At 45.4% G+C, this 57,671-nt stretch carries 48 protein-coding genes and 3 pseudogenes (1 of these 51 running past the window's edge); 34 read left to right on the top strand and 17 right to left on the bottom strand.

Features of this window, described 5'->3' with window-relative positions:
• Positions 1-1,203 carry the 5' portion of an alpha-L-fucosidase gene (locus tag BWI96_RS14435; protein WP_106637301.1) on the bottom strand. 882 nt of this gene lie to the left of the window's left edge, so only the first 1,203 of its 2,085 coding nucleotides appear in the window; it begins with the start codon at positions 1,201-1,203; its stop codon lies off the left edge, out of view.
• Positions 1,204-1,410: 207 nt separating this feature from the next.
• On the opposite strand from BWI96_RS14435, the pseudogene uvrA reads away from it, so the two are divergent.
• A pseudogene (gene uvrA / locus BWI96_RS14440) lies at positions 1,411-4,259 on the top strand (excinuclease ABC subunit UvrA).
• 131 nt (positions 4,260-4,390) lie between these two features.
• Here uvrA and BWI96_RS14445 read toward each other — a convergent pair.
• Positions 4,391-4,780 carry a hypothetical protein gene (locus BWI96_RS14445; RefSeq protein ID WP_106637300.1) on the bottom strand — a complete coding sequence of 130 codons (390 nt, stop codon included), beginning with the start codon at positions 4,778-4,780 and terminating at the stop codon, positions 4,391-4,393.
• A gap of 312 nt (positions 4,781-5,092) precedes the next feature.
• Here BWI96_RS14445 and BWI96_RS14450 point away from each other — a divergent pair, with 312 nt between their 5' ends.
• From BWI96_RS14450 to BWI96_RS14465, 4 genes are all read left to right on the top strand, one after another.
• Complete coding sequence (locus tag BWI96_RS14450; RefSeq protein ID WP_198555263.1) at positions 5,093-5,881, top strand: alpha/beta hydrolase; 789 nt, start codon at positions 5,093-5,095, stop codon at positions 5,879-5,881.
• A 105-nt stretch (positions 5,882-5,986) separates the two neighbouring features.
• Positions 5,987-6,544, top strand: a complete 558-nt coding sequence (locus BWI96_RS14455; RefSeq protein WP_106637299.1) for a GNAT family N-acetyltransferase — start codon at positions 5,987-5,989, stop codon at positions 6,542-6,544.
• 405 nt (positions 6,545-6,949) lie between these two features.
• A complete protein-coding gene (locus tag BWI96_RS14460) occupies positions 6,950-7,291 on the top strand; it encodes a glycosyl hydrolase family 28-related protein (protein ID WP_106637298.1) in 342 nt (113 codons plus the stop codon).
• Positions 7,292-7,305: 14 nt separating this feature from the next.
• Positions 7,306-8,184, top strand: a complete 879-nt coding sequence (locus tag BWI96_RS14465) for a glycoside hydrolase family 28 protein (RefSeq protein ID WP_369804175.1) — start codon at positions 7,306-7,308, stop codon at positions 8,182-8,184.
• Positions 8,185-8,743: 559 nt separating this feature from the next.
• On the opposite strand, the gene BWI96_RS14470 is transcribed toward BWI96_RS14465, so the two are convergent.
• Positions 8,744-9,823 (bottom strand): Gfo/Idh/MocA family protein, encoded by a 1,080-nt coding sequence (locus tag BWI96_RS14470; RefSeq protein ID WP_106637296.1) that lies wholly within the window; start codon positions 9,821-9,823, stop codon positions 8,744-8,746.
• Between the two features lie 431 nt (positions 9,824-10,254).
• Here BWI96_RS14470 and BWI96_RS14475 point away from each other — a divergent pair, with 431 nt between their 5' ends.
• Positions 10,255-12,768 carry a DUF5686 and carboxypeptidase-like regulatory domain-containing protein gene (locus BWI96_RS14475; protein ID WP_106637295.1) on the top strand — a complete coding sequence of 838 codons (2,514 nt, stop codon included), beginning with the start codon at positions 10,255-10,257 and terminating at the stop codon, positions 12,766-12,768.
• 37 nt (positions 12,769-12,805) lie between these two features.
• Here BWI96_RS14475 and BWI96_RS14480 read toward each other — a convergent pair whose 3' ends face one another.
• On the bottom strand, positions 12,806-13,333 hold the full coding sequence (locus tag BWI96_RS14480) for a YfiT family bacillithiol transferase (RefSeq protein WP_106637294.1): 528 nt from the start codon (positions 13,331-13,333) through the stop codon (positions 12,806-12,808).
• 496 nt (positions 13,334-13,829) lie between these two features.
• Positions 13,830-14,060 carry a hypothetical protein gene (locus BWI96_RS14485; RefSeq protein ID WP_106637293.1) on the bottom strand — a complete coding sequence of 77 codons (231 nt, stop codon included), beginning with the start codon at positions 14,058-14,060 and terminating at the stop codon, positions 13,830-13,832.
• A gap of 251 nt (positions 14,061-14,311) precedes the next feature.
• Between BWI96_RS14485 and BWI96_RS14490 the strand changes: the two genes are divergently transcribed.
• From BWI96_RS14490 to BWI96_RS14505, 5 genes are all read left to right on the top strand, one after another.
• Complete coding sequence (locus BWI96_RS14490; RefSeq protein WP_106637292.1) at positions 14,312-15,721, top strand: tetratricopeptide repeat protein; 1,410 nt, start codon at positions 14,312-14,314, stop codon at positions 15,719-15,721.
• Positions 15,722-15,777: 56 nt separating this feature from the next.
• Positions 15,778-15,915: a hypothetical protein gene (locus BWI96_RS21640; RefSeq protein ID WP_157830375.1), complete on the top strand. Its 138-nt coding sequence runs from the start codon at positions 15,778-15,780 to the stop codon at positions 15,913-15,915.
• 270 nt (positions 15,916-16,185) lie between these two features.
• Positions 16,186-18,936 (top strand): TonB-dependent receptor, encoded by a 2,751-nt coding sequence (locus BWI96_RS14495; protein WP_106637291.1) that lies wholly within the window; start codon positions 16,186-16,188, stop codon positions 18,934-18,936.
• Between the two features lie 41 nt (positions 18,937-18,977).
• Positions 18,978-20,234, top strand: a complete 1,257-nt coding sequence (locus BWI96_RS14500) for a right-handed parallel beta-helix repeat-containing protein (RefSeq protein WP_106637290.1) — start codon at positions 18,978-18,980, stop codon at positions 20,232-20,234.
• A 62-nt stretch (positions 20,235-20,296) separates the two neighbouring features.
• Positions 20,297-21,355 (top strand): phytase, encoded by a 1,059-nt coding sequence (locus tag BWI96_RS14505; RefSeq protein WP_106637289.1) that lies wholly within the window; start codon positions 20,297-20,299, stop codon positions 21,353-21,355.
• Between the two features lie 118 nt (positions 21,356-21,473).
• Here BWI96_RS14505 and BWI96_RS14510 read toward each other — a convergent pair whose 3' ends face one another.
• Positions 21,474-22,346: an aldose 1-epimerase family protein gene (locus BWI96_RS14510; RefSeq protein ID WP_106637288.1), complete on the bottom strand. Its 873-nt coding sequence runs from the start codon at positions 22,344-22,346 to the stop codon at positions 21,474-21,476.
• Positions 22,347-22,743: 397 nt separating this feature from the next.
• Here BWI96_RS14510 and rpsL point away from each other — a divergent pair, with 397 nt between their 5' ends.
• Both rpsL and rpsG read left to right on the top strand, forming a co-directional pair.
• A complete protein-coding gene (gene rpsL / locus BWI96_RS14515; protein WP_106637308.1) occupies positions 22,744-23,157 on the top strand; it encodes a 30S ribosomal protein S12 in 414 nt (137 codons plus the stop codon).
• A gap of 123 nt (positions 23,158-23,280) precedes the next feature.
• The gene (rpsG, locus tag BWI96_RS14520; RefSeq protein ID WP_106637287.1) at positions 23,281-23,748 is read left to right on the top strand and encodes a 30S ribosomal protein S7; all 468 of its coding nucleotides are present in this window, start codon (positions 23,281-23,283) and stop codon (positions 23,746-23,748) included.
• A 318-nt stretch (positions 23,749-24,066) separates the two neighbouring features.
• On the opposite strand, the gene gldJ is transcribed toward rpsG, so the two are convergent.
• Together gldJ and mfd are read right to left on the bottom strand one after the other, a co-directional pair.
• Positions 24,067-25,305 carry a gliding motility lipoprotein GldJ gene (gldJ, locus tag BWI96_RS14525; RefSeq protein ID WP_106637286.1) on the bottom strand — a complete coding sequence of 413 codons (1,239 nt, stop codon included), beginning with the start codon at positions 25,303-25,305 and terminating at the stop codon, positions 24,067-24,069.
• A gap of 202 nt (positions 25,306-25,507) precedes the next feature.
• A complete protein-coding gene (gene mfd / locus BWI96_RS14530; RefSeq protein WP_106637285.1) occupies positions 25,508-28,909 on the bottom strand; it encodes a transcription-repair coupling factor in 3,402 nt (1,133 codons plus the stop codon).
• A 227-nt stretch (positions 28,910-29,136) separates the two neighbouring features.
• On the opposite strand from mfd, the gene pnuC reads away from it, so the two are divergent.
• The 3 genes from pnuC to BWI96_RS14545 all read left to right on the top strand — a co-directional run bounded on the left by pnuC (position 29,137) and on the right by BWI96_RS14545 (position 32,370).
• Positions 29,137-29,718, top strand: coding sequence for a nicotinamide riboside transporter PnuC (gene pnuC, locus BWI96_RS14535; protein WP_106637284.1), 582 nt, complete (start codon positions 29,137-29,139; stop codon positions 29,716-29,718).
• Between the two features lie 211 nt (positions 29,719-29,929).
• Positions 29,930-30,343: a Holliday junction resolvase RuvX gene (ruvX, locus tag BWI96_RS14540; RefSeq protein ID WP_106637283.1), complete on the top strand. Its 414-nt coding sequence runs from the start codon at positions 29,930-29,932 to the stop codon at positions 30,341-30,343.
• A gap of 197 nt (positions 30,344-30,540) precedes the next feature.
• Complete coding sequence (locus BWI96_RS14545) at positions 30,541-32,370, top strand: glycogen/starch synthase (RefSeq protein ID WP_106637282.1); 1,830 nt, start codon at positions 30,541-30,543, stop codon at positions 32,368-32,370.
• Positions 32,371-32,419: 49 nt separating this feature from the next.
• Here the strand turns inward: BWI96_RS14545 and BWI96_RS14550 are convergent, their stop codons facing one another.
• Together BWI96_RS14550 and BWI96_RS14555 are read right to left on the bottom strand one after the other, a co-directional pair.
• Positions 32,420-34,264, bottom strand: a complete 1,845-nt coding sequence (locus BWI96_RS14550) for a beta-N-acetylhexosaminidase (RefSeq protein ID WP_106637281.1) — start codon at positions 34,262-34,264, stop codon at positions 32,420-32,422.
• Between the two features lie 144 nt (positions 34,265-34,408).
• Complete coding sequence (locus BWI96_RS14555) at positions 34,409-35,452, bottom strand: N(4)-(beta-N-acetylglucosaminyl)-L-asparaginase (protein ID WP_106637280.1); 1,044 nt, start codon at positions 35,450-35,452, stop codon at positions 34,409-34,411.
• Positions 35,453-35,789: 337 nt separating this feature from the next.
• On the opposite strand from BWI96_RS14555, the gene BWI96_RS14560 reads away from it, so the two are divergent.
• The 9 genes and pseudogenes from BWI96_RS14560 (at position 35,790) to BWI96_RS14595 (ending at position 44,031) form a co-directional block, all read left to right on the top strand.
• On the top strand, positions 35,790-37,019 hold the full coding sequence (locus BWI96_RS14560) for an ROK family transcriptional regulator (RefSeq protein WP_106637279.1): 1,230 nt from the start codon (positions 35,790-35,792) through the stop codon (positions 37,017-37,019).
• Between the two features lie 67 nt (positions 37,020-37,086).
• Positions 37,087-38,496, top strand: coding sequence for an alpha-L-fucosidase (locus tag BWI96_RS14565; RefSeq protein WP_106637278.1), 1,410 nt, complete (start codon positions 37,087-37,089; stop codon positions 38,494-38,496).
• Between the two features lie 99 nt (positions 38,497-38,595).
• On the top strand, positions 38,596-39,492 hold the full coding sequence (locus BWI96_RS14570) for an alpha/beta fold hydrolase (RefSeq protein WP_232793735.1): 897 nt from the start codon (positions 38,596-38,598) through the stop codon (positions 39,490-39,492).
• A 217-nt stretch (positions 39,493-39,709) separates the two neighbouring features.
• Positions 39,710-40,099 carry a hypothetical protein gene (locus tag BWI96_RS14575; protein WP_157830373.1) on the top strand — a complete coding sequence of 130 codons (390 nt, stop codon included), beginning with the start codon at positions 39,710-39,712 and terminating at the stop codon, positions 40,097-40,099.
• Positions 40,100-40,193: 94 nt separating this feature from the next.
• The gene (locus BWI96_RS14580) at positions 40,194-41,279 is read left to right on the top strand and encodes a cytochrome-c peroxidase (protein WP_106637275.1); all 1,086 of its coding nucleotides are present in this window, start codon (positions 40,194-40,196) and stop codon (positions 41,277-41,279) included.
• Positions 41,280-41,298: 19 nt separating this feature from the next.
• Complete coding sequence (locus BWI96_RS14585; RefSeq protein WP_106637274.1) at positions 41,299-42,114, top strand: MbnP family protein; 816 nt, start codon at positions 41,299-41,301, stop codon at positions 42,112-42,114.
• Positions 42,107-42,636, top strand: a pseudogene (locus BWI96_RS23060) (cytochrome-c peroxidase); the annotation flags it as partial. The gene BWI96_RS14585 and the pseudogene BWI96_RS23060, both read left to right, overlap by 8 nt.
• 6 nt (positions 42,637-42,642) lie before the next feature.
• Positions 42,643-43,131, top strand: coding sequence for a cytochrome-c peroxidase (locus tag BWI96_RS22485; RefSeq protein WP_232793740.1), 489 nt, complete (start codon positions 42,643-42,645; stop codon positions 43,129-43,131).
• Positions 43,132-44,031, top strand: coding sequence for a hypothetical protein (locus BWI96_RS14595; RefSeq protein WP_106637273.1), 900 nt, complete (start codon positions 43,132-43,134; stop codon positions 44,029-44,031). It abuts the gene before it with no gap.
• A gap of 68 nt (positions 44,032-44,099) precedes the next feature.
• Here BWI96_RS14595 and BWI96_RS14600 read toward each other — a convergent pair whose 3' ends face one another.
• The 5 genes from BWI96_RS14600 to BWI96_RS14620 form a co-directional block, all read right to left on the bottom strand.
• On the bottom strand, positions 44,100-44,552 hold the full coding sequence (locus tag BWI96_RS14600) for a hypothetical protein (RefSeq protein WP_106637272.1): 453 nt from the start codon (positions 44,550-44,552) through the stop codon (positions 44,100-44,102).
• Between the two features lie 344 nt (positions 44,553-44,896).
• Positions 44,897-45,430, bottom strand: coding sequence for a YceI family protein (locus tag BWI96_RS14605; protein WP_106637271.1), 534 nt, complete (start codon positions 45,428-45,430; stop codon positions 44,897-44,899).
• A gap of 136 nt (positions 45,431-45,566) precedes the next feature.
• Positions 45,567-46,427 (bottom strand): AraC family transcriptional regulator, encoded by an 861-nt coding sequence (locus BWI96_RS14610; RefSeq protein ID WP_106637270.1) that lies wholly within the window; start codon positions 46,425-46,427, stop codon positions 45,567-45,569.
• A 126-nt stretch (positions 46,428-46,553) separates the two neighbouring features.
• Positions 46,554-47,510 carry a hypothetical protein gene (locus tag BWI96_RS14615; RefSeq protein WP_106637269.1) on the bottom strand — a complete coding sequence of 319 codons (957 nt, stop codon included), beginning with the start codon at positions 47,508-47,510 and terminating at the stop codon, positions 46,554-46,556.
• Positions 47,511-47,698: 188 nt separating this feature from the next.
• Positions 47,699-48,088: a TraR/DksA C4-type zinc finger protein gene (locus BWI96_RS14620; RefSeq protein WP_106637268.1), complete on the bottom strand. Its 390-nt coding sequence runs from the start codon at positions 48,086-48,088 to the stop codon at positions 47,699-47,701.
• A gap of 386 nt (positions 48,089-48,474) precedes the next feature.
• On the opposite strand from BWI96_RS14620, the pseudogene BWI96_RS23370 reads away from it, so the two are divergent.
• From BWI96_RS23370 to BWI96_RS14660, 8 genes and pseudogenes are all read left to right on the top strand, one after another.
• A pseudogene (locus BWI96_RS23370) lies at positions 48,475-48,923 on the top strand (Glu/Leu/Phe/Val dehydrogenase); the annotation flags it as partial.
• A 9-nt stretch (positions 48,924-48,932) separates the two neighbouring features.
• Positions 48,933-49,745 carry a Glu/Leu/Phe/Val dehydrogenase gene (locus tag BWI96_RS23365; protein ID WP_369804176.1) on the top strand — a complete coding sequence of 271 codons (813 nt, stop codon included), beginning with the start codon at positions 48,933-48,935 and terminating at the stop codon, positions 49,743-49,745.
• A 76-nt stretch (positions 49,746-49,821) separates the two neighbouring features.
• On the top strand, positions 49,822-50,391 hold the full coding sequence (locus BWI96_RS14630; RefSeq protein ID WP_157830372.1) for a Crp/Fnr family transcriptional regulator: 570 nt from the start codon (positions 49,822-49,824) through the stop codon (positions 50,389-50,391).
• A 133-nt stretch (positions 50,392-50,524) separates the two neighbouring features.
• Entirely contained in the window at positions 50,525-51,943 is a 1,419-nt protein-coding gene (locus BWI96_RS14635; RefSeq protein WP_157830371.1) for a hypothetical protein, read from the top strand.
• Between the two features lie 423 nt (positions 51,944-52,366).
• Positions 52,367-52,729: a hypothetical protein gene (locus BWI96_RS14645; RefSeq protein WP_106637264.1), complete on the top strand. Its 363-nt coding sequence runs from the start codon at positions 52,367-52,369 to the stop codon at positions 52,727-52,729.
• A 72-nt stretch (positions 52,730-52,801) separates the two neighbouring features.
• Complete coding sequence (locus BWI96_RS14650) at positions 52,802-53,164, top strand: hypothetical protein (RefSeq protein ID WP_106637263.1); 363 nt, start codon at positions 52,802-52,804, stop codon at positions 53,162-53,164.
• A gap of 55 nt (positions 53,165-53,219) precedes the next feature.
• Complete coding sequence (locus tag BWI96_RS21630) at positions 53,220-53,582, top strand: hypothetical protein (protein ID WP_157830369.1); 363 nt, start codon at positions 53,220-53,222, stop codon at positions 53,580-53,582.
• Between the two features lie 134 nt (positions 53,583-53,716).
• A complete protein-coding gene (locus BWI96_RS14660; protein ID WP_232793734.1) occupies positions 53,717-54,385 on the top strand; it encodes a sterol desaturase family protein in 669 nt (222 codons plus the stop codon).
• 95 nt (positions 54,386-54,480) lie between these two features.
• Here the strand turns inward: BWI96_RS14660 and rpsJ are convergent, their stop codons facing one another.
• Both rpsJ and fusA read right to left on the bottom strand, forming a co-directional pair.
• Positions 54,481-54,786, bottom strand: a complete 306-nt coding sequence (gene rpsJ, locus BWI96_RS14665; protein ID WP_094811061.1) for a 30S ribosomal protein S10 — start codon at positions 54,784-54,786, stop codon at positions 54,481-54,483.
• Between the two features lie 162 nt (positions 54,787-54,948).
• Positions 54,949-57,042, bottom strand: a complete 2,094-nt coding sequence (gene fusA, locus BWI96_RS14670) for an elongation factor G (RefSeq protein WP_106637260.1) — start codon at positions 57,040-57,042, stop codon at positions 54,949-54,951.
• Between the two features lie 446 nt (positions 57,043-57,488).
• Between fusA and BWI96_RS14675 the strand changes: the two genes are divergently transcribed.
• Positions 57,489-57,671, top strand: a 183-nt coding sequence (locus BWI96_RS14675; protein WP_157830368.1) for a hypothetical protein, incomplete at its 3' end; no start/stop codon positions are given.

Here is a 57,671-nt window from a genome sequence, read left to right as displayed (position 1 = left end):
GATGATTCCCGGGGTGGTTGCCTGGTCTTTGCTGGCCCAATAGGTCTGACGGTTATTATCGAGAATATTTTTCGTAGGGAAAGCCGCTCCGCGACCTTCTGTAGCCGAAACCTGAGCCGTTTTCGCCAGATTTGTTGCGAAGGTTTTGCGAAGTATATCACCAAAAGCTTTCAGAATGACTACATCGTCATTATGCAGTTGTCCGGTTTTATCAGGCGATAACCCTAAATCCAAAGCCGCTCCGCGACCTACGCTTTTGTAATACAGTTCAAGTAACTGCTGAGGCGTTTTGGATTTCCCATCCTGACTGGCATGATAAAACCAGCCCGGACGCAGGGGAACGTCACATTCAGCCGGAATCCATTTCTCACCATTCCGCGTTCCTGTGGGAGCATCGTAGTCGTTAGCGTTGCCGGGTACGCCTTTGCTTTTACCATCGGCAGAAGTTGGCGTAAACGTTGCCCATGACGTTTCGTTGGCAAAACCTTTTTCGTTGCCCACCCAGCGAACATCCCAGCCTACATCGCTGAAAATGTTGGCATTAGGCTGTAGTTTCCGGGTAATCTGCCAGGTATTATCCCAATCGTAATACGTCAGGTTATTAATTTTCCGGGATTCGCGGGCACCGCCGTAATAGCCGTCCCCCCCGTTCGCTCCATCGTGCCAGGACATAAAGAGCGGACCATAGTTCGTATATAATTCCTTCAGTTGAGCCTGATAAATAGCGAGGTATTGATCTGTTCCATAAGCCGCATTATTCCGATCCCAGGGCGAGCAATACAGGCCCAGCTTCATACCATATTTTTGACAAGCCAGCATCATTTCCCGCACCATATCACCCTTGCCGTTGCGGAACGGACTTTTTGAGATGTTATAGTCCGTCGTTTTGGTAGGCCAAAGGCAAAAACCGTCGTGGTGTTTCGCTACGAAGACAATTCCTTTAGATCCCCCTGCTTTAGCCGAACGAACAATTTGCTCGGCATCGAAATTCGTAGGATTAAAGGTAGTAGGATTGGCATCCCCATAGCCCCATTCTTTGTCCTCAAAAGTTGTGGGCGTAAAGTGGACGATGTTGTAGACTTCCGTCTCATGCCATTTCAATTGACGGGCAGAAGGGACGGCTCCGTAGGGTTTAGGGGCTTGCTGGGCAAGACTGCTGAGGCTCAAGAAACAGCCTAGAATAGGTATGACGAGCTTTTTCATTCGTTCTTGGAGGAATAGTGGGCTAAGCAGTGAAGCATCGCTTTTTTATGATTAGAAGAGCAAAGGTGGCGTTTCAGACTCTATCCAATAATAAAAAATTTTATTAATCTACGAAGGTATCTATTTACCCGAATTCGTTTCGGTTTGGACACTGAAAAAAATACTTAAAAGCGGTAACTTTACTTGTTTTTACGTTGTTAGGACCTCATGGCAGAAACCACTCTTCCCACAATATCCACCGAATCCAACGGTCAGGAACTTATCGAAATTTTAGGTGCCCGCGAGCACAATCTCAAAAACGTTGATTTAACCATTCCCCGAAACAAACTGGTGGTCATTACGGGCATCAGTGGTTCGGGAAAATCTTCGCTGGCATTTGATACCATCTACGCGGAAGGCCAGCGTCGGTACATGGAAAGCTTCTCGGCCTATGCCCGGGGATTTATTGGCTCGATGGAGCGGCCCGATGTCGACAAAATTGAAGGCCTCTCCCCCGTTATTTCCATTGAACAGAAAACGACTTCCAAAAACCCACGGTCAACGGTAGGCACCACGACGGAAATTTACGATTTTCTGCGTCTGCTTTACGCTCGTGCGGGTGAAGCCTTTAGTTATGTAACGGGCGATAAAATGGTGCAGTTTTCACAGGATCAGGTCATTGACCAGATTTTGAGAGACTACGAGAACCGTAAAACGATCTTACTGGCTCCCGTCATTCGGGGCCGGAAAGGACATTACCGCGAGCTATTTGTTCAGATTGCCAAACAGGGTTATACCAAAGTTCGGGTCGATGGCGAAATTCAGGACATCGTACCGAAAATGCAGCTCGACCGCTTCAAAATCCACGACATTGAAGTAGTAATTGACCGCATTATTCCCAAAGACGAAGACCGCTTCCGGCTGAGTCAGTCCGTAGGAAAAGCTCTGCAAATGGGTAAAGGTTTGATGTTGCTTCAGGATGACCAGGATCAAACCCGCTGGTTCTCGAAAAACCTGATGGACCCCGTTTCAGGCATCAGTTATGATGAGCCTGCTCCAAATGCTTTCTCGTTTAACTCCCCTTACGGCTGGTGCCCGACGTGTCAGGGTTTGGGCGTGATTGAAGAAATTACCATTGATTCGATCATTCCCGATAAAAAACTGAGTATCAGTCGTGGAGCCATCGCTCCCATTGGCGAATACCGGGAACTCTGGATTTTCAAACAACTGGAAGTGTTACTGAAGCCCTTCAAGGTTGGTTTGACGACACCCATTGAAAAATTCCCGCCCGAAGCTCTGGAAATGATGATGTATGGAACGGATGAACCCGTACCCGTACCATCTAAAAAGTACGAAGGAACCGAGTGGAATACTAAGTACGAAGGAATCATTAACTTCCTGAAACGTCAACAGGAAAGTGGTTCGGACAAGATTCAGGACTGGCTCAAAGACTTTCTGGTGATTAAATCCTGCCCTGAATGTAACGGTGCCCGACTGAAGAAAGAAGCCCTTTGGTTCAAGATTGATAACAAAAACATTGCCGAACTGGCAAACATGCAAATTTCAGAGCTGGCGTCCTGGACCATGGGGCTGGAAGACCGCATCAGTGATCGTCAGCAGGTAATCGGTAAAGAAGTATTGAAAGAGATTCGCAAACGAATTGGCTTTCTGCTCAACATCGGGCTGGATTACCTGACGCTTAATCGGCCCCTACGAAGCTTGTCGGGTGGCGAGGCTCAGCGGATTCGTCTGGCCACGCAAATCGGCACTCAACTCGTTGGTGTTCTGTACATTATGGATGAACCTAGCATTGGCCTTCACCAGCGGGATAACGTCAAACTGATTCAGTCGCTTAAAGATTTACGCGATTTGGGTAATACGGTTCTGGTCGTCGAACACGACAAAGACATGATGCTCGAATCGGATTATCTGGTTGATATTGGACCCGGTGCCGGTCGCCACGGCGGCTCGGTCGTTGGACAAGGAACACCGCAGCAATTCCTCGAAAATCATTCCACTACTTCCGACTACCTGAGCGGACGCCGGAGCATTGAGATTCCGGCGGAACGTCGAAAAGGAAACGGCAAAACACTGAAGATTAGCGGAGCGAACGGTAATAACCTGAAAAATGTAACCCTCAAGTTGCCGCTCGGCACAATGATTTCCATCACGGGTGTTTCGGGTTCGGGGAAAAGTACGCTGATTCACGAAACCTTATTCCCGATTCTGAATCAACATTTTTACCGCTCCAAACGCGAACCGATGGTTTACAAATCCGTTGAAGGACTGGAGCATTTGGATAAAGTAATCGAAGTTGATCAGTCGCCGATTGGTCGTACACCGCGTTCGAACCCTGCTACGTATACAGGTATGTTCAGCGACATTCGTACTTTGTTTTCGGAGTTACCCGAAGCAAAAATTCGGGGATACAAAGCCGGTCGCTTCAGTTTTAACGTCAAAGGCGGTCGCTGCGAAGGTTGCGAAGGAGCGGGATGAAAAAGATCGAAATGGAGTTTCTGCCGGATGTTTACGTCCCTTGCGAAGTGTGTAAAGGCAAGCGTTTTAACCGCGAAACCCTGGAAGTACGTTTCAAAGGTAAATCCATTTCCGACGTGCTGGACATGACCGTAGAACAGGCCGTAGAGTTTTTTGAAAACCAGCCCAAGATCCTCCGTAAAGTTCAGACCCTGAACGAAGTAGGCTTAGGTTACCTGACGCTCGGGCAGCAAGCGACTACCCTTTCCGGCGGTGAAGCTCAACGAGTGAAGCTGGCCGAAGAGTTATCGAAAAAAGACACGGGCAAGACGCTGTATATCCTCGACGAACCTACCACGGGCTTGCACTTTAAAGACATCGAGCATTTGCTCAACGTGCTTCAAAAGCTGGTTACGAAAGGAAACACCGTCCTTATTATCGAGCATAACCTAGACGTAATTAAGGTTTCCGACTGGGTGATTGACTTAGGCCCCGAAGGTGGTAACGGCGGCGGCCAGATCATCGCCGAAGGAACACCCGAAACCGTAGCCAAAGTAAAAGGTAGCCACACGGCGAAGTTCCTAAAGATGGAGTTAGCTTAATCACTCATCCAATAGCAACAAAAAAGCTCTTCGAATGGAAGAGCTTTTTTGTTGCTATTCATTTCCCTGACCTGCTAGTTGGTATACAGAGCAAAGCGAAGGACCTTTTCTATAAAATCTCATTAACGTTATCAGGATCGTTTTCTTTCCACCCGTAGTCGATCAAACAAACGGATGAATTCCTGACACGCTTGTTTGGAAGCCAGCTTTACCTCACCATAAGCTCGTCGAAAGCCCGGGTCCTGTTCCATTGTTATAGCCGTCCCTTTTTGCAGAAAAAACTGGACAGCATACGCTCCATCCTGCTTTTTCCAATCCATTAACGTCGTTTCATCCAGCGGAATAATCCACTGGTTGATCTGCACCGCATACTGCTTTTCAGGTACATAGACTTTTGCAGTATCCGAGGTTTGCTGGAGTAAAGTCTGCATACGAACCACACTCACCGTAGGATGGCTCTGAGCCAGGCCTTCAACCGTTGCCAGACTCATCATAAGTAAGATACAGGTGATGAACTTCATGCTTATCAAGTTGTTAGTTTGTCCGAAGATGTCTGTTTTGTCGAATAGGTTGCTTCGATCTCCTGCCCCAGATGCTTTTTATTGTACCTGTCATCCAGAGCGAAGCAAAGGAACTTACTTACTTTTCGAACGTACTTGATCATGAGGGAACTTTAGTAATGCTGAAGTCGCCTGATTCTACAGAAGGTCTTCGTTCGAGAGGACAGGTTAATGAATCTTCGATGAAGCTATTCTGATTTTTGTACGATCATTAAATCATTTAGTAAGCTTGAGGTTTCACGGGCTTTGAAGAGTTTACCCACTCTATTACCTTTGGCAATACGTATACTTTTCCTGATTCTTTATTTAGAAATGAGATATTTTATCATAGCCCTTGCTCTTTTTATTTTCGCTCAATGCAGCAAACAAAAGCCCTTAGCTAATACCAAAAAAAATGTTCAATTTGATACATTAACTCTATTTGATACGAGCAGAAACAGAAGTATTCCAATTGCTATATATCAGCCTAAAAGTGACCTAAATGGTATTCCTATAATCTTCAGTCATGGGTATGGACAGAATAAGGGTGGAGCGTATTTAGAATATTCGTACCTGACCGAATTTTTAGCATCAAAGGGATATTTTATCGTTAGCATCCAGCATGAATTACCAACGGATAGTCTTCTACCGAGCACTGGAAAACCGCAACTAGTTAGACGATCCAACTGGGAAAGAGGAGTTCAGAATATTCATTTCGTCTTACAGGAAATGAAAACCAAATATCCGACATTGAATTATGCTAAATTAGCACTAATGGGTCATTCCAATGGAGGCGATATGACGGCTTTATTTGCTCATCAATATCCTGATTTTGTAAGCAAGGTTATTACCCTGGACAATCGAAGAATGGAATTACCCAGAACATCTAAACCTCAAATATTTACCTTACGATCCGCAGATTATCCTGCCGATGATGGAGTGTTACCTACGGATACAGAAGCTCAACAACTCGGTATTAGGATTCAGTTCACCCCTATTAAGCACAATGATATGGATAATGATGCCAGGCCAACAGAGCGGGAATATATTCAGAATAGAGTATTAGCGTATCTAAGGAAATAATAAATCCTTACAGTTAACTTATTCACCAAAGCCAGTAAAGCTATTTGTTTGGGCTTGTATATGTTCAACAGCTAGACCTTATTTCAAACTAACCTATACTCAAAAATGGAACACGACAAGAAATACCTATTCACATCCGAACGACTTGGATTTAGGAATTGGGAACTGGCAGACATTGACAAAATGCACGAAATAAATTCAGATGAAAAAGTAATGGAATTTTTCCCAGGTATTCCAACAAAAGAACAGACCACTGAATTTATTGGTCGAATGAAAAAGCAATTTGACGATAAAGGATTTTGCTACTTTGCAGTGGATAAACTTGAGACTAATGAATTTATTGGTTTCATAGGACTTTGTGAGCAAACGTATGAAGCTGAATTCACTCCCTGTATTGACATCGGCTGGAGAATAACAAGCAGTGAATGGAATAAAGGTTTCGCAACAGAAGGGGCGAAGAAATGTCTTCAATATGCTTTAAATGAATTAAAACTTGAAAACATATATTCAGTTACACCAAAAATCAATACAAAATCAGAACGTATTATGGTAAAAATAGGGCTAGAAAAACAATATGAATTTGAGCACCCGTTGTTAACCAATAACGAAAGACTTAGAACTTGTGTCTTATATAAAACTGAGACACAAGCTGAACTATTTTAGAGCTATTAAAATCAGGTAAAGTCAAATGCTAGTAAGATAAATTTAAAAACTGTCTATATAACATCCGATCTAATTCAAGTATTAACTTTAAATAGGAGCCCCTTAAATTTTAGAGCCGTGAGCGTTTACAACTGGTAACTGAATGCATCTACCATGTCGAGTGATACCTGGCATGGAATACTCTTCGAAATGAATACCCGGACCCGTCTAAAGTCATCCAAAGATTAATAACTCCTCTTTGCTTTTTGGTCAGCAATGCATACCCTCTAAATCTGTGTTCATGGTTACTAAACCAATGACTAGCTGATGAGTCATACCACGACCTGAGGAACAATCATCAAACGTGCCCTATTTACTTCCCTTGCTAGATAAGGGCACTGCGAAGGATTCAAAAAACAAATAGTAATGAACAACCGAAACAGTTTAATTGCCCTGTTTCTCACGCTCATCATTAGTAGTCTGTTAAGAGTATTCTTGGCCTGTAAGCCGCAGGATCAGCCCCATCCCACGAACCCATCGGTAACCCTCCAGTTGCTAGCCGATGGCGTTACCGACCAGGCTAAGCCCCTACAATGGGCCATTGACTCCTGCGGAGCAACCGGGGGCGGTACGCTGATTTTGCCCGCCGGAAAGTATCTGATCAGTCCCATCATTCTACGTAGCCGGGTAACTCTGCAACTGAATCTGGGGCCACGCTGCTGGCCAGCACCAACGCTGCTGACTACACCAGTAAACTCCCCAACCTGATCAATGGCGATTCATTGACCGATGTGAGCCTGAAGGGACGAGGCACCATCGACGGGAACGGGGCCATCTGGTGGCAACGGTTTCGGGACAGTGGTAAAACCCTTAGCCGCCCCCGTCTGATTTACATAACCCGCTCTACAAACCTATTGATTGATGGGCTCACACTCATTAATTCACCGTCATTTCACCTGGTTCCTAGCCAGTGTCGGTATGTAACGATTCAGAATCTGACCATCACCGCTCCGCTTGACTCACCCAATACGGACGGCATCGACCCGGCTAACTGCACACATGTGCTGATTCAGAACTGTACTATTGACAATGGTGACGACAATATTGCCATCAAAGGTGGACGCAGCAATGGGCAGATCATCCAGCCCAGTCAGGACATTCAGATTCGAAATTGTCAGTTTCTGCATGGGCACGGCTTGTCAATAGGGAGTGAAACCTCTAGCGGCGTAACGGGTGTATCGGTGACGAATTGTACGTTCACCGGAACGACCAATGGTATTCGCATTAAATCGCAGTCAGGACTCGGTGGGCCTATTCAGGGCCTGTCTTATAAGCAGATTACCATGACCGACGTGCCCAATCCGCTGATTATCGACCTGGCGTATTCACTCAACAGTAATAATGGGTATCCCAATGATATACCATCGGTCTCGGGCCTAACTATTGACCAATTGACGGTAACGGGTGCCAAAAACGCGGGTAGTCTGGTGGGATTGACGAACAGCCTGCTTCAGAACCTGACGTTGTCAAACCTGCACATCAACGCCCGTACGGGATTAGTTCTACAAAATGCCCGCAATGTAGCAATGAATGCCTACCATATTGAGGTCAGCAGCGGACCCTCTGTTATTGCACAAAACGCAATCGGCACTGGCTTTTGAGTAATTTTCACCTGCTATTCGGCTGAAATGGTCAGCCTTGTATGTGCCTAAATTCGATAGTGAGATTTCGATAAATACCACTAATGATGGAAACAGGAAAACGTAAATCGCAACTGTTCGTCCGAGACTGTGTCACGGATGCCTGAGGAAAGCGTCTGCGACGCTCAGCATTACAAACGCTTTTCTCACGTATCCGCGTTTTAAAAACGCACTAAAGGAGGTACACCGTCTTTGGGTAAATTAATAACCAATACTCGCAGTCGCTCGGCTCTGCCGAGTGACCCCATGGTTGTAGGCCTCTGGCCGTCTCAGGCAAAGAAATCTAATACAAAACGACGGACTGACCTACTTTGAAATACCTAGCACTGAATTCCACTTCCTCACTCGGCAGAGCCGAGCTACTGCGGTAGAAACGAGAGGGAATTTCGCACCGGCAGGCGAGAGACCTTCTGATAAAATGATACGATGATAGAGTTAGTAGAGTTGCTGCATGACCAATTACGTTCGCAAAGCCAGTAAGGTCCTTCACTTTGCTCTAAATGACAGGGGATAGATAATTTCATAACTTCACCATTTTCCCTGTCTTGGCCGATTCCCGGGCGGCTTCCAGAATGCGTACGACTATGAGATTATTCTCCAGCGAATACAAGGGATGAGGCTTTATTTTGCCGCGAATTAAATCCGCAAAGTAGGCGAAAGGATCGTCGTAAACGGGTAGATCCTGCTTGGTAATATTCCGTTTTTCCTCCTTCTTTTTACCACTTCTAACTTTATATTTCTCCTGATTTTCGGTAATTACATACCCACCATCGCCGTATACTTCTAAATCTTTACGGCTATACGGCCAGTTCCAGGAGGCCTGCACGATGCATTGGGCATGGGGGTATTCAATCACAATGGTGGCATCGTCGTCTACTTTGGGATACATATGAGGTTTGAATTGATGCGTAACGGCTGTTACCGAAAGCGGCTTTTCATTCTTCATGAAGTAAGTCATCAAATTGGCTCCATAACAACCAAAATCAATGAGGGCCCCACCGCCGTTTTGCACGGGGTCGGTTAGCCATTCAAAAAACTCTGGATTAACGTTGATTTCTTTGGGCCCTTCGTGCCCCGTATGCACCACCATTTTTTTGAATTTCCCAACCGCTGTGCTGTCCATCACTAGTTGATACGTTTTCTCAATGCTTGGGTACCACGAGGTTTCGTAATTAGTGAGTAGTAAGGTATGGTGTTTCCTTGCTAACTCCGCCATTCGCTCAGCATCTTTCACGTTCGTTGAAAGCGGTTTCTCCACCATGACATGAATACCTCGCGGAGCACAAGCTTCCACAACGACTTTATGTTCATAAATCGACCCAAAGGCTACCACCGCTTCGGGCTTCGTCTGATCGAGCATGGTTGCCAGGTCTTTATAAAACAGCTTCGGGTCGAGCTTATACCGGGACGCGTAACGCTGAGATAACTCCTGATTACTTTCAGCAATACCGACAAGTTCAATATCGCCCACAGGTTTTCGGCCTAAAATCCAGGGAACGTGTCCGTGGGTAATACCCGCTACGGCCACGCGAACGGGTTTCTGAGCTATCGCAATAGTGCTGGTTAGAACTAGCAAGCCCAGGAAGAGGAATTTTTTCATAGTGTTCAGAGGAGTTTGATTACTTCGTCTAATAGGTTCGGCTAGTTACTTAATTCTGCGAGATTAAGCTAATATTCCTCCGCAAAGCCTTCCTTAAAGGCACCACTTCGCTCTCGATTTTTCAATCGAATTTTAATGGGTCGACTCATTCATTCAAGCTATAAATCGTATATTTTTTAAAGTCTTAATTATACCCTGCCTATCTAAGCTATTTGAGCAGAATAAGAGTAAAAATTCTTAGAAATACATCCGCTAAACGTAATAAAATACATACCTCCTAATCCTACTACTTGGTAGTATTTAATTGTCAATTAATGTTAAAAATCTACATTCAAGTTAATTTATCAGTAAATTGGCTGCTCATTTATATAGTGTATTTTTAGTAAAAATTACCTATATAAGACACCCCATTACTTTATCAATCAGAGTTTATGTTTTCTTTATTCTCAAAAGGAATATTCATTCTGTGTGCCTTCTGCGTACCCTCCGTTGCTTTTGGGCAGTACCTCATCAAAGGTCGGGTTACAGACGCCTCTTCGGGAGAACCTATTCCTTTTGCCAATGTGGCCCTACGAGGGAAAGCCATTGGTACAACTACCAATTTTGAAGGCTACTATTCATTCAAAACCAGTCAGTTGAGTGATTCTCTGATTGCCACGAACATCGGCTATCGCATGCGTTCGAAAGCTTTACAAACTCAGGTAACCGAACAGGAGATTAATATTCAGTTAGAACCCGGCACGGCTCAGTTAAGAGAAGTAGTGATTCATGCTGGCGAAAATCCGGCCTACGCCATCATTCGAAACGCTCGTAGTCAGTTCAAACATCGGCAACCCGTTGAAGCTTATGAGTATACCAGTTACACCAAAATCGAACTGGATGTAGACAATGTCTCCGAGAAGTTTCGTAAGCGTAGAATAGTCCGCAAGATGACTGAGGCAATTGAGCAAGCCGAGTTTCTGGCAGGCGAGGACGGTCAGCCCATCTTACCCATGTTTGTTTCCGAAACTTTTTCACGTTTTTACTACCTGCATTCGCCGGAGTTACGCAAAGAACATATCCTTAAAACAGCTACGAAAGGGGTAGGTGTTAAGGACGGAAATTTCATTTCACAAATCACCGGCGGGAGCTTTCTTCAGAGTTTAAATTTCACACATAACTACATTACGTTTTTAGGAAAGGACTTGCTTTCCCCCATGGGTGAACACTGGAAAAGTACGTATGACTTTTATCTGGAAGATACCCTGGCGGTGGGTAATGAAGTATGCTACGCCATTGAGTTCAAACCCCGACGCAGCTCTGACCTGGCCTTCACGGGGAAGATCTACATTGATACTACACGTTATGCCTTGCGGGAAGTGGAAGCTACCATTGGCAAAGAAGCTAACCTGAATTTTATTGACAAATTAAAAATAGATCAGGAATTAACGATGGTGGTTAACGGGGCTGACTCCACGTGGTTACCCAACAAAACCCGCTTTATGATTGACGTTGCTCAGCTTACCAATAAATCCGCGGGGATGCTGGCTAAGTTTGATCTGTACAATCAGGATTTTGTCCTTAATAAGAAACATCCGCTCAGTTTCTACAATCCAAATCTGGAAGTAGCCGAAGATTTCAAGGAAGTGACGCCTGAATTCTGGGCCAAAACCCGCCCTGAAAACCTTAGTTCGGAGGATCTCCTCGCTAGAAAACTGATTGATACCCTTCAGAATCTGCCCATCGTCCGAACGTATGTGGATGTAGCAGAGCTTATTTCCACGGGCTGGAAAAAGTATCCTTACGTGGAATTTGGCCCTTACCTGTATTCCGCTGCCTGGAACCGAATTGAAGGCCTGCGGTTACGAATGGGCGTCCGCACCAATTCTGATTTCAGTAAGCACTGGATTTTACGCGGCCATCTGGCCTACGGTACGCTCGATCAGCGATTTAAGTATAGCGGAGAGGTGAACTATCTGTTCTCACGAAAAAGATGGACCGTTGCCGGAATTCGCTATTACCACGACCTTGAACGCATCGGTTTAACGCCTGATAAAATTGGCGATAACAAGCTGTTTTATGCATTTACGCGTTTTGGGAAAGTCCGTGGCTCTTATATGCAAACCGATTATGAGCTCTTTTTCAAGTCCGATGTTATTCGTAATCTTACGCTTTCGGGTTCCATAGACAATCGTAAGTACGAGCCACAATTTCCTTTCTTCTATAAAACTACCCCGCATCTGGGTGAAAATTCACCCCGCCAAACCAACTTCTACGATACCTTCGTCACCCTGGAAGCCCGTTATGCCAAAAATGAGCAATACTTAATGGATGGCAACGAACGGATCACACTGGGCACTAAACGAATTCCAGTGATTTCGTTCCGGTACGTAAGGGGTTTTGCGGGCTTAGTACATGGCAATTTTAATTACCACCGCTTCCAGTTATCAGCCTACCAGACATTACAAATGGGATTATGGGGACGATCTAATTATTCCTTTTCGATGGGTTATACGCCATCGGTTGTCCCTCCCATGTTACTATTTCCTCATTTGGGCAATCCAACCTGGCTGTTCAACCGGAATGCCTTTAACCTGATGGACTTTTTTGAATTCGTCTCCGATCGCTATGTTTCTCTACAGTTTAACCATTCCTTCGAAGGGCTTCTCACCAACCGTATTCCGGTCATCCAGAAGTTAAAACTGAGAAGTTTTATGCTTTTCAATGCCTTAGTGGGTCAGCAAAGTCTTCAAAACCACGAATTCATCGATCACCATAAACTTCCATCCCGTACGCACTATGACTATGGCTCTCTGGATCCAAGCATCCCTTACATGGAAATTGGGTACGGCATTGACAATATCTTCAAATTCATCAAGATAACGGCCCTCCACCGATTAACCTACCGGGACACTCGTTCGCAGAATTTCGCAATTAAAGCCAGTGCCCATTTTGGTTTTAATTAAACTAGGCGAGGTCAATTGACCCGCCCCAGTTTATTTATTACCAGCCCATCCGCTCTTTCAGACGGGTAACATGAGCCAGATGATGTCGGCCATGCCAGTCGTAATTACCCAACTGATAGTCCAGCGTTACGCTTTGCTGTGAGCCGGGATGAAAGAAGGTCTTCTGATAATCAGCCTCCTGCATGGTTTTGAATACATTGACCCAGCGAACGTGTAAGGCTTCCAGCAGCGACAGCGAAACGTCCAGTGGTGTTTCGAAAGTATCGCCCAGATCGGCCCAGCGGGCTTCTTCATAAGGCTTGATGCTTGGATTGGCTTCGGTCAAAGCCAATTTTGTACGAACATAGCCGTTCATGTGACTATCCGCTACATGATGCACCACTTGCCGAACCGTCCAGCCGCCTTCACGGTAAGGCATATTCAGTTGCTGTTCCGATAAACCTTCCAAAGCTTGACGATATTGACTCGGTACATGAAGGATGGACTTGATTAACTCGCTTCGCTGCTCAGGCGAGTAAGGGCCTTCGTAAACGAACAGGCCAATAGGATAGCGTAAGTCTTGCATGTATTGAATTTGGGGTTTGAATTCGTTTGGTCAGGTTTAAAGTAACTTGATCAGATTCATCTGATTTTGTCGGCACATCCTTTATCAAGGAAGCCACGTTCAAAGAAATTCAAACTTATCAAACCTTCGCAAATTATTGTCAAAGGACTCAAACAAATCCAGCTCATACTCCGCTCCGTAGTCGTTTGGCTCTGCCGAGTGACTGCGGAAGTTTACAGCTTGCCTTCAAGAAGCCTTCACGAAGCTAAGTAAGGTCCTTCGCTTCGCTCTGGATGACAGTTAGTGAGTTTATCTTAAGACTGCCAGCGAAAAAGCTGGTCGGGCCACGCTGGCAGCCTTAGCACTAGTTCCTTCGCCCACTCCACAGTAGTTGCTAAGCCGAGCGAATGCGAGAAACCAGGTTAAAATAAAAATAAGCCCGTGTCTCATCAGAAACACGGGCTGCGATCATGGTGGCTTCGTACGGGAAATGCTCTTAGGTAAAGGTTAATGCCTATTAATTCTGATTCAGAAAATCAGTAAAGTAAATCAGCTCTACTTCGAAGAATAAAGCCGTTCCCTCCCGAACCGGATCGGAGGTGATGGCGATACAGGGATACTGTTCCGGTTTAGGAATGGGTAACCATTCGGGCACCGAACACCCTGGGCTTTCTTCCTCGTGCTGCAAGCTGGTCGATAAAATGTGGCGAAGGTAATCTTCCTTGCTACGAACCAAGTTCTTCTGCATAATCGTGGCGTTTGGAATAGGCGGAAACGATTGACTTTATTTTTTACTCATATCGTGTATCAAAAATGGCAACTAGAATTAACAAATACAAATAAAATAGACAAATTCTTTGTTATTGATTCAAAAATCTCTGATTTACCCTTTTTTGAATATACTTCTTATTCGCCCAGCATTCCATCCCTTAACAATTTGTTAATCTCTACGACCATTCAAAAGTCTTAACTTCCAGATTCAAACGATCCCTATGACCCATGATTTTAGCCCTTTGGCGTAGCGGCTTATTACTAATTTTGTTGTCTTATGGTTCAGGATTTGGACAAAATATACGTTCAAATCAAGGCCGATCAGACTCAACATTCATCCAGGCGAAGGAAGAATACGCAATAGCTCTTCAGTCCGAAAAACCACTGGTAGCAGCGAAGGCACTTCAATCGCTCGGACGACTTTATTTTCACGCCGGACAATACCCGCAGTCGCTCAGTTATTATGCTCAGGCAGGTCAAAAACTAGAGCAGTTGGGAGAAAAGAAATGGCTCGCTGAAAATCATAATGCACTCGGTGAACTTTACTACTACAGCAAGCAACCCCAGCAGGCCCGACTTCAATACGAACAGGCCTTACTACTTTTCAAAACAGTATCGGATGCCTCGGGTATAGCGACTACCTACGGAAACATCGGGCATTTGTACGAAAAAAGACAACTCTACGACAGTGCTTTTTATTATCAGCAGCAGGCACTCCATCAGTACCTCTCCGCTCACAATCGGGAGGGAACGGCCAAGATTTACGAAAACATGGGGAGCATTTTTGAGGATCTTGAACGCTACGACTCGGCCCAGGTTTACTTTCAGCGGGCACTAAAAGTTAATCTTCAGACGAAAGATTCGCTACTCCGCATTGAAATCTATAATAACCTCGGCGACATTCTTCGCAAAACGGGTCACTTTCAGAAAAGCCTAATTTATAGCCGAAAAGCCTACGCACTAGCCCTGCAAACGCATGAACGCCATTACCTGAGTGGTTCGACCAATGACATTGGAAAAGCCTATCACCTGATGGGTCTGAACGACAGTGCCTACCATTACGTATCCTTGAGTCGGGCTTACGAAGCCGAAATTTATTCACTCGAAAGTAGCCAGCAACTGGCCCTGACCCAAACGCTTTTTGATACGGAAAAGAAGAATAATGAGATTGAGCGACTGACTAATGAACGTCAGTTCAACCAACTCATGACCGTCGCGGTAATTATCGGTCTTTTGCTACTGATTGGTTTGGTGAGTCTGGCTTACAATCGGCAAAAAATGAAAGTTCGAAATGAGCAGACCCTCAGTCGACAAAATCAATTGGTATACGAAACGCAGCGGGAACTCATGCAATCGGAGTTACGGAATCAGCAGTTGCAGGAAGAGCAGTTAAAGAATGAACTTGCTATTCGTTCGAAAGAATTATCCACTCACATTTTACATATCATTCAGAAAAATCAGGCATTGGAAGATTTGAAAGGTAACCTAGATAAACTAATAAAAGACGATAAACGTGATCACAAAAAGCAGATTAAGAAAATTGTTCAGCAAATTAATGATAGTTTTAGCCATGATCAATACTGGCTCGAATTCAGCAGCACCTTTGAGCAAGTACATCAATCTTTTTTGAAAAGTTAAGGCTCCATTCGGATCAATTATCTATTTCTGATTTACGATTGGTAGCCTTATTGAAAATGAATCTGACTTCATCTGATATTTCCACTTTATTAGGTATCTCGCAGGACAGTTTACGCGTTACCCGGTATCGTCTGCGGAAAAAACTTAACCTGGCCGCGGGTGAAAGCCTCACAGCCTTTATTCAGGGAATTTAGGGGCTTAACATTTTGGTAATATTGCCATAACGCAAACTTAATGGCGGTTTTGTAACGGTATAAATATTTAAAAATCAACAGATTAACTACTTTTTGTTAACACTGTTGCTTTCGTGCTAACGGAGGCTCCAGTCACCGAACTTCTTTCGGCTTTCCATTTCCTTGACTCCTAATTTTTCATCCTGCACCTTCGTCCCATCAAACGAAAATCAGTAAGAATACCGAGCTGATTCTCGTGCTGATTTTGCTTACTCAATCAGTACTCATTCGATGGGAAAGATTTATAGTATTATTGTTTTTATCAGCCTTATTTCATTTTACAGTTGGGCTGGATCTATTAAAGGGAAAGTTTCTGAATTATCTTCCGGTGAACCTATTACTGGAGCCGTTATTCGCGTAGAAAATACGATGTATCATGATCTTTCGGGATATGATGGCAGCTATACTATTAAAAACTTACCAGCCGGAACCTACCGGGTTACCATCAGTTTTATCACCTTTCAATCTACTACTAAAGAAGTTAAAATTTCCGGCACTGAAACCGTTGTTCTTGATGCATTCCTAGAACCTTCCCACAAACAAAATTTACAGGAAGTAGTCGTAAAGACGGGCCGTGAAGGAGCAACGGATCAAACCGCCCGTCACCTGGAACGTTCGGCGGATCAGGTGATGAATATCGTTTCGGGACGATCCATCCAGTTATCTCCCGACCTTACCGTTGCCAACGTTATCCAACGGGTTTCGGGGGTATCCATCGAACGAAATAGCAACGGCGACGGTCAGTACGCCATCGTTCGGGGGATGGACAAGCGGTATAATTACACGCTGGTCAATGGCGTGAAAATTCCAAGCCCGGATAACCGCTACCGCTACGTTCCGCTCGACATTTTTCCTTCCGATCTTTTGGATCGGCTTGAAGTTTACAAAGCCCTCACCCCAAGGATGGAAGGCGACGCGATTGGAGGAGCCGTCAATCTGGTTATGAAAGACGCTCCGAATCAACATTTGTTCACCGCTAACGTTTCGACGGGTTACAGCGAATTGTTCATGGATCGGCCCTTCATGAGTTATGACTGGAAGTCCGTTACTAAAAAATCGCCTTACGAACGCAACGGTAATCAGTACAATGCCACGCCAGCCGATTTTTCGAAAGTTACTTCGACCTATAGAAAGCAGTTGCCGCCACCGAATGTACTGGGTGGATTCTCCTGGGGTAACCGCTTTTTCAATCAAAAACTAGGCATTATCGTAGCCGGAAGTTACCAAAACACCTATCGCGGAAGTAATAGTTTATTTTTTGACTCTGAAACCGTTAACACTCAAAAAGGAGTAACCCTTACCAAGTTAAGCGAGCGTCAGTATTCCGAGCAGCAGTTACGCTACGGAGTTCACACGAAGCTGGATTACCGGCTGAATGATCGCCATAAACTCTCCTTATATAATGCCTTTATTAACCTGAGCAACAGCCAGATTCGGGATACCAAATCAACACAGTTAACCATTGGCGGGTACGATCCGATTGCCGGAAATGCGACGCTGGGGTATGACACCCGGAGCCGCTTGACGCAGCAGCAGATTTTGACGAGCACCTTGCAGGGTAAACACCAGATCAGCGATCCTTTTGAGGTGCAGTGGTCAGCAGTATATTCGAAGGCAACGAACCAACAGCCCGATCAAACGCAGGTTCCGTTACTAGGCGAACGTAAAAACTTCATCGAAACCCGAACAACCGTGCAGGATGCGTACCGTCGCTGGGAGCATAATTCAGACACCGATCTGGCGGCTTACCTGAACTTTAGTTATCGTTCTCATTTGGGTCAAACGCCCGTGGAATGGAAGGCGGGTGGGCTCTATCGCACGAAAAACCGGAGTAATTTCTATAATAACTACCAGCTTCGTCCCTCCAACCTGTTTGCCCGTTACGGCGAAGACTTCACATCCTACGATCAGATTAACTGGACGATTCAGAACCCGCGAGGTTCGGTTGGTAGTGCAATGACCTACGATGCCTCCGAGAAAACGGCTTCGGGTTATGTACAGGCCAAGGCAACGCCTCTACACTGGGAAATTCTGGGCGGCGTGCGAGTAGAGCATACGGATCAGGGATATGAACTGAAAAATCAGGTGGGAGAAGATCGTCCGACGGGTCATCAGATTTACACGGATGTATTACCCAGCCTGCACCTGAAATACATGCCGAATGGACAGACCAACTGGCGGGCCTCGTACTTCCGTTCGCTGAACCGTCCGGGCTTCTTCGAGATCGTTCCCTATAACGTCGTTCAGGAAGAATATCAGGAGCGGGGTAACCCCGATTTGAAGCGGGCAATTGCGGATAACATCGACTTGCGTTATGAACACTTTCCCACTCACACCGATCAGTTCATGGTGGGACTGTTCTACAAATACCTTCAAAATCCCATCGAGTATACGTTACAACGTGATCCCGTTCGTGGGCAGTCTATCATTTACACGCCGGGTAACTTCGGGAATGCTCAGAACGCCGGGCTTGAACTAGACTACATCAAATACTTCAGCAAGTGGGGAATCAAGGCCAATTATACCTATACGCTGTCCCGAATTACCTCCGCCAAATTTATCCGAACCCGTGACGAAAACGGGGATTTGGTACCCATGTACGTCAACCAAACGCGTCCTCTGTATGGTCAGTCTGCCCACATTGGTAACGTGACTGTGCTGTACAGAAATGATGGCTGGGACGCTCAGGTAGCGGGTAGTTACACCGGCGAGCGAATTAATACGGTTTCTCAATTCCTCAATAATGACCTCTGGCAAAAAGCCTTCATTCAAATGGATGCTTCGCTGGAAAAAGCCATGGGTCATCGTTGGGTCGTTTTTGCGAAAGCCAATAACCTGCTCAATACGCCGCTGGAAGTGTACATCAAAAACGCTGAGTCAGTTAACGAAGGATTGCCCTATCAAACCGAAGCGGGCAAAACCCTCATCCGTCGGGATTATTACCAGCGTAGCTACGTCTTTGGTTTACGCTTTAAACTCTAGCATTCAAGCTTTTACAAAATCTTTATTATCCAGAAACAATCATGAACAAACTGTTTATTGCAACCGGTCTGGCAATGGCCTTTTTAACCAGTTGTAGCAAAAATTCCGAAGAAACGCAGGTTACCCCAGCCCCTACCGAAGAAAGCGTAAGCGGTAACGTGGAAGGCGTTTGGAAAAAAGGGAATACCTACAAAGTGACGGGACACCTCCAGATTGCCGAAGGCAAATCCCTGACCATTGAAGAAGGCGTAACCGTTCTGATGAGCGATTCGATTGTGAAGCCTGAGATCCTCATCAGAGGGAACCTCTACAGCATGGGAACGACGGCCAACCCCGTAAAATTTACCGTGCCTGATGCCTGGAAAACGGCGGCTAATAACTTCGGTAACCTTTGGGGTGGTTTGATTGCCGGCCCCACCAATACGGAATTAGTCCTTTCAAATACCGTCCTTGAATACGGTGGAGCTGTCACTACGGAAGAATCTCCTTCGGTTAAGGCTCAGTTATACAAAGCGAAAGCGGGTGAGCACGTTCCGGTATTATATACTTCAAACACAGGCTCTAAAATTGTCGTGGCCAACAGCACCATTCGTCACTTCAACGAAGACGGTTTTTACCTCGAAGGTGGTAAAGTGTTAATCATGAACAACACCTTCCACACTACCGGCGTTTCGGGTGGCGAAGCCATTAACATCAAGTCAGGGGTACAGGCTGAGGTAGCTTTCAATGTCATCTATAGCCCCAACACAAATGCTCTGAAGCTTTCCAACGCGGGTGACAAAACGCCTCAGGCTTACATCGTGGCTTACAACAACACGATTGTGAACGCAGGCTGGAGACGTCCAACCATCAAAGGTGGTTCTATTTGGTTAGAAAAAACGGTTCGTGCGGACGTTTACAATACCTTACTGGTGAACGACCGTTTCGGTATTAAGCGGGACAAAGGTGCCCCTGAAGATACCCGTTCCGTCATTGCAAATAACTTCTATTACGGATACACGCAGACGGGCGTGGATCAATTTCAGCCTTCAACCGAAATCGTAAAAGGAACGAATGATATTCTGAGTACGAAAGCGGGAGAAAATGATCCTAAGCTAGTGAATTACCCCCTGTCTACGTCCAGCATGAATTCCAGCTACGACTCCTCCTGGGATTTTCACTTACAAACGGGCTCTCCAGCGTTAGGCAAAGGCAAAACAGACTTTACCCGTCTATATGCAAACGGTCTAAGTGTAAATGGGGTAACCTATACGTCACCCGCTCCCGGTTCTTACATCGGAGCGTTGGGGACGAAATAAGTCATCACTAGTCCCCATGTCAGCTGGTCTTTCGTGGGGACTTTTTGTATCTATATAAAAGGATGTTACTGAAAACGAGTGCGTTATTATTAACCGGACTGGCTCTGTTCACCAGTTGCCAGCGGCATACGATTTCCCGTCAGGCGGTAAAACCGCTGTACATTACCGAAAAACTGGCTCACGATTCTGATGACCCGGCCGTGTGGATTAACCCTCAGGACCCGGCCAAAAGTCTGATTGTCGGGACGGATAAAGACGTAGAGGGAGGACTGTATGTCTTCAATCTTCAGGGAAAAATTCAGCAAAAAATAGGAGGACTGAAGCGTCCCAATAACGTTGACATTGAATACGGTTTGATGCTGAACGGAAAGGCCACGGACATTGCCGTTACCACCGAACGCATGACGCACCAACTGCGAATTTTTTCTTTACCCGACCTGAAACCCGTGGATAACGGCGGTATCGAAGTTTTTGAAGGAGAAACCCAGCCAGAATACCGCGATTTAATGGGCATTTCGATGTATAAAAACAAAGCAGGCGTAATCTATGCCATCGTAGGTAGAAAGACGGGTCCTACTACGGGAGGTTACCTCTGGCAGTACCGCCTTGACGATGACGGAAGGGGCCAAATTAAGGCCACGTTAGTTCGGAAATTCGGTGCTTATAGCGGTCTGAAGGAAATTGAATCCATCGTAGTGGATGACAAGCTGGGTTATGTGTATTATTCGGACGAAGGCAAAGGCGTTCGCCAGTACTATGCGGATCCTGAAAAGGGTAACGAAGAGTTAGCCTTATTTGCAACCGAAAACTTCAAAGTCGATCACGAAGGCATTTCAATTTATGAACTAACCGACAGCACGGGTTATATCCTGGTATCGGATCAGGGAGCGAATCGCTTCCAAATTTTCAGCCGCGAAGGAACGCCGGATAAGCCTTTTGAACATAAGCTGGTTAAAATTGTGGACGTGCGGGCCATGGAAAGTGATGGCTCTGAAATGGTTTCCGTGCCTTTGAATAATGACTTTAAACACGGCTTGTTTGTCGTCATGAGTACGGATCGAACCTTTCACTTATACCGCTGGGAGGACATTGCGGGAAAGGAATTAAAGTTACGCCCTTAATGAAAATTGCCAGCTTCTCGGCTGGCAATTTTTGTATCATCCCATTGCGAAAACCCGGGTTCATGACGCTGAGTTATTCATTTTCAATTCTTTTGGGATTCTCTTACTTCTCCATTTTTTAAGAAAGAGTTACTTTCCAGGTGCGTTCGAATACTTCTCCGGCAGCCAGACGATTAATCCCCTCCTTCGTTTCTAAATTCTGATCGTGTGTAACGCTATCGGCAATACCGCACCAAGGTTCGATACAAACAAAAGGGGCCTTCGGAGCGGCCCAAATGCCGAGGTAAGGAAAGTCCTCAAAATCAAATTTCAACTGATAAGGAACCTGATCTGATTTCAGGGTTACCGAAGTAGATTTCAGATGCTTAAACACCAAAGCATCTTCCGCAAAAAGCTCATGAGATAAAGCAATGCGGTTACTATTTTCTACGACAGGTTCGGGGGTTACGTCAATCAGGCCCCCTTCGGCCAGCGGCCAACGATGGAAGTCTTCCGTTTCATTAAACTCCAGGTAATAATCCGTGTATTGCGTTTCGTCGGTGAAAGGAACGCGGAACGCCGGGTGTCCACCCACGGAGAAAAATAAATCCTTTGAATCGTGATTGGTTACCTTGTACTGAACGGATAATTCATTCTGACGTAACGTATAGATCACCCGCAGCCGAAATTCAAAGGGATAAACCGCCATCGTTTCGGCATTACTCTTCAATAAAAACGTCAGGTCAGATTCACCTTCGGCTTCCAGTTCAAACTCCATATCCCGGGCAAAACCGTGTCTGCTCAGCTTGTACGAGTTCCCTTCGTAGTGATACTCGTTGTTTTTCAAAGCTCCTACGATTGGAAATAAAATGGGGGAATGTTTGGCCCAGAAAGCGGGATCTCCGCTCCAGAGGTATTCCAGATGCGTTTCTTTATGATAAAGGCTTACCAATTCCGCCCCTTTCTGGCGGATGGCTACTTTGAGATAATCATTTTCGAGGAAATAAGTCATAGGTCTATTGAAATTGTATTTGATGTAATAAACACAGTACAGCCAAAGTTGATCGGAATCTTTGAAAAAAGAAAGACAGCTTTAGAAGGGATTAATGATTCGTAATTTGAAACCGTTACCCTAGGCTATGTCCACGTTATTCATACGGATCCACCTTTGGGGTTTTATTTCTTCTTTAAAATCATTCTCTGCCCTAACTAAATTAACCCCAAACCCTCAACGCTAAACTTCAAATTCCAAGCTCAAAACCCCAAACACTACCCTTAATCGTCTGGTAGTCTGACTAATTAAATCCGCCCCGGAACTAAAAAAACGAAAACAAGCTTGTCTTTTTTACGAAAAGAGAGTACTTTTGCAGTCCGTTTTTCAAGACGAACATTTTTTATTTTTTTACATCATGCCAACTATTTCACAACTAGTACGTAAGGGTCGTGAGCGTGTGACTTGGAAATCAAAGTCTCCAGCTCTTGACGCTTGCCCTCAAAAACGTGGTGTGTGTACTCGTGTATACACAACTACACCGAAGAAGCCTAACTCTGCTCTTCGTAAAGTAGCTCGTGTGCGTTTGTCACATGGTAAAGAAGTTAACGCCTATATCCCCGGAGAAGGCCACAACTTACAGGAACACTCTATCGTACTGATCCGTGGTGGTCGTGTGAAAGATCTTCCTGGGGTTCGCTACCACATCATCCGTGGTGCTCTGGATACTGCAGGTGTTAAAGGTCGTATGCAAGCTCGTTCTAAATACGGTGCGAAACGTCCTAAACCCGGTCAGGCTCCCGCAGCTCCTGCAAAAGGTAAGAAGAAGTAATCTTTTTCTGATCCATCGTCGTCAGTTCGAAAGACTGAGGGCTTAACACATCCGAGAATGCAGTAAGCCACTGTTACGGGCAGAAGCGACGCGTTCTCATCAACATTCAAACGTAACTTAGTCATGCGTAAGGCAAAACCAAAAAAACGGTACGTATTACCAGATCCTAAATTCAAGGAGACGCTCGTAACGAAATTTGTAAACAACCTCATGTACGAGGGCAAAAAGTCTACTGCTTATAACATCTTCTACGGTGCTCTGGAATTAGTAGAGAACCGCACCAAAGAAAATGGTCTGGAGACTTTCAAAAAGGCGTTGAACAACGTTATGCCTACGGTAGAAGTAAAGAGCCGCCGTGTAGGTGGTGCTACCTTCCAGGTTCCAACTGAAGTTCGTCCCGAGCGTAAACAGTCAGTAGGCATGAAATGGCTGATTAAATATGCTCGTGGTCGTAACGAGAAGACCATGGTAGAGCGTCTGGCTAGCGAAATCGTAGCAGCTGCTAAAGGCGAAGGTGCTGCGGTGAAGAAGAAAGACGATACGCACCGGATGGCTGAAGCTAACAAAGCTTTCTCTCACTTCCGCGTATAGTTCTGAGGAATATATTCTCAAGAAAAGAGTTGCAGACTTTCGGGTTTGCAACTCTTTTTTCGTTTGAATAGGTTTGGAGTCATTGCAAAAGCAATGATTCCAAACCTATTCAGCCTGTCATTCAGAGCGAAGCGAAGGACCTTATTTAGCATTCGTGAATGTTCCTCAAATGAAAGCATCTACTCCCGCAGTCGCTCGGCAGAGCCGAGCGACTGCTGAGCTTTTAGAATTCTCTCACCTCAAACCTTCTCTAACCACTTCAAACAAAAAAAAGCCACCCAAGTGGGCAGCTTCTTTTCAACTAAACTGGAAATTAAATTATCTCTTTCTTCCTGAAGCGATCATCGAGCAACGGAAACCGATGGTAGCCGTTGACGAATCCTGATCTAGGTAACGACGAGTTCCGGGAGCCAACCAGTAGGCAATATCTGCCCAGGAGCCACCTTTATACACCCGCGTACGGTTGTCCAACAGGGAGTTGTTATCTTTTTTACCGTAGTTTTTCTCATCATCCAGGTAACCATCCCGACGAACAGGGTTCAAATCGCTGAACGTCTGGAAGGTGGTGGGGCGGTATACATCCCATACCCACTCATTTACATTTCCAGCCATGTTATACAGACCAAAATCGTTAGGAGGATATGAATACACTTCATCCGTGATGATGGCACCGTCGTTCGTTTTACCGGCAATACCCGCATAATCCCCGCGACCCCGTTTGTAGTTAGCTAACATCGTGCCTTTTTTCTTACCTGAGCTTTTACGCATCGAAGAACCATCCCAGGGATAAATCCGCTGATTCGACTGGTTTTCATCCAGGTATTGCGTACCGATCAAAGCTTTCGCTGCGTATTCCCATTCAGCCTCTGTTGGCAGACGGTAATTCGGCAGGACGAAGCCCGTTTCAATGGCAGCACGGCCTCCGGTATATTGTTGGCTAGAAGCTTCTGCTGTCGCCTCTTCCCCTTTCTTGCCTTTTTTCTTACCGCCGCTGGTTGCTTTACGAGCCAGATCATTGTTTACGGCTCCTGTACGCCAGGCTGAGTAATCCTGTGCCTGTACCCAGGAAACACCCACAACCGGATACATGCGGAAACCAGGGTAACGCAGATATTGATCTACGTAGGTATCGTTGAAGGCCATTTCGCCCGCCCATACGGTGGTATCGGGTAAAGCCGCTTCGTAAAACTCCTGAGTCGAGTCTTTCTGAATGGCGTGCAGATATTCGAGGTAGTGAACGTTAGCAATTTCGGTTTCATCCATAAAGAAGGATTGTACCGTTACTGTACGCTCTACGTTATCGTGAACACCCGCTACGTCTTCTTCCAGCGAACCCATCACAAAACGACCGCCTTCGACGTACACCAGGTTAGGACCCGTTGGCTGCCCTTTAAAGCTTTTAGGCGTTGAAAAACCTTCTTTCGTGTTATACGCAATGCCTGTTGCCGTACTATTCTTCCCGATATGGGCACTATCAGGCGTTTTGTTCTTTTTGCAAGCCGTTGTCAGTAGCACCATCGCCCCCAACAAATAATAAACTGACGCAATTCTCATCATTGCTATGTATATGGTTTGGAATATCGCTTTGGTTTCTGTTTTAAGTGAACGTCCAATTCTGCTTTAGAGATGGACGTTCACTTAAAATCGCTTACAAAATCGTACAAAAATAGAAGATTGGCTGGAATTACTTGATAACCGTTCAGTCATTCCTATTACCTAATCTTTGAAAATCGGTTTAAATACTCAAATCGGCCCTTCGTTAGGCTTTCATTTTTTCGGGTGAGGCGACCATGTGGCCCAATAACTCATCGAGGTCTTTTACCTGCCGGATATTTTCGGCCTGTAGTAATAACTTCCCTTTGACATCCCGCAGAGCAACGCGTTTGGGTTGAGCCTTCACAAAATCAAGTACTCGGCCAAATCTTTCGGATTGGAAGTAAGCTTCATGCTCACCTGAAACGAAAGTTCCTTTCAATGTATTTTGTTTAAGCGTTAATTTTTCAAAACCAATTTGTTCTGCTTTCCAACGAACCTTCACCAAACCAATCAAATCACGAACTTCTTCTGGAGCCGGACCAAATCGATCCGTTACTTCGGCCTGAAATTTCTGTAACTCGGCTTCCTCTTTCAGATTATCCAGACGGTTATACAAACTGAGCCGTTCGGATATGTTAGATACGTAATTTTCAGGAATCAGGACGGGCAAATCCGTTTCAATCTGACATTCCACCCGCAGATTTTTAGCGGCTTTGGCTAATTCGTCCGCAAAGAGGTCTTTAAACTTCGTTTCCTTCAACTCCTGGACGGCTTCGTCGAGGATTTTATGATAGGTTTCAAAGCCTAAATCGTTTATGAAGCCACTTTGTTCAGCTCCAAGCAAATTTCCTGCTCCACGAATGTCCAAATCCCGCATGGCTACCTTGAATCCATCGCCCAATTCCGTGAATTCTTCCAGAGCCTGAAGGCGTTTACGGGAATCACTGGTTAATAACGAAAGAGCAGGGGTCAGCAGGTAACAATACGCCTTTTTATTGGATCGGCCAACCCTTCCCCGCATCTGGTGAAGATCGCTCAAGCCAAATAAATGGGCCTGATTAATCAGAATCGTATTGGCATTCGGGATGTCCAGTCCGGCTTCGATGATATTCGTTGAAATCAGAACGTCATATTCTCCTTCAATAAATTTCATCATTACCTTTTCCAGACGATCGCCATCCATCTGGCCGTGGGCAATACCAATTTTAGCGTCTGGCACCAATTTCAGAATCATATTACCCAGCGTTTCCAGATCACCAATCCGGTTATGGACAAAGAAAACCTGCCCGCCGCGTTTCAGTTCAAGCATGACGGCATCCCGGATTTTTAGTTCGTCGAATACCATTAATTGCGTCGTAACGGGCTGACGATTCGGCGGTGGCGTAGCAATAACGGACAAGTCACGGGCTCCCATTAACGAGAAGTGAAGCGTTCGGGGAATAGGCGTCGCCGTGAGGGTTAATACGTCCACATTGAGTTTAAATTCCTTCAACCGATCTTTGACCTTCACGCCAAACTTCTGTTCCTCATCAACGATGAGCAGACCCAGATCTTTAAACTTCACGTCCTTTCCTACAATCCGGTGCGTTCCGATGAGAATACTCGTTTCGCCAGACTGCACCCGCTTCAGCGTTTCCTTAATCTGCTGCGTGGTTTTGAATCGGTTAATGTATTCGACTTTCACCGGAAAACGCTCAAAACGGTCACGAAAGGTACGGTAATGCTGCATGGCTAATACCGTGGTTGGCACCAGCACCGCCACCTGCTTATTATCCGCAGCGGCTTTGAAAGCGGCTCGCATCGCTACTTCCGTCTTACCAAACCCAACATCCCCACAAACCAGACGATCCATAGGGTGCGGTTTTTCCATATCTTCTTTTACCGCCGCCGTTGAAGAAGCCTGGTCGGGGGTATCTTCGTAAAGGAACGACGACTCCATCTCGACTTGTAAGAAACTATCCCGCGAATAGGCATAACCCGGAGCAAATTTCCGCTTGGCGTACAGCTCGATCAGCTCCGCCGCGATGTCTTTGACCTGCCGCTTGACCTTCGCCTTTTTGTTTTCCCACTCCGGTGACCCTAACTTACTCAACGAGGGTTGAGTGCCCTCCTTACCCGTATACTTAGCGATTTTGTGCAAACTCTGCACGTTCACTACAACGGTATCATTATCCCTGAAAACCAGGCGAATTCCTTCCTGTTTGTGATCACCTACATCAATCTTCACGAGTCCAGCGAAACGGCCAATGCCGTGGTCAATGTGAGTAACAAAATCGCCCGGAGCCAGTGTTTTGAGTTCGCGAAGCGTAAGGGCTTTGGACTTACTGTACTTATCCCGAACGCGATACCGATAAAACCGATCAAAAATTTGGTGATCGGTGAAACAGGCGATTTTCAGGGTATCATCAATATACCCTTCCCGCAGGGAAACATTCACGGCCTGAAAACGAACCGAGTCATTGGATTCTCCTACGATCGTATTTAATCGTTCCAGTTGCTTCTGGGTTTCAGCAACAATAATGTTCGTATACCCCCGGTATTGTTGTTCATGAAGGGTTTCAATCAGTCGATTGAAATCTTTATTGAAGCTGGGCTGGGGTTTCGAAGCATAATTAACGCGAAGGTCTGCTGGTGATTCGGTTGCCCCATCGGCGGCTTTGAAATAAAACCGTTTCCCAAATTCTACGCTCGGATATTCCTTGATATGATTGAGGAAACTGCGACGGGTTTCAAACAACTGGGAAGGTTCATGAATCACCTTGATACCGCCGCTCCGCTCTACAATTTCGTTGAAGCTTTTCTCAACATTCTCAAAACAGATTCCGATCAGTTCGAGGGTTAATTCCACGTCCTTAAACCAGAGTCGGGTTTCTTTGCCAAAAAAGCTGAAAAACGATTCCCGGGTCTCCTGAATAAGCTTGGTCTGAACGTCGGGAACGATATTAATCTGGGAAACGGATTCTTTGGAAAGCTGCGTATCGGGATCAAACGTTCGGATGGATTCTACCTCATCACCGAAAAGGTCAATCCGGTAGGGGAATTCGTTAGCGTAGCTATATACGTCAATAATTCCCCCCCGCAGGGCAAACTGACCCGCTTCGTACACAAAATCGGTTCCCTCAAAATCCTGGCTAATTAAAAATTCAGTCAGGAATTCAGTATCAATTTTTTCGCCCACCGAAACCGTAAATGTATTCTTCACGAGTGACTTCCGGTTGATAACCTTTTCACTCAGAGCTTCTGGATAGGTAACGATTAATAACGGATGTCCCTTTTCATTCAACCGGTTCAGAACTTCGGCCCGCATCAATACGTTCGCATTATCAATCTCTTCGTATTCGTAGGGCTTTTTATAAGACATTGGAAAAAACAGGACGTGGTCTTCGCCCAGCAAATTCTGAAGGTCATTATAGAAATAGGCCGCTTCTTCTTTATCCGACAAAACCAGCAAAGAAGACGCCGGCTGATGCTGATAGAGGGATGCCACCAGAACCGAATCCAGACTTCCGGCTAATCCTTTGATCTGAAGATGGTAATCATTAGGCTGTTTACTTTGAATTCGTTCGCTAATGAGACGGATAAACGGATCATTGCGATACAGCGTTAACAAATCTTTAACTAGCATCGAGTTTATTTTAAAAATTCGCTTTTTGCTACCGGGTTTTCACACAACTTTGTCTGGAAATGGACCCCCGGTTCCTGCGTTTATGAATCGTATGCATGGGTTTTCAAACGCAATAGAACGCAGTAAACCCCGCCGTAAGCCGAATTTCTCGGTACCGACAGGGAGACTATTAGAAAACTCTGAGACCCGGAGCAAAGTTCAGATTTTTATCAAATTAGCCCTACTGAATGGACGTATTTCTAGCCTACATAAAAACCAACTGGCTTGAACTGGCCGGCTTAATTACCGGCGTCATTTGTGTCTGGTATAATACCCGTCAAAATGTATGGGGATTTTTCTGGGGCATCATCAGCGTCGTGATTTACGCAGTCATTTTCTGGGAAGCCCGGCTCTATGGTGACATGGGTTTACAGATCGTTTTTGCCATCCTGAGCGTTTATGGACTTTACCAGTGGCTATACGGCGGAGAGGGCCATACGGAACTCCAGGTTCGCACCTTGCCTCGAAATCTCATCGGCTGGCTGGTGCTAATTACGCTGAGCGGCACGGCCTTTCTGAACTGGCTACTAAGTCGGTTTACCGATGCCAGTCTGCCCCTGGTCGACTCGTTTACCACTACCATCAGTTTGATTGCCCAGTGGATGCTGGGACGAAAATTTCTGGAAAACTGGTGGTTATGGTTGTTCGTAGACGGCATCTACGTCTTCGTTTACGCGTATAAAAGTTTATACTGGACGGTTCTTTTATACGCCATTTATCTGGCTCTTTGCCTAGTTGGTTATAAAGACTGGAAGAAAGATATGAGATAGTGGTTTTAAGATACTTGTAATACTTATAAACTTTCTTACCTTTTCACACTTTCAAACGGTTCCCAGCAAAAACCCTGAAGCTATTTATTTTAGCTGATCCGAATTGTTGGGTTAATTAATTATTAGTCAATTTTTTACGTTAAATCCCGGAGGTTATTTTATCTGGTTTTTCATTACCGTTTACTAAATAATCCCTTAATTTTTTAAACTATTGGCACGAATTCTTGCTATAGACTATGGAACCAAACGCGTAGGGCTCGCCGTGACGGATCCTCTGCAACTCATTGCGACGGCTCTGGATACCGTGCATTCAACGCAGGTCATCCCTTTTCTGAAAGACTACTGCCAGCGGGAAGCGGTAGAAGCTTTCGTAGTAGGAATGCCCACTAATCTGGATGGTTCGGACACTTCCAATACGCCACATGTGCGGGGATTTTTACGAATTCTGAAGAAAACCTTTCCGGAAATCCCAGTGCATGAACACGATGAGCGATTTACTTCCGTCATGGCTATGCAGTCTTTAATTGCGATGGGAACTACTAAGAAAGATCGTCGGGATAAAGGCGTTATTGATCGCGTTTCGGCTACTATCATTTTACAGTCTTTTTTAGCTAGTCGTCCGTAGTTCATTAATAGCCTTTTAATAAATAAAAATGAGCCAGAGTATGGTGTATCAAAAAAAATCCTACTCTTTTGGCATAAAACTTTAAGATTATTTTAGACGAATAATTCCCTTGAAAAATACCATTCTATATTTGGTAGCTCAAAGTAGTTTAGGCACAAAGAACTTTCAATTCACATTGTTTACATTAATACTCGGCTATGGCTTTCGAAGTTGAACCCATTAAGCCCAAGATACGACCTCGCCTACTGATTGAAATAGCCTGGGAAGTATGCAATCAGGTTGGGGGTATTTATACAGTAATCCGCTCCAAGGTTCCGGCAATGGTCGAAAAATGGGGCGATGATTATTTTTTACTTGGGCCTTACTTCCCGGAAAAAGCCTTGGCTGAGTTCGAACCCATATCGGATCTCGACGATTCAGCGTTGGGTAAAACCGTACGAAAAATGCGGGAAATGGGCTTCGATGTGCAGTATGGTTACTGGCTCGTCACCGGAAAGCCCCGCATTGTGCTTTTTAATTTTTACACGCTGTTTAATCAGCTGGATCAGTTAAAGTACGACCTCTGGGAAAAGCATCAGCTTTCTACGCTTAACGCGGAAGATTTGGTTAATCAGGTCATTGCTTTTGGAGAATGCACCCGTATTTTCCTCAATGAGCTATCCCGTGATCATAGTGGTCGATATGACATAACCGCCCATTTTCACGAATGGATGGCCGCTACGGCCCTTCCCTATATTGCTCATGAATCTCCGAAATTAGCGACGGTTTTCACCACGCATGCTACCATGCTGGGACGCTACATGGCTCCCAACGTTCCTAATTTCTACGAGTTATTACCGACGTTCAACTGGCGGGAACAAGCTCAGCATTTTGGCATTGCAACGCAGGCAACGATTGAATACCTGGCGGCTCAGAACTGTCACGTTATGACGACGGTTTCGGACGTTACGGCTAAGGAATGCGAGTTTTTGCTAGGTCGTAAATGCGATCTAACTTTACCTAACGGCCTGAATGTTACCCGATTCACAGCGACGCATGAGTTCCAGAACCTGCACGTTCAGTATAAGGCAAAAATCCATCAATTTGTGATGGGTCACTTCTTCCAGAACTATTCCTTCGATCTGGATCGCACCTTATATTTCTTTACTTCAGGCCGATTTGAGTATAATAACAAGGGCTACGACTTAACACTCGAAGCCCTGAGCCGACTGAATGCCAAATTGCAGGCAACCAATTCGGACATGACGGTGGTGATGTTCATCGTCACTAAAAATCCGGTGTATTCGATGGATGCCGATGTGTTGCAAACGCGGGCCGTAATGGCCGAAATCCGGCAGACCTGCGAAGCGATTGAGCGACAGATTGGTGAACAGTTATTCATGGCTTCAGCCACGAGTAATGAGCTAAAGATGCCCGATCTGAATCAGTTTGTGGATGAATACTGGCAGTTGCGGTTACGCCGAACTATTCAGTCGTGGAAGACCCATCAGTTACCTAAAACGGTAACGCATTACCTGAAACAGGAAGATGCTATCGTTGATTTCCTTCGGAAATCGAACATGCAGAACCACGAAAGTGACCGCGTGAAGATCGTCTATCACCCTGATTTCATTGCCTCAACCAACCCCCTATTTGGGATGGATTACAGCCATTTCGTGCGGGGTTGTCACCTGGGAATTTTCCCAAGTTATTACGAGCCTTGGGGTTATACACCACTGGAATGCGTCGTGCGGGGCGTTCCTACCATTACCAGTGATTTATCCGGTTTTGGGGATTATATGAACCAAATCATGGCCGATCCGGAAAACTGGGGTGTTTATGTGCTAAACCGCAGCCATCAGGATTTTCATCAGGCCGCAGAAACGCTTTCCGAGTTACTGTTCAAATTTGTACGTACCTCCCGCCGCGACCGGATCATGCAGCGAAACCGTACCGAAAGCATTTCCGAAGTATTTGACTGGAAAAACCTCAGAAGCTATTACGATACCGCTCACGACCTGGCTCTGAAACGCCGGAAACATGGGTAACAAAAAATCCCGACCTTGACGGTCGGGATTTTTTTATGCCAGAACTGTATTACTTCTTCGGTTGCTTGTCCGGCATGGGGGTACCATTGACCAAAGTCGTAGTCGAAACGATGCTGCGATGGCCTGCGGGCGTTACCACAATCGTTTTCAAATCAACCCGGCGATTCTGTGGAATCGTTAATGAAATGGGCTTTGAATAGGGATACGTTGCTTCACTGGGCATATACCCGTCAATCGTGTAGTAAATTTTGGCCCCTTCTACGGGAGCTTTCAGGTTAATCGTAAACTGACTTCCCCGAAGCGTATCCTCTTTCGGCATTCCAATCGCATCCGGTACCCGGAAGTATAAATTCCGTTTTTCCAGCTTGCGTAAATAGACGGGTAAGCGTTGTTCTGAAAACTCCGTGAAATCCTTACGATTTAAGGGAGACCAGGCTACTTCGGCCAGAGCCATTGCTCGGGGGAAATACATGTACTGAGCTTTACCCGCCGTTGGAATATATTCTGTCCATAAATTAGCTTGAACGCCTTTGATGTGCTTCTGCTGCTCAGCCGTCAGCTCTTTTGGCGTTGGGTTATAAGAATATACTTTTTCCAGCGGTAAAAATCCGCCAATGGCCAGTGGCTCCTGTTTGCGATCTTTGCTTTGGTAATGATCGATGTACACATACCCATTGGGTGACATGATTACGTCGTGATTTTCCTTCGCTGCCGCAATTCCACCTTCTTCACCCCGCCAGCTCATCACCGTTGCGTTGGGGGCCAACCCTCCTTCCAGAATTTCGTCCCAGCCAATGATGTTACGACCTTTTGAGTTTAGGAATTTTTCGATCCGGCGAATAAAATAACTCTGTAAGCCGTGCTCATCTTTCAGGTTTTCTTTCTTGATCAGATTCTGACAAAACTCCGATTCCTTCCAGCGATCCTTCGGACATTCATCTCCACCAATGTGAATGTAGGGCGAAGGGAAGATGTCCATTACTTCTGTTAAAACATTTTCCAGAAACTGGAAGGTTTCTTCTTTCGGGCAGAACACGTCTTTATGCACCCCCCAGGTCGTCTGAACTTTGAACGGGCCGGGCGTGCAGCCTAATTCGGGATAAGCCGCCAAAGCCGCCGTGGCGTGACCGGGCAACTCAATCTCAGGAATGACGGTAATGTGTCGTTCTGCCGCATATTTTACCACCTCACGGGCTTCATCCTGCGTGTAAAAACCGCCGTATTTAATCCCATCAAATTGCTGAGGCATGCGGTCTCCGTAAGCTCCAATGAGGGTTTCATCCCGGTAAGCTCCGACCTGAGTTAGCTTCGGGTATTTTTTGATTTCTAATCTCCAGCCCTGGTCTTCTGTTAAATGCCAGTGAAAACGGTTGAATTTCAGCATTGCCATTTCATCAATCATCTGCTTGATAAACGAAAGCGGCATGTAATGGCGACCCACATCCATCATTAATCCCCGGTACCCGAAACGCGGATGATCTTCGATGGTAACAGATGCTATTTCGGGTTTAGCATCGCCCGTAATCAATTGCATTACCGACTGTAATCCGTAAAACAAGCCCGCATCTTTACCCGAAATCTGTACACTCTGTGGGGTAGCTTTTAGCTCATAGCCTTCAGCGGGTAAACCCGTCTTTTCAATAAAGGCTATATAATTTGAAGCGGGAGCTTTACTGACGATTTTCAATTCAGCACCCGTCCGTTTCTTCAGGTATTGATTAAGCAAACCCGCCAGACGTTTTGCTTCGGGCGTAGAAGCTACCACCTGCGTTTGATTCGTAAACTGAAACTTACCCGACCCCTGCTGCAGAGAAACGGGCTGGGGAATAATGGACTGACCAAAAGAGGTTAGGCTGGCCGCCGCCAAAAAGGCTGAAAGAATAAAACGTTTCATGAAAAAGAGGTTTCTTTCCCTGCTCGGCAGGGCTTTTGACCATCAAGATAAGTGATGAATAAGTCGAGGTTGATGAAGTATTTTTAGGTTAACCCTGAGCAAACGATTGTACTAAGCAGAACAAACGGTTGCACAATTTTTACCTTATTTGTAATAGCTCTCCGCCATAAAGACTTTTCCACCATCATCGGCTTTGGTGACGGCATAGCTGAAGCCTTTGTTCACGGAGTAAGCTCCTACCTCACCCTGAAGGTTAATGGCAATAAAACCTACCTGGAAATCTTTGGCCTTTTTAGGATTAATCTTCACCAAACGCTCCACGGCTTTCTTGCAGGCCTCCATCGGCGTTGCTCCATTTCGCATGAACTCCACCACAAGGTGAGTACCTCCCAGTCGGATTACTTCTTCACCCTGCCCGGACGAGGTCGCCGCACCGACTTCACCATCCACATATAAGCCCGCACCAATAATGGGTGAATCACCAATGCGACCCCGCATTTTGAAGGCCATACCGCTGGTCGTGCAAGAGCCAGAAAGACGGCCTTTGGCATCCATGGCAACGGTTCCCATTGTATCATGGTTGAACGAACCATCTTCAAACTGATTCGGAGCAAAAGGGCCTCCGGCAGCACGCTTGGGAGTTTTCCCCTGTTGCTGCTCAATATTCATCAGCGGCTTATACTCCGATTTCTTCAGCCATTCTTTGTACGATTTCTCTGCATCAGCCGAGAGTTTATCTTCTTCAAGTTTAAAGCCATTTGCTACGGCAAATTGCTGGGCTCCCTCTCCAATCAGCATGACGTGTGGCGTCGTTTCCATCACTTTACGAGCAACTGAGATGGGATGAAGAATTCGCTCCAGACCCGCTACTGATCCGCAATCGTACTTTTCATTCATGATGCAGGCATCCAGCGTGACATGCCCCTCGCGGTCGGGATTGCCGCCCAGCCCCACACAACAACTGATTTCTTTTTCGATGGATTTAGCCGACTCTTCTACGGCATCCAGAGCATACCCACCGGGTTTAAGCACTTTCCAGGCCACTGCATTAACCGCTAATCCGCTGTCCCAGGTTGAAACGACGATGGGTTTAACGGCAGCCGCTTTAGGCAAGGCAAATAAAGAACGTACTGGACTTAAGGATACGGCTAAAGTAGACCAGCGAAGAAAGGAACGACGCGTTGTCATGTGGTGTAGAGAAGTGATAGAGTGTACAGTGAAATGTTATAAAATTCTGTAAATCAGCCAAAAACAAAATCTTTAAACAATCTATAGCGTAAATTTTATAGATTCGTTTTATGGAAATTGATGGATGCCGATGGTTACCGTGTGAAATTTTAATGTGAAGATGAAGAATACTTTTCTGACATTTCCTATAAAATCGACCACATTGTAAATAATTTGTTAATATTTTTATAAAACAAGTGTTTATTTACAATAAATTTTTAAAAAGTAGTCTATTACTATCGTCCCACTGGTTTCCAACAAAATTATTTGAAATCTATCGCTCTAAATCATTACTGTGATGTATGTGTCTCCACCCGATGAAGAAATTGAATCCAAAAAAAGTGTAGTTGATTACAAGAAAAGCGTTTCCCGCCGGGGCGTTTTGGCTGAATTGTATCAATCGGAAGTTTCTACACTGGCTCAGCTAGCCAAAAGCCTGCACAGCAGCGTTCCTTCCATTACCAATATTGTTGAAGAACTGGTAAACGAAAAGTGGGTTAGCACTTTCGGCACTGCCGTAGGAAATCACGGTCGCCGCCCGGTTTTGTTCGGACTTAATGTTCAGGATAAATACGTCGTTGCCCTAGACATCAGCACGCATGATACCAAAGTGGTCATCATGAATCTTCAGCGGGAAGTTATCTTTAGAAAAGACATCAAATTAGGTCTGGAAGATAACCCTCGTTTTGCCAAAGCGTTGTTGGAATTCACCCGCCAAGCCCTCGAAGAATCACAGGTCGAAGCCTCTCATTTTGTAGCCATTGGCATTTCCATGCCCGGTCTGATTCAGTTTCAGACGGGCACGAACATGACTTATCGGCGAATTAATCAGGAAGAAAAACCGCTCAGTACCCTGATCTCTGAAGAGTTTAATCTGCCTGTTTTCGTAATTAATGATACCAAAGCCACCGTTTTGGGCGAACACCGATTCGGGCTGGCTCGCGGCAAAAAACACGTACTGGCCATTAACATCGACTGGGGCGTTGGCTTAGGTATTATTCTGAACGGTGAAATTTTCCAGGGAGCTTCCGGGTTTGCGGGCGAGCTAGGTCACATTCAGATGGATCCCGATGGCGAGTTATGCCACTGCGGTAAAGTAGGTTGCCTCGATACCATTACTTCGGCCCGTTCGCTCATTCGCCGGGTGCAACGCGGACTGAACGAAGGACGAGTTTCGAAGCTTTCCGCATATATGGATCATATCGAAGACATTGATATCGAGATGATTATTGAAGCCGCTCTGGAAGGAGATGCTTTTGCCATCGATATTCTTTTTGATGTGGGCACGGTATTAGGCAAAGGCCTTTCCATGGCTGTTCACTTATTCAATCCCGAGATTGTGATTGTAGACGGAATTGTGGTAAAAGCCGATCAGTTTATTACTAATCCGATTGGTCAGGCGATCAATAAATATTGCCTGAGCGATTTCAGAAATGATTTAAGTATTGAAATTTCCCAGCTTGGCGAAAGGGCCAAATGGATTGGCATTCACATCTACGTGATGGATCAGTTACTGGCTACAATATAACCCTTTATCCCCCCGCCGTTCGGATTTTCTCAGGAGAATTCGGACGGTATTTTTCTCTTTCTTCCAGATGAAACGTTTGATTACCACTCTTTTGCTGGCCGCTACCACTCCCTTACTAGCCCAGCAACATTCCGAGCAAAGCTTCGGTTACGTCGCTCCCAAGGATCCCGCCGTTCAGCAAAAACTAAAGCAATGGCAGGGAATTAAGTTTGGCTTACTGATGCACTGGGGTACCTATAGCCAATGGGGCATTGTGGAATCCTGGTCATTATGCCCGGAAGACGAAGGATGGTGCGAACGTAAAGGACCCTATTCTAAAGACTGGTACGAGTATAAAAAAGCTTACGAAGCCATTCCTCAGCAGTTTAACCCCGTTAAATTTAACCCTGATCGCTGGGCAACGGCGGCTAAAAATGCCGGGATGAAATACGTGGTGTTCACCACCAAGCATCACGACGGATTCTGTATGTTTGATACTAAACAGACGGATTACAAGATTACTAACACGCCTTTCGGCACGAATCCTAAAGCGAACGTAGCGAAGGAAGTTTTTAAATCTTTCCGCGATCAGGGATTTATGGTAGGGGCGTATTTCTCCAAACCCGACTGGCATACGGATGATTACTGGTGGAGTTACTTTCCTCCGAAAGATCGCAATTCCAGTTACGCCCCTAAAAAGTATCCTGAAAAGTGGAATAAATTCAAGCAATTCACGTACAATCAGATCGAAGAGTTAATGTCTGATTACGGGAAAATGGACATTCTCTGGCTGGATGGCGGTTGGGTAAGACCCTTTAGCACGATTGATTCGACCGTTAGCTGGCAGAAAACCATTCCGTTCGATCAGGACATTGACATGGCCAATATTGCAAAAATGGCTCGCAGTCATCAACCCGGATTGTTAGTGGTGGATCGGACGGTAACGGGCGAATATGAGAATTACGTTACCCCTGAGCAATCCATTCCTGACAAGGCTCTTCCTTTCCCCTGGGAGAGTTGCATGACCATGGGCGATTCCTGGAGTTACATTCCAAAAGAAAATTTCAAATCCACTCGCAAGCTGATTCATACACTGGTAGACATCGTCTCGAAAGGTGGTAACCTCTTGCTGAACGTAGCCCCCGGACCCGACGGCGAATGGCACGAAGAAGCCTATCAGCGGCTTGAAGAGATTGGGAAATGGATGAACGTAAACGGCGAAGCGATCTACGAAACTACAGCCGTGTCTCCGTATCAGTCTGGCAAGTGGGCGTATACGCAGAAGGGCTCAACGATGTATGCATTGTACCGGGCAGAAGAAGGCGAGAAATTACCCGCTTCACTGGAGATTCCCGTGCTGGAAAAAGGGCAATCCGTTCAGTTACTGGGTTCTAAAGAATCTCTGAAATCGAAAGACAAAACCGTAACGCTGTCAGACTCTTTCCGTAAGAAAGTAAAAGAAAGCCCGGTGTATGTCTTTAAGTTAATGAAAAAGTAATACTTCGGGCGTAAACGTTTTCCGGGTGGATACGTTATAAAAAGGGTATAGAATGTTCTGCATTTTATACCCTTTTTTTATGAACAAAACTCTGACCCAGTGATCCTATTGTTCCGTTTGTTTTTGCTTCGAATAGTAGTAGGTATACCATTCCTTTTTCTCTTTTCAGGTTGTTTCGAACACCGACGTTACTCCCGGCGGGAAATTCGTAAAGATTTGATTGAGAAAGGCATTCCGGTAAAAATCGTGTATTACGATACGCTGGGACGGACCATTCGCTACCTGAAAATCGGCTCGGATACCTTACCCCGGAAGATGGTATTGATGCACGGTTCGCCCAGTTCACTGGAAGGCTTACGTTCGTATCTGAACGACCCCGATTTACAGAAAAGTACGCAGCTCATTGCTCCCGACCGACCAGGGTATGGGGAATCGGATTATGGCTGGGGAGAGAAGTTCATTGGGCAACAATCGGCGGTATTAACTAAAATGCTCTGGCAAATTCAGGACAAACGTCCGACGTTACTGTTCGGAACTTCGTACGGAGCGACAGTAGCGGCCCGCGTGGCAATGGATCATCCCGATTACTTTGATCGCTTATTACTCGTTTGTGGTTCGTACAAACCCGGAGCCGAACGCATTTATCCGATCTCTAAACTTGTTCCCATTTTCTCCGCCTGGATTCCCGGATTTATTCACGTAGCCGACGACGAAAAGCAGAATCATTACCCGCATTTAGTAAGCATGGTTTCCCTCTGGAAAAAGATTCACATTCCAGTTACGATGGTGCATGGGTTGGAAGATCGGTTGTTATATCCTGAGAATCCCATTTGGGCAGCCCGGCAGTTGACGCAGTCGCCACAGGTGGAAGTGATTTACCTGGCGAACCAGCGACACGGCATTATGTGGACCGCTCGTCCCCGCATTAAATCGCTAATGATTCGGGAACTGGATCGGTTGACAAACCCTGACCCGATGGTTATGTCTCATGAATAATCCCGCTGAATACTTGGATTACTTGACCCCTAAAATTCGTTAGTAAGGTATTTATGTGGTCTGGACGGCCCCAGATGTAATTCAATAGAATTTATTTTCTGTTCGAAATCATAACCCCATATTATAACCCCATCGAGGTTATTAAAAGTAACTACCTCCTCCGAGTTTTTTCACAAAAATTCCAGCCTTTCATTTTTCCTGCTATAGTTTTGTACCCATGAATTCAACGTTACGGAAACTCAGTGTGTACTTGCTGACATCGCTTCTGATGTTACGCACGCTCGTAGTCCCCGTTATTTTGGTTGACTTCGAGTTAAGGAGGGATTACATCGCTCACTACCTCTGCGAAAACCGTTCTCATCCCGAGTTACATTGTGATGGCAAGTGTTACCTGGCTAAAAAGTTAAAAGCCACTCAGGAGCACCAAGAACGAGAAGCAGGCTCCCGTCTCGTGCAGCAATTGCTGGAACTTCCGGCATCGATTGCTTCGCTGGAAATCCGTTTTGAGCCCGCCGTTTTTGCTGAGTTACGTTCCGACCTTCCCCCTTATCAGCTCCCGGCCTATTCTTCCTTCCTGTCGGCCTGTTTCCGTCCTCCCCAAGCATAAGCTTTCGTTACTGCTCTGACTTTGAATGAAAAACGTTCGTTTTTCCTGATTTGCTGCGTCTCGAAGGTTCGTTCACCTCTTTATTTTCTTGACTATGAGAAAAGTATTCCTGCTTTTCCTCATTCTGTCGGCTTGTTCCAAAGGGACTTCGCCTTCAGAACCTATGCCCCTGTTTTCAGTACCTAAAAACTTTCCGGCACCCGTTTATCCGATTGACCAGAAACCGCTGTCGGAAGCAGGCGTCGCTTTAGGGAAACAGCTTTTCTACGACGGTATTCTCTCGCGGGACAGCACCATTGCCTGTGGCGAATGTCACCGGCAGTATTACGCCTTCACCCACCACTTGCATGAGTTAAGTCACGGCATTGATAACCGGATTGGCCTGCGGAATTCGCTGGCTCTTCAGAATCTGGCCTGGCAAAAGCATTACATGTGGGACGGAGCCGTCGAAGATCTGAATAAACAGGCCATCGTACCCATTACGCATCCCGATGAAATGGATGATACCATGGAAAACGTAGTCAATAAACTAAAACGGACGAAGGGTTACCCACCGTTATTCAAGCAGGCTTACGGAACGGAAGACATTACGGCTGAAAAAATGCTGGATGCCCTCACCCAGTTCATGTTAACCTTCGTTTCAGCTAACTCCCGGTATGATAAGTACATTCGCAAGGAAGGCGAAACGTTGACGGCAACCGAACTTGAGGGCCTGAAGCTCTTCGAAAGTAAAGGCTGCAAAAGTTGCCACGCGGGAGAACTATTCACCGACGGTAGCTTCCGAAATAACGGCTTACCCAAATACGAACGAACCAAAATTGTGTACGTCAACGGCAAACCGACCCTTCAAATGGTGGTCGACGAGGGCCGGTATGCCGTCACGAAGCAGGAAAGCGACCGCTTCAAATTCAAGGTTCCCAGTTTGCGAAACATCGCCGAAAGCTTACCCTACACGCACGATGGTCGCTTTATAAATCTGGACGAAATGCTCGAACATTATTCGTCCGGGGTACAGGATACACCTACTCTTGATCCTTTACTCAAGCAAAATGGCAAACTGGGCATTCCATTAACCGCCGATGAAAAGCAGAAAATCATCGCTTTTCTACGTACCCTTAGTGATCCTGAATTTTTGAAAAATCAGCGTTTTGCCGAACCTCCGGGCTTTCCGGTTCGGTGAGACTTTATCTCATATTCACATGAAATTCCATTCTTTTCTCTTCATCACTTTTGCTTTTCTTATTTCCGTGCTAAGCTCTTGCACGAAAGAAAATCCATCGCCTGTTACCGCGGGTGATACCAACGACGTAATTCTGGAATTTGATAACCGCGTCGGGGCTCAGAAGCTAGTATTGGGCGAAACTACGTATCAGACCGGCACGGGGGAATCGTTTACAGTCAGTACCTTCAATTACTTCATTAGTAACGTTTCTTTGAAAAAAACGGACGGTTCAAGCATCAAATTCCCCAATCAATATTTCCTGATTCGTCAGGTCGATAATAAAACCTGGGAACCTGTGTTGAAGAACGTTCCGGCGGGAGATTACCAGGAGGTTACCTTCACCATTGGTGTAGACAGTGCGAAGAGTGTTTCACCCGTAGCTGAACGTACGGGCGTGCTGGACGAAGGGTCATACGGTGAGGACGGTATGTACTGGGGCTGGAATTCAGGCTACATTTTTCTGAAACTGGAAGGTACTTCACCCACAGCTCCCGCGAACGGTGCGGGTATCCGTCGCTTTCAGTTCCACGTAGGTGGTTTTGGCGGCATGACTGGTGCCACCGTCAATAATCTTCGTACGGTTACCCTTCCCTTCCCGCAGAATCAGTTAGCTACGGTGCGGAAGAACATTGCTCCAACGATACACGTCATTACCAATCTTCAAAAGCTTTTCTCGGGCAAGACTACGGTTAAAATTGCCGATACCCCAGCCATTCACATGCCCGCTGCCGCCGTGCCGCTGGCGAACAATTATGTGAATATGTTCACGGTTGATCATACGCATAATGATTAGAATGGGGCTTCTTTCCGTAAGCTTACTTCTGGTGTGGGGCTGTTCTTCGCCGAACGAATCTAACCCGGAAGTAAGCTTTACGGTTCCGGCTAATTTCCCGGAACCCGTGTACCCGTTTGAACGTAATCCAATGACTACCGCTGGCGTAGAACTTGGGAAAGCCCTATTCAATGAACCTTTGCTTTCGCGGGATAATACCTTCGCCTGTGCCGAATGCCATTCGCAGCCGTATGGGTTTACGCACCACGGCCATGATGTAAGTCACGGCATTAATAATCTGATGGGTACGCGAAACTCCTTACCCCTTCAGAATCTGGCCTGGGAATCTAGTTTCTTCTGGGATGGTGGTGTTTTCGATCTGGATTTAGTACCGATTGCTCCGATTACGAACGAAGTAGAGTTGGGCGAAAACACGAAAATGTACTGGATAAGTTACGAGCAACGAAGAAGTATCCTTTGCTGTTTAAGAAAGCGTTTGGTTCCGAAGAAATCACAACCGAGCGTTTCCTCAAGGCTTTTTCCCAGTTCATGCTTACGCTGGTTTCGGCCAATTCCCGATACGATAAATTCATCCGCAAGGAAGGCGAAAACCTGACGGCTGACGAGCAGGCGGGGCTGAAGTTATTCGAACAAAAATGTTCTTCCTGCCACCAAGGAGCCTTATTCACCGACCATAGTTTTCGTAATAATGGCCTGTTCATTCAGGGGGTAAAAGACGTGGGTCGAGCCCGGGTAACTGAACTTGAAAAAGATAAGTATACCTTCCGGGTACCTAGTTTGCGAAACGTGGCAGTGACCGGTCCTTACATGCACGATGGTCGTTTTTATACGCTTGAAGCCGTGTTGGATCATTATGCAGAAGGCGTTCAGGATACCCAAAATTTGGACCCGCTTTTACGCCAGAATAATACCCGGGGTATTGCTCTTACTTCGCAGAAACGCCAGCAGATCGTGGCTTTCCTGAAAACGTTAACCGACGAAGAATTTCTCAAAAATAAACGCTTTGCCGCTGAGTAAATGAAACGACTCTTATTTCTTCTGCTCTTTTCCATAAGCCTTCCGGGCCGGGCCTGCGACATTTGCGGCTGTGGCGTGGGGAATGCTTATTATGGCATCATGCCTCAATCGTACCGCAATTTCATTGGCGTTCGCTATCGCTATCGTACTTACGATTCACACCTGAATTCACAATTGCTTCGCACCAAAGAAACCTTTCAGACGACGGAGTTATGGGGACGGTTCTATCCAACCCAACGAATTCAGATGCTGGCTTTTGTACCTTATAATTTCAACTTTCAGCAGGATGCAGCTACTTCCGCCCGGCTGAACGGATTGGGTGACGTTACGATTCTAGCTAATTACAATGTACTAAATACCAACATGGATACGCTGGATCGGGCTTTCAATCATACCTTACTGCTGGGTGGAGGCGTAAAGCTGGCAACGGGTCGCTCTAACTTTGTGGACGATGGATCGCTCGGAGCGAATGCCAATTTTCAGTTGGGTACGGGGAGTACGGATTTTCTGATGAATGCCATTTATACCTTACGCTATCAATCCTGGGGCTGGAACTCGGATGTCAGTTACCGCATCTCTACTACCAATTCTGATCATTATCGCTTCGGTAATCGTCTCAGTAGTTCCACTTCGGTCTTTTATGTAACCAGTGCCGGAAAGAATCTGACGCTGATGCCTAATGCAGGACTCACCGCAGAATACTCCGCAAAGGATTTAAAAAACGGCGTTCGCAACGCCCAGACGGGTGGTTATGCTACGTTAGCCACGGCGGGTGTGGAAGCTTATTGGGGAAGGTTTGTGGCGGGAGTTAACGTTCAGCAACCCCTAGCTCAGGAGCTAGCCAATGGTGATAGCAAGGCCAAACAACGCCTTCAGGTGCATCTAACGGTTTTGTTATAGAGGAAAACCAAAAAGGGTTCTGGATGTAACCAATCCAGAACCCTTTTGATCTATATAGAAACCTATTTTTATGAAACTTCGGAGATTTTATAGGTCTGATCGGCAAATTTGACGGTATCACCAGCCTTCTTACCTTCCAATACTTCGTAAATAGGAGCGGAAGTAGAAATACCCGTGTATTCTACGCCGTCTACTTCGAAATTGCGACTGATCGCAATGTAAAAATTTCGTTGATCGGTTAACACCACAGCTCCAACTTGTACGGTATCGTGCTGTTCTTCGGTACCGAACTGATCCAGCGTTACCAGATCACGACGTATGGTGTCGGCATGGCCTTCCAGATCCCGACGATCATTCATCAACATTTCGCTATTAGACTCATAAGATTCGCTCATGGCTTCATCCTGATCGTCCATAACGCTTGAACGAATCGTCTCCATCTGGCCTACCAAATCATTCAGGGCAGCCTCCGTTGCAGCCCGCAGTGCCGCATATATTGCTTCTTTTCTTGAACTACTCATATACTTTGTAATTAAGGTTGAGTGTAGGAACTAATGCTAAAAATTCGGGCCAGCTTCGAATCAATTTTCCCCTGATAACCCTGAAGAGGTCTAATATGAATAGCTCGAAAGGGGGTTGTCTTTTCATTCCCCCAGATGAAATTCGAGACTATCCAGCCTGGGACTATCCAGTCTGGGACTATCCAGTCTGGGACTATCCATGTTTGACCCTGCTGGGGTCTTTTCAAGGAGAGTTAAGATTATTCCATTGGATCATATGACGAAGGAAGAGGATATCATAATCTAGAAAGAAAAAAGGGTTACCCTCTTCCGAAGGCAACCCTTTTTTCTTTTATGAAGTGTAATTAGGCTTGTTTTACAAATTGCACGTTAGCAATCAGACGAACTTCATCGCTTACGACGGCACCGCCCGCTTCGGTAACGGCACTCCATGTTAATCCGAAATCTTTACGGTTGATTTTTCCTTTCAACTCGAAACCTGCTTTCGTTTGTCCGTAAGGATCAACAACTGTTCCGCCGTATTCTACCTCAAGAGCAACGGGCTTGGTCACGCCACGTAGCGTCAGATCGCCGTTCAGCACGAAAGAATCTTCGTCTTTTTTAGTAATGCCTGTGGAGACGAATTTCAGCGTTGGGTATTGATCAGCCGCAAAGAATTCTTCGCTTTTCAGGTGGCCATCCCGAGCTTCGTTATTCGTCGAGATCGAATCAATTTTCGCTTCGAAGGAAACTTGAGCGTCTGAAAAATCATCACTCGCCGTTGCTTCGCCGCTAAATTCATTGAACTGGCCCGTTACCGTTGTGATAACGAGGTGCTTTACTTTGAATTGTACTTCTGAGTGAGTGGGGTCGATGACCCATTTGGCTGGAGTTGACATAGCTTTGTGAATGTTTGATGATACAAATGTATGTATATACATATATTTTATCATTGTCTAAACCACGGAATTCCTTGTCAGAATTACGGATTGAGACCAGAAAGCTTCTCAACAAAAGTATTCCAGCGGGTTAACTTTACTTATTACGGATGGTTTTTCGGTATTCTGTGAAGGTTTGACCCGTATTAGCTTTAAAGTATTTAGAGAAATGAGCTTCATCTTCAAAGCCTAAATCAAAGGCAATTTCTTTCGCTGAAGTCGTTCCGAAAAAGGCTTTTCGCTTCGCTTCCAGAACCACACGCTGCTTGATATGCTCGGAAGCGGGCTGCCCGGTTACTTTCTTCACCGAATCATTTAAATGACTGGGCGTGATGTGCAGTAACTCGGCGTAATCGGAAACTTTGGTCTTGCGGGTAAAATCGCGTTCTACCAACTCCTGAAACTGACGAGCCAGACATACCGTTTTTGAAGTTTCCGCCACCATGAGTAATTGATGGTCGAACGTTCGGGAGGCTTGAACCAGAAAAAGTTGTAACCAGGCTCGCAACATATGCTCCCGCAGGGGCCGCTTCGCCTCGTATTCGCCCTGGATCGATTGCAGGGAAGGCTCCAGTAAATCCAGTTGCTCGGGCGGAATGAAGTAGGGTTTGAACTCCAGCAGGTTATGAAAAAGTCCGGTATTGATGAGCAACTCGCGGTTAGCTTCCGAAACACAAAAGAAATCAGGCGTAAAGCTGACGACCCAACCTTCATGCGGACCATTCATTTGCAACTGATGAGCCTGACCGGGCGATAGAAACCACCAGCTTCCGGGTTTAACCTCATAGGTCTGAAAATCGACAATATGCGTTCCCGTGCCCTCGGTTACGCCAATGATCACGTAATAATCATGGCGGTGCGGACTTTCGGTATGTACATGCCGTTCATGATCAATCCATGACATGGCATGAATTTCAAACGAAACAGCATCATGTGAAGACAGGTGAAGTGTTTCCAAGAGAGTTTAGAGTTTTGTGTTTGGAGTTGAGGGTTATGTATCGACAACTCTTATGATTCTGATTCTAATACTATCTTCCAAAATTGGTCAAAAACTCAAAACTCTAGACTCAAAACCCGAAACTCTTTACAAAACTGACCCGAAACCTCTTGAATCCAGGATGGATTTGGAGAGATTGAAATAGCAGGAAACGGCCATGAAAGGACTGCTATTGATAGTAAACTTTTCCAGCACATCCCCCGCTCGCATGGTCTTTAGCGTTCGCAGGCCTGTCATACCTGCTTCAAAAGACAATTGTACGGGTTTAATGGGACTGTAGTTAACTGTAAAACTCGCTTTTGCCTGTCGGTACGCCAGTCGCAGGGCATTAGGGTTCAGGTTAGGCGTCAGGTATCCGGCGTTAAAACCACCCGCAGCAACGCCTACTTCTCCCCAAACTTTCTTCGTTATTTTCTGAGAAACTGAAGCCTGTAAGGGCAATACCAGCATCAGACGAGTCCCTTTAGCAATGCGGGTATTGATGCCGGCAATGGGGATAGGCGTAATGCGACCGGGTTCAAAAACTACGGCCCCGCCATAAAACCATTGCGTTCGCGGACCCGCGATGCGTACCCGAACGGCTCCACCCATTCCGTACGGACGGGCTTTGCTGAAATTCAGTAACTCATCGGTTTCGCTGACACCCAAGCCCGCCGCGTAAAGCCAAATTTTATCCCGCAAACTGGCGTGAATCCCCGTTAATACCAGCGAACCCGTATAAATGCCCTGATCATTTTTATCGAATGAAAAATTCGGTTGCCGATAGCCCGCATTTACCACCAGAAACATCTGATTAATCTCTACGTCAATTTTGCGAAGATTGAAGTTATGAAACTTCACCCCCGCCCCCCCGCGAATAGGAACAATGCCCTGGACGTTGAACCGGGAGTAACCCAGCCTTGCGGTATCGTTCATTTTTGCCGCTGGGGTTACTTCGGCCCTAATGTTTACCCCTGACGCAAAAATGCGAGTAGGCGTAAGCGACAATTGAGCGTAAGTGCTGCTGGTAAGTAATAAGGTAAAGAGCGTAAGAAGAATTCGCATGAAGAAAAATTAAAGGAACGAACGGATGAAGCTAAAACGAAGGATGCCTTTTTTCCGTACAATTACGGTGCAAATGGGCTGAATTTATAAAAAAAACAGTAACAAAAAAGGCCAGCATGCTGGCCTTTCTGAACACTAACAAATAGTGTGTATATGCAAGGGGAAAAGAAAAGCGATCAATACTCTGATTAACTCTGTTTCCGTAACTTAGCTTCAATGGTCTGCTGCGTGTGAGGCACTACCCGCAGACGCTCTTTAGGGATCAGTTTTCCCGTGTCTACACAAATGCCGTAAGTACCATTTTTGATACGAATCAGAGCATTCTCCAACTGAGTCGCATACTTCTGTAAACGAGCAGCTAGCTGGCTAAGGTTCTCACGTTCGCTGGTATCCGCACCGTCTTCTAACGACTTGTTACTGCTTGAAGTTGAATCCGTACCAGGGTCATTTCTCTTACTCAGGGCTTCACGAATGTAATTCAATTCTGTCCTGGTATCCCCGAGTTTTTTCTGGATGATCTCTTCAAACTCTTTTAATTCTTCTTCAGAATAGCGGGTCTTCTCTTCTACTGGGGACATATTTCACGGGGTTTGTTGGGAATATAAACGAACTTTAGCGATAAATAGTTTCTATTCTAGGGCAGCCTCACGTTAGGAATACTCATTTAGTAAAGCCCCTTACCTCTCCGAAAAGAAGGTAACAAAAATAACTTTTTAAGCGATTTAAGCAAATAGTTTAAAAAATTATTTAGCCCTTTTATCTTAGAAAAGCATTATTTCTTTGGCTTGAATGACTTTTATCAAAATTACCCTTTGAAATTTAATTCATTTGCTTTACAGGTTGCCAAATCGCTCGCCTAACCATTGGTAGAGTTTTTTGTTTTTCTAAGAATAATCCTGCTAAGTTTGCGACCAATGGGGCAAATATTATTATAGTCCTATTTAATAACAAAATTAACATAGCCATGACTTATATAGAGCCAGCACCCTTGCAACAGGAAAATCCACTTGAATCCATGATGCAACGGTTCGATGTGGCCTTTAAATTGCTCAATATCTCTCCGGAGATGTATGATATTCTGATGGTGCCCCGTAAACAAGTGGTTGTGGGCTTACCCGTTACCATGGACGACGGTTCCGTTAAAGTGTTCGAAGGCATCCGCGTGGTTCACTCCACCATTTTAGGTCCATCCAAAGGCGGCATTCGCTTCGATATGGGGGTGACGATGGACGAGGTAAAGGCCTTAGCTGCCTGGATGACCTGGAAATGTGCCGTGGTTGATATTCCTTACGGCGGAGCAAAGGTGGTATTCGCTGTAATCCTCGCGAAATGTCAGCCGGAGAAATCGAGCGGCTGATGCGGGCCTATACCGGAGCCATGCTCGACGTTTTCGGCCCCGACCGCGATATCCCCGCCCCCGACATGGGCACGAGTGAACGCGAGATGGCCTGGCTGATGGATGAATATTCCAAAGCCTACGGCATGACCGTAAACGGCGTTGTAACAGGCAAACCGCTGGTACTGGGTGGTTCGCTGGGCCGCAAGGAAGCCACGGGCCGTGGCGTAATGACTGCCGCTATTTCGGCCATGGAAAAACTTCGCATTAACCCCTACCGGGCCACAGCCGCGGTGCAGGGTTTTGGGAATGTAGGTTCACATGCGGCTGCTTTATTACAGGAACGCGGTGTTAAAGTAGTAGCCATTAGTGATGTAACTGGAGCGTATTATAACGAAAATGGGCTGGACATTGAGAAAGCCATGCAATACCGCGACCAGCATAAAGGACAACTTGAGGGCTTTGAAGGGGCTACGAAAATCTCCAATGAGGAGTTACTGGCTCTTCCTGTGGATGTACTCGTTCCAGCCGCCAAAGAAGACGTAATCACCGATGATAATGCTGGTAGCATTCAGGCCAAATTGATCGTGGAAGGAGCCAACGGCCCGACTTCTGCCAGTGCTGATGAAATTATCAATGATAAAGGCATCATGGTAGTCCCTGATATTCTGGCAAATGCGGGTGGAGTAACCGTTTCTTACTTCGAATGGGTACAAAACCGCATCGGTTATAAGTGGACGCTTGACCGGATTAACCGTCGGTCGGATCGTGCCATGAAAGATGCTTTTGATAAAGTATATGCTACGTCACAGGAGTACAATGTTTCCATGCGAATTGCGGCGTATATGGTAGCCATTAAGAAAGTAGCCGATACGTATAAATTCCGGGGTGGGTATTAATCTCTATCCTTTCGTAACTTAAATTAGAGCCTTGCCCGTGAAGGGGCGAGGCTTTTTTTATACCCATCCACCTATCATGAAATCATTTCTGGACTACGCGTCAGCGTTCATGCCTTTATCTGCCGAATCTGTACAGGCCATTGACCAGATAGCCTGGCGACGAAACATCCCTAAACGAACGATTCTTCAGCGAGCGGGTGACATCTGCCCTTATTTCCATTTCATTGAAAAAGGCGTCGGCCGGGTCTATTATTACCATAATGAACAGGAAATAACCGCCTGGCTAGGCTTCGAAGGTCAGATCATCAGTGCCATTGATAGTTTTTTCACCGGAAAGCCAACGGATTACTGGATTGAAATGCTGGAAGACGCCCAGATCTGTTCGATTTGCAATACAGATATTGACTGGTTATTCACCCATTTCCCAGAAACCGAGCGGCTGGGCCGTCTGATGATTACAGAAAATTATCTTCGTCTGGATGAACGCATGAAGCTTTTTGCCTTTCATACCGCCGAACAGCGATATGAAATTCTACTTCGTCAGTTTCCCGATATTCTGCAACGGGTTTCACTTCGCTACATTGCTTCTTACCTGGGCATTACCCAGGTAACCCTCAGCCGCATACGAGCGGAGTTTCGGCAGTGATTATTTAACATTTGTAAAAGGATTGGTCGGAGTCATCATAGAATTTTGAAGCGTTTAAATCACCCTTCAAAACTTTATGATGACTACCCGTATTTTCTACCTAGCTCTGCTTCTAGGCTTACTTTTTATGCCCTTGGCCTGCCAGAAAGAAGCTGATCCTAATTTATCCACACTCGAAAAACCTGTTCAGGAAGCCAAAGATTGGTTTGAACAAAACCAGCACCAGGCAACAAGACCCCTTAACAAAGGATTTAACATTTTTACCAAACTGACCGAATGGGCGAAAGCAACTACCTATACGCTAGGGGATACGCTAATTCTTGAAATTCCGCTCACGTATGAAAAAAATACCGGAATGACCCTTTCCTTACAACATGGTGATGAGGAACCCCTAAAGACTATTAAAGCTAACCCGCAGCTCTCACTGTTAACTAAACTGGTTATTATCAAGCCCGCTGGTAAACCTTACCAATCTTTCGTCATGAAAATTTCAGCGGGAGGTGAATACTTCAAAAAATCAGAAAACTTTCTCTTGAAACAGCATTTGTTTTATAAGCAAATTCCTGAGGGTTTCAGAGGACGAATTCTTTTGTATGACTGGAACGAAAATCTTCTTTCAGGTAAGATTTATAAGAACGGGAAGCTCGTTGCGACCATTAAACCAATAGATAAAGGAGGCCGCAGAGTGGTTACCTGTACTACTTATAGCATTGATTATTATTATCAGGCTTGTGCAGGTGGTTACTGTTCCGAATGGACCTATAATGGCAGTGAGTCCACTACGGTATGTGTGGAAACCGACACTAACGATTCCTCAAGCGGATCGGGAGGTTATACGAATTCTGGAACTTCTAGTGGCCCCGGCGGAAGTAGCAGTAATGGAGGAGGTGATTCTGATCCCATTCCCAATCCAGAAGAACAAAGATTTCTACGCCAATACAAAGTATTAGGCCCTGACATTCCCTTGAACCTAAAACAAAAGCTAAATTGTTTTGGAGCAATCCCTTCAAGTAGTAATTATAAATATTCCGTCACGTTGTATGTAGATCAACCCAAAGCTGGTACTAGAGATAAAGTTAAGCACTCTTATACAGATCGAATGCCTGGTCATACCTATTTTGGACTGGAAAGAGTTGATTCCAACACGGGAGAAATTATAAGATTAGTTATCGGATTTTACGTACAGAGCGAATTGACTGCTATGACAGGTATTTATACAGCAGGGGCTTGGGGAGACGATGGCAATACCGAATACGATGTTTCGCTTAAGGTAAATATGACAGCCAGTCAGTTTAAAGACGTAATTTATTACCTTAAAAATCTAGATACCCCTGCCTATAACTTAGTTGACAATAATTGCACAACGTTTGCCTGTAACTTACTCTCTCCTTATATCTCGTTACCCGCAGGTTCCGGTTGGATAGGGCCTCTAGGCCAAGGCAAAAATCCAGGCGATTTGGGAGAAGACTTAAGAGAAAAAATATCAACTTATGGTAATAAACTTACTACGGGCGATGGCCTGAAATCTCCTTCTACTACTAACTGCAATTAAGCCATGCAAAAGAAAAAAAAGTTATTATCTGGAGTATCATTCTTATACTCTTCGTGGGCATTTGTAATATTCCTATAGTCAGCCTCTTTATTTCTGTCTATACCGGTAACATCTACTTTAAACGGGCAAGTTTTCACTTCACTAGTGAGAAAGGAGGCTTTTCTGTCTGGGCAAGAAATGGATACGAAGACATTGTTTCTCAATTTGAAGCCTATAAAAAACGCCATCCTGAGGATACCGTTCTCTACAGAAACTTTCAAATCAAGCCCTGGCAATTCTGGCGAATCTACGAATATTCTGACCCTCCTTATCGATTACCCTATCGAGAAATGCCTCCTGATGTCAGTAGAGTGGATATAGTTAAATAGTAATCCATACCTCAGCGGTTAGACTTTAGCCGCTGAGGTACTATTAACAATTACGATGCATAAGAAAAAAGTTATTATCTGGAGTATCATTCTTATACTCTTCGTGGGCATTTCCAATATTCCTATTATCAGCCTCTTTATTTCTTTCTTCACTGGTAACCTATATTTAAAAGAAGCAAGTTTTCACTTCACTAGTGAAAAAGGAGGGTTTTCTGTCTGGGCAAGAAATGGATACGAAGACATTGTATTCCACTTTGAAGCCTACAAAAAACGCCATCCTGAGGATACCGTTCTCTACAGAAACTTTCAAATCAAGCCCTGGCAATTCTGGCGAATCTACGAATATACAAATCCATATTACAGACTTCCCTATCGAGAAATGCCTCCTAACGTGCCTGCAGATGATATAATCAAATAACAACAGGTGTCTCATCCATCGACTATAAACAACACTAGCCGGTGGATGACCTATCATTTCTAGCCTATCGTCATGCAAAAGAAAAAAGTTATTATCTGGGCTGTTACTGTACTACTTATTATCGCAGTTTCCAATATTCCCATCGTTAGTTTTTTTATCTCTTTCTTTACGGGTAACCTAAGCATGATGAATCTTGATTATCATTATATCAGCCAGAAAGGTGGGTTTTCAGTCTGGAGTAGGACAGGTTCTGAAGATGTTTTATCGCAATTTGAAGCCTACCAAAAACGGTACCCTGAAGATACCGTTCTCTACAGAAACTTTCAAATTAAGCCCTGGCAATTCTGGAGAATCTACGAATATACTGAAATATCATATAGACTCCCTTACCAGCCGATGCCTCCTAATGTCAGTAAAGTGGACATAGTTAAATAGTAATCCATATCTCAGCGGTTAGATTTTAGCCGCTGAGGTACTATTAACAATTACGATGCATAAGAAAAAAGTTATTGTTTGGACTGTTACTGTGCTACTTATTATCGCAGTTTCCAATATTCCCATCGTCAGTTTTTTTATCTCTTTTTTTACAGGTAATCTCACTTTCAAGGGTCCAGATCATCATTTTATTAGCGAAAAAGGAGGCTTTTCTGTTTGGGGCAGAAATGGATACGAAGATATCGTTTCCCAATTCGAAGCCTACAAAAAACGCCATCCTGAGGATACCGTTCTTTACCGAAACTTTCAAATCAAACCCTGGCAGTTCTGGCGAATCTACGAGTATTCTTACCCTTCTTATCGATTACCCTATCAAGAAATGCCTCCTAGTGTCAGTAGAGTAGATATAGTTAAATAAGCATTATTAACTATTTAACATTTGTAAAAGGATTGTAACCCCCTAAGCATGAGTTTTGAGTCGTTCAATAACGCTCTACCTTCATGCTAGTCTACATCTTTTTAGTATTTGGTTTTTGTTTTACTCTGGAAAGAATGCTCCCTGGCTGGAAGCTTCCAGAGGTTCCTACCTGGACCGTTCGGGTACTAGGGGTTAACTTTATTCAACTCGGTGTTGTAACCCTGGCAGGGTATACCTGGGAAAAGTGGTTATCTGCTTGGAGTGTTCTACATGTATCGTCTTACATCGGCAATGTTGGAGGCGGTGTTTTGGCCTATTTCATCGCAACTTTCGTCTTTTACTGGTGGCATCGCTGGCGGCACACCAATGATTTCCTGTGGCTTCATTTCCATCAAATCCATCACAGCCCGCAACGGCTGGAGGTGATTACTTCTTTTTACAAACACCCTCTGGAAATGACCGTCAATTCCATCATTGGCAGTTTGCTGGTGTATACTTTTCTGGGGCTTTCGATGGAAGCAGGAGCTATTTATACGCTTTGTACGGCTTTAGGAGAATTTTTTTATCACACCAACGTCCGAACGCCTCAGTGGATTGGTTATGTTTTTCAAAGACCCGAAATGCATCGCATCCATCATGAGTATAATAAACACACCAATAATTACGGCGATATTGTCTGGTGGGATATGCTTTTCGGCACGTATGAAAATCCCAAAGAATTCAAGACCTCCTGCGGTTTCGATCCAGAAAAAGAAGAACGGCTACTAGATATGATTAAGTTTAAAGATGTGCATAAAGAATGATTATTAAACTCAATCCAATGGTATTATTAGCTTTTCTGTAAAACTAAAAAAGCCCGTCTCCTTTCGAAGACGGGCTTTTTTAGTACTTAAGCTACTTAAACTTTGATCTCTACGTCAACACCTGAAGGAAGTTCTAACTTCATCAGGGCGTCTACCGTTTTAGCTGAAGTCGAGTAGATATCAACTAAACGTTTGTACGTACAAAGCTGGAATTGCTCGCGAGCTTTTTTGTTAACGTGAGGTGAACGCAGTACGGTATAGATTTGCTTATCAGTAGGCAAGGGGATAGGACCACTTACCACAGCACCCGTAGCCTTAACGGCTTTCACGATGCGTTCAGCCGATTTGTCCACTAAATTGTGGTCAAATGACTTGAGCTTAATGCGAATTTTTTGGCTCATCAGAGTTAATAACTGGTTCGTTAAAAAATGCGTTTCCGCAAACCCTTCGCCGAAAGAACCATTTACTCCGGCAGGGAATTCTTGGTTTGGTTGTTTGTTGTTGGTTATTAGTTGTTAGATTTTAGTACTATCAACTAATAACCATTAACTATCAACTAAAAATTATAAGCCTTTTGCTTTCTTCACTACTTCTTCCGCAATGTTTTGTGGAACGAATTCGTAGTGAGAGAAAGTCAAGTTAGCCGTGGCACGACCTGAAGACATCGTACGCAGATCCGTTACATAACCGAACAGTTCTGACAGAGGTACATCGCCTTTGATTACCTGAGCACCATTACGAGTATCCATACCTTTCATGATACCACGACGACGGTTCAAGTCACCCGTGATAGGTCCGGTGTACTCATCTGGAGTCAATACTTCAACGGCCATGATAGGTTCCATCAGTTTCGCACCAGCGGAACGAGCTGCCTCTTTGTAACCCAGACGAGCAGCCATTTCGAATGACAGCGAATCTGAATCGACATCGTGGAAAGAACCGTGGTACAGACGAACTCGCATAGAATCCATTTGGTAACCAGCCAGAGGACCATTTTTCATAGCCTCTTCGAAACCTTTCTGGATCGCAGGAATGAATTCCCGGGGGATCGTACCACCCACGATTTCGTTCACAAATTCCAGACCTGGCTTACCATCTTCCCGTGGCCCGATTTCGAATACGATATCGGCGAATTTACCACGACCACCCGTTTGCTTCTTGTAAACTTCACGGTGTTCAGCACTCTTCGTCAGAGCTTCTTTGTAAGCTACCTGAGGAGCACCCTGGTTTACTTCCACTTTGAACTCACGACGCATACGGTCAATGATGATCTCCAAGTGAAGCTCACCCATACCACGCATAATCGTCTGACCTGTTTCTTCGTTGGTTTCAACTTTCAACGTAGGATCTTCTTCGATCAGTTTTGTGATCGCTTTAGAGAAGTTATCCTGATCAGCCGATTTCTTAGGCTCGATGGCATAACCGATAACGGGATCTGGGAAATCCATGGATTCCAGAATGATTGGGTTCTTCTCATCAGAAAGGGTATCTCCCGTTTTGATGTCTTTGAAACCAACTACTGCACCAATATCACCAGCCGCTAAACGATCGATTGAGTTTTGCTTGTTAGCGTGCATCTGGAAGATACGAGAGATACGCTCTTTGTTTCCTGAACGCGTGTTCAGAACGTAAGAACCAGCCTCCAATACACCAGAGTAAGCACGTACGAAACACAGACGACCTACGTAGGGATCCGTAGCAATTTTGAATGCTAAACCTGCGAAAGGATCCGCTTCCGTTGGGTGACGAACTACTTCAGCATCCGTGTTAGGGTTTGTACCAACGATTGCTTCTTTGTCCAGCGGAGAAGGCATCAGAGCCATCACGTAGTCAAGCATCGTTTGTACCCCTTTATTTTTGAATGAAGAACCGCACAACATAGGTACGATTTTCATTTCGATCGTAGCGGCACGAAGAGCAGCCAGGATTTCATCTTCAGAGATCGACTCAGGATCTTCGAAGTATTTTTCCATCAGCGTTTCGTCGTATTCAGCTACTGCTTCGAGTAATTTCTCGCGGTATTCAGTAGCTTCTTCCAGCATATCTTCAGGAATGGGGACCACTTCGAAGGTCATACCTTTGTCAGCTTCATTCCAGATGATACCACGGAAGTTTACCAGGTCAACTACGCCACGGAAACCATCTTCCGCACCGATAGGCAATTGCAGAGGTACTGCATTGCTACCCAGCATTTCTTTTACTTGCTTCACTACATTCAGGAAGTCAGCACCTGAACGGTCCATTTTGTTAACGAAACCGATCCGGGGAACTTTGTAGTTATCGGCCAGACGCCAGTTCGTCTCAGACTGAGGCTCAACGCCGTCAACTGAGCTGAAAAGGAATACCAGACCATCGAGTACACGTAATGAACGGTTTACTTCTACCGTAAAGTCAACGTGACCCGGAGTATCGATGATGTTGATGTGATAAGAGTTATCACGATACTTCCAGTTTACTGTCGTAGCAGCGGAAGTAATGGTAATACCACGCTCCTGCTCCTGCTCCATCCAGTCCATGGTAGCAGCACCATCGTGTACTTCACCGATTTTGTGGCTAACACCCGCATAGTAAAGAATACGCTCCGTAGTGGTCGTTTTCCCGGCATCAATGTGGGCGGCAATACCAATGTTTCGAGTGAATTTTAAATCTCTTGCCATTATTGGTTTTTGATTGTGTTTGTTTCCGTACGGATCCCTTGGCTGCCGGGAATTTCGAGAACTAACGAAATTTTACAGTCCGGCAATCGGGGTGCAAAAATAGACGAATTATTAGAAAAATACTAGTGCTAATTCAAGGTAATTTTTTGGCTCATTGGAAGTTAACTTTTATTTCTGCCCGAAATACTGATTTTCGGGCATTGAGCCGGGACATTGCAGATACGCTGGGGGTCATTATAGCAATAACACGAAGCCCCTTCAGATCATTCCCATTCTGTATAATTTTATTTACCAGTCACTTACCTTCCAACTTTTCGGGGTAAGGTATTTAGGCTACTTTAACAAGTCCTTAACATGAAAGGGTTTGACATCGTAGCATTTTTTTATCTTTTTTGCGAGTCTTTTTACAACAGTGAATCCATTTCGCTAAACCTTACCACACAATTATGAGAAAAATTTGGGTAATGCTGGCTCTGTCCACAGCCGTAATGACCAGCTCCTGCGTGAGCAAGAAAAAAGCCCGGGCCCTGCAAACCCAGGTCAACGACCTCCAGGCCGAAAACGCCCGCCTGGCTGAACGCATCCGCGTCGAACTCGGCGACTGCCAGCAAAAGTCCGCTTCCCTGCAG

The organism is Siphonobacter sp. SORGH_AS_0500 (genome assembly GCF_002838835.1).
Taxonomy (GTDB): domain Bacteria; phylum Bacteroidota; class Bacteroidia; order Cytophagales; family Spirosomataceae; genus Siphonobacter.
The sequence above is the reverse complement of the archived record's forward strand: the minus strand, read 5'-3'. Positions and strand labels throughout refer to the sequence as shown.

Excerpts from the sequence above, each read along its gene's own strand:
- BWI96_RS14460 (WP_106637298.1), top strand. The coding sequence starts at position 6,950 with ATGAACAACCGAAACAGTTTAATTGCCCTGTTTCTCACGCTCATCATT.
- gldJ (WP_106637286.1), bottom strand. The coding sequence starts at position 25,305 with ATGATGAGAATTGCGTCAGTTTATTATTTGTTGGGGGCGATGGTGCTA.
- BWI96_RS14600 (WP_106637272.1), bottom strand. The coding sequence starts at position 44,552 with ATGAGTAGTTCAAGAAAAGAAGCAATATATGCGGCACTGCGGGCTGCA.
- fusA (WP_106637260.1), bottom strand. The coding sequence starts at position 57,042 with ATGGCAAGAGATTTAAAATTCACTCGAAACATTGGTATTGCCGCCCAC.
- BWI96_RS14505 (WP_106637289.1), top strand. The coding sequence starts at position 20,297 with ATGTTACTGAAAACGAGTGCGTTATTATTAACCGGACTGGCTCTGTTC.
- BWI96_RS14630 (WP_157830372.1), top strand. The coding sequence starts at position 49,822 with ATGAAATCATTTCTGGACTACGCGTCAGCGTTCATGCCTTTATCTGCC.
- BWI96_RS14495 (WP_106637291.1), top strand. The coding sequence starts at position 16,186 with ATGGGAAAGATTTATAGTATTATTGTTTTTATCAGCCTTATTTCATTT.
- BWI96_RS14485 (WP_106637293.1), bottom strand. The coding sequence starts at position 14,060 with ATGCAGAAGAACTTGGTTCGTAGCAAGGAAGATTACCTTCGCCACATT.
- BWI96_RS14475 (WP_106637295.1), top strand. The coding sequence starts at position 10,255 with ATGTTTTCTTTATTCTCAAAAGGAATATTCATTCTGTGTGCCTTCTGC.
- mfd (WP_106637285.1), bottom strand. The coding sequence starts at position 28,909 with ATGCTAGTTAAAGATTTGTTAACGCTGTATCGCAATGATCCGTTTATC.
- BWI96_RS14470 (WP_106637296.1), bottom strand. The coding sequence starts at position 9,823 with ATGAAAAAATTCCTCTTCCTGGGCTTGCTAGTTCTAACCAGCACTATT.
- BWI96_RS14650 (WP_106637263.1), top strand. The coding sequence starts at position 52,802 with ATGCAAAAGAAAAAAGTTATTATCTGGGCTGTTACTGTACTACTTATT.
- BWI96_RS14560 (WP_106637279.1), top strand. The coding sequence starts at position 35,790 with ATGTATGTGTCTCCACCCGATGAAGAAATTGAATCCAAAAAAAGTGTA.
- pnuC (WP_106637284.1), top strand. The coding sequence starts at position 29,137 with ATGGACGTATTTCTAGCCTACATAAAAACCAACTGGCTTGAACTGGCC.
- BWI96_RS14565 (WP_106637278.1), top strand. The coding sequence starts at position 37,087 with ATGAAACGTTTGATTACCACTCTTTTGCTGGCCGCTACCACTCCCTTA.
- BWI96_RS14555 (WP_106637280.1), bottom strand. The coding sequence starts at position 35,452 with ATGACAACGCGTCGTTCCTTTCTTCGCTGGTCTACTTTAGCCGTATCC.
- BWI96_RS14615 (WP_106637269.1), bottom strand. The coding sequence starts at position 47,510 with ATGCGAATTCTTCTTACGCTCTTTACCTTATTACTTACCAGCAGCACT.
- BWI96_RS14595 (WP_106637273.1), top strand. The coding sequence starts at position 43,132 with ATGAAACGACTCTTATTTCTTCTGCTCTTTTCCATAAGCCTTCCGGGC.
- BWI96_RS14585 (WP_106637274.1), top strand. The coding sequence starts at position 41,299 with ATGAAATTCCATTCTTTTCTCTTCATCACTTTTGCTTTTCTTATTTCC.
- rpsG (WP_106637287.1), top strand. The coding sequence starts at position 23,281 with ATGCGTAAGGCAAAACCAAAAAAACGGTACGTATTACCAGATCCTAAA.
- BWI96_RS14550 (WP_106637281.1), bottom strand. The coding sequence starts at position 34,264 with ATGAAACGTTTTATTCTTTCAGCCTTTTTGGCGGCGGCCAGCCTAACC.
- BWI96_RS14480 (WP_106637294.1), bottom strand. The coding sequence starts at position 13,333 with ATGCAAGACTTACGCTATCCTATTGGCCTGTTCGTTTACGAAGGCCCT.
- BWI96_RS14545 (WP_106637282.1), top strand. The coding sequence starts at position 30,541 with ATGGCTTTCGAAGTTGAACCCATTAAGCCCAAGATACGACCTCGCCTA.
- BWI96_RS14490 (WP_106637292.1), top strand. The coding sequence starts at position 14,312 with ATGATTTTAGCCCTTTGGCGTAGCGGCTTATTACTAATTTTGTTGTCT.
- BWI96_RS14445 (WP_106637300.1), bottom strand. The coding sequence starts at position 4,780 with ATGAAGTTCATCACCTGTATCTTACTTATGATGAGTCTGGCAACGGTT.
- BWI96_RS21640 (WP_157830375.1), top strand. The coding sequence starts at position 15,778 with ATGAATCTGACTTCATCTGATATTTCCACTTTATTAGGTATCTCGCAG.
- BWI96_RS14575 (WP_157830373.1), top strand. The coding sequence starts at position 39,710 with ATGAATTCAACGTTACGGAAACTCAGTGTGTACTTGCTGACATCGCTT.
- BWI96_RS14620 (WP_106637268.1), bottom strand. The coding sequence starts at position 48,088 with ATGTCCCCAGTAGAAGAGAAGACCCGCTATTCTGAAGAAGAATTAAAA.
- BWI96_RS22485 (WP_232793740.1), top strand. The coding sequence starts at position 42,643 with ATGCTTACGCTGGTTTCGGCCAATTCCCGATACGATAAATTCATCCGC.
- BWI96_RS14645 (WP_106637264.1), top strand. The coding sequence starts at position 52,367 with ATGCATAAGAAAAAAGTTATTATCTGGAGTATCATTCTTATACTCTTC.
- rpsL (WP_106637308.1), top strand. The coding sequence starts at position 22,744 with ATGCCAACTATTTCACAACTAGTACGTAAGGGTCGTGAGCGTGTGACT.
- BWI96_RS14660 (WP_232793734.1), top strand. The coding sequence starts at position 53,717 with ATGCTCCCTGGCTGGAAGCTTCCAGAGGTTCCTACCTGGACCGTTCGG.
- BWI96_RS14455 (WP_106637299.1), top strand. The coding sequence starts at position 5,987 with ATGGAACACGACAAGAAATACCTATTCACATCCGAACGACTTGGATTT.
- BWI96_RS23365 (WP_369804176.1), top strand. The coding sequence starts at position 48,933 with ATGGGCACGAGTGAACGCGAGATGGCCTGGCTGATGGATGAATATTCC.
- BWI96_RS21630 (WP_157830369.1), top strand. The coding sequence starts at position 53,220 with ATGCATAAGAAAAAAGTTATTGTTTGGACTGTTACTGTGCTACTTATT.
- BWI96_RS14605 (WP_106637271.1), bottom strand. The coding sequence starts at position 45,430 with ATGTCAACTCCAGCCAAATGGGTCATCGACCCCACTCACTCAGAAGTA.
- BWI96_RS14510 (WP_106637288.1), bottom strand. The coding sequence starts at position 22,346 with ATGACTTATTTCCTCGAAAATGATTATCTCAAAGTAGCCATCCGCCAG.
- BWI96_RS14580 (WP_106637275.1), top strand. The coding sequence starts at position 40,194 with ATGAGAAAAGTATTCCTGCTTTTCCTCATTCTGTCGGCTTGTTCCAAA.
- BWI96_RS14500 (WP_106637290.1), top strand. The coding sequence starts at position 18,978 with ATGAACAAACTGTTTATTGCAACCGGTCTGGCAATGGCCTTTTTAACC.
- rpsJ (WP_094811061.1), bottom strand. The coding sequence starts at position 54,786 with ATGAGCCAAAAAATTCGCATTAAGCTCAAGTCATTTGACCACAATTTA.